Genomic DNA, 57,671 nt, shown 5'->3' with positions numbered 1-57,671 from the left:
GGTAGTCGTTAAACAAGGCCAGCTGATTGTTTTCTCCCTTAGCCTTTTTCTGGTCAGGTGTTTGAGAGAAGGTATCATGATCCAGCAATTCTTCCTTCCACAAACGATTCATGAATGTCAGATATCCCTTGTAGCCTTCTTCCTGGTAAGGATAATGCACTTTTCCTTCCTTGTCGGAGTAAATGCCCTCGTTGTACATGCCCCAGAAGCCGAAGAAGTACATACGCAGGTCATCCAGCTTGACCGAAGTCAATGGAATCTCGTCTTGTTTGCCGTTTCCGTTCGGATCTTCTTCCTTGACACGTTTCAAGAATGTATATAGTTCCTCAGTCGTTTTAGGTTCGGTTACGTTGAGCGCTTTCAAGAATTTGCCGTTGTACCACATTGGGCCTCTATACCATACGGCAGCCTTGTCGACGAAAGGAAGAGCATAGATATGTCCGTCCGGGGTCGTAAAGGATTTACGGATATCCGGATTCTCATCGAATAATTTCTTGATGTTTGGAGCGTAGCCTTCGTCAATGTACTTCTCTAGTGGAATGAGGATCCCTTGACTGCCATAAGTCACCTGCTCAGCCGACTTCAAATCAGCTGCGTAGAACATATCCGGCAAATCGCCGCTTGCGAACACCAGATTCTTCTTCGTTTCAAAGCTGTCGATCGGGGACAGCTGGTATTCCAGCTTGATGCCCGACAGTTTCTCCATTTCCTGCATGACCGGCATCGTGCTCCAGTCTGCTACGCCCGCATCCTGCGACATCACTTTTAACGTTAGCGGTTTGTCTACAATCGGGAAGCCTTCCTTTTTGACTCCCTCGGTGCTGGCCGTCCCGGTACCCGAGGCTCCCGCATTCTCTTTGGATGAACCACAAGCTGCAAGCATGGTTGCTGCTAAGGTGAGGCAGAGTAAAATCGATGAAGCCTTGCGAAGCTTTTTCATGATAACAACTCCCCTTTTCTGGTGTTTGAATTTATGGTCTAAGATCAGCCCTTAACAGAACCAATCATAACACCCTGAACAAAGTAACGCTGAAGAAATGGATATACAGCAATAACTGGAAGCGTAGCAACGATAATGACGGAATATTTGACCAGTGCAGCAATCTCCGCCTTGGAATTCATCGCCGCCGCTGAAGAGGCATCAATCGCTCCGCCGCCCTGTGCTGCCATCTCCTGAAGAACCAGGATTTGACGAAGGAAGAGCTGCAGCGGGTATTTCGAGGCATCATTCAAATAAATCATGGCACCGAAATAGCTGTTCCAGTGGCCGACACCGTAGAAGAGCGCCATGACGGCAATAATCGGCATCGAAAGCGGCAGCACAATTTTAATGAATAAGCGAAAGTTGGTACATCCGTCGATATGGGCCGCTTCCTGCAGCTCCTTCGGCATGGTGGATTGAAAGAACGTACGGGATACGATGATATTCCAGATGGATGCAGCGCCGGGAAGAATCAACGCCCACATGCTGTTAACCATGCCGAGTTCCTTCACCAGCAGGTAGCTCGGTACGAGTCCGCCGCCAAAGAACATGGTCACGATGAACATCGCCATGAAAAATCCACGGCCCACAAAATCTGAGCGGCTGAGCGCGTACGCTGCGGGCAGCGTGACAATCAGGTTCACGATCGTACCGATCACGGTATATATGATGGTGTTTCTGTAGCCAATCCAAATATTGGCATTCTCAAACACCCGGGCATACCCGTCAAAAGTGATCCCTTTCGGGAACAGCCACATTTCGCCTGAGCTTACAAACTTCGGGTCGCTGATGGAAGCGCTGACAATATACAGCAGCGGGTACAGCACGATGATCAGCGCAATCGTCAAATAGATATAGTTGCATAGTAAGAAAAACTTATCCCCTTTGCTTTCCTTCACTGCGGTTGACATATGTTATTCCCTCCTTCTTCTACCACAGACTGTTTTCACTGGTGCGGCGTGCAATTTGGTTGACAGCGATCAGCAGAATCGCATTAATGACTGAGTTGAACAACCCGACGGCCGTGGAGAAGCTGTACTGCGCATCAACCAGACCAGATCTGTAGACGAAGGTCGAGATAACATCGGAAGAGCTCATGTTCAGCGGGTTCTGCAGCAGCAGGATTTTTTCAAATCCAACTCCCAAAATACTGCCCATATTGAGTATCAACAGAATCGTGATCGTAGGAACGATCGCCGGAATGTTGATATGCAGAATACGCTTGAACCGGCTCGCACCGTCCACGACGGCTGCTTCATGCAGCTGCGGATCGACGCCCGACAAGGCCGCCAGGTAGATAATAGTGCCCCAGCCTGCGCTTTGCCACACGCCAGAGAGTACGTACACGGTCTTAAACCACGCGGGGTCCGTCAGAAATTGCGGTGCTTGGAACCCAAGCATCTCCACAAAATTCACGATCATGCCCGACGATGGCGATAAGAAGGTGATAATCATACCGGACATAACAACGACAGAAATAAAATGCGGCGCATAGGTAACGGTTTGCACGGTACGCTTAAAGAACGAGTCCTTCACTTCATTGAAGGCTAATGCCAGAATGATCGGCAGCGGAAACCCGATGGCCAGCTCATACAAGCTAATGCTGAGGGTGTTCCAGAGCAAATCCCAGAAATAATATGAGTTGAAGAAGCGAACGAAATGGTCAAATCCGACCCATGGGCTTCCCGTAATCCCGAGCGTCGGGATAAAGTTCTTAAAGGCGATTTGTATGCCGTACATCGGCCCATAATGGAAAATGAGAAAATACAGAAATGCAGGCGCGATAAACAGATACAATTCCCAGTTTCGTACCATCCTCCTCCATAATGTATTCTTTCTGCTTTTCAAGATCGTGTTTGCCGATACGTCTGGCGATAGGGCGGACTCAGCATTTTGCTGCATCGCTTTCTCCCTCCTTCTCTATTGAAAATCCGGCCATTTTGTTAGGTTAAGCACCCCTGCTTTATATAAAAGAAAGAGCCTTCCTGGCCACATATCTTCGGCGCCTAAATTGCCGCCTCAGAAATGTTAACGCTTACATCCCAAGTGTATGGATAGCTGCCACATTCGTAAATATGTCATTTTCAATGGACTATGCAAAAGGTGAAAACCCTTGATATAAGGGGCTTTTTAGGACATCGCCCTGCTTGCCATTGTCATTTCCAAACAGGAAAACATGTCAATTTTGACCCCCGCTATCCAACCGAAGATCGTCCCAAACCTCAGGGTAGTTCCTTGACAGATGTCAGTTATGATCTTAAGTTGGAAAAATAAACCGTCACGACAAATCTGACATATTCCAAAATGAAAAGAGGTATTCACTTATGCAGACATCATCATGGATTCTAGCCGGTTATGCGGGGCGTAAAGTTCTATCGGGCATCAGAGCCGAGGATGCCGCTCGACTGACTCATTTGAACGTTGCTTTCGCTCATATCCAGGAAGACAAGATTACGTACTCTGACAGGGATACCATTCATGGGATAAAACGCCTGAAATCCATCAATCCCAATTTACTCGTTCTGTTGTCGGTAGGCGGCTGGGGTTCAGACGGGTTCTCGAAGGCGGCAGCAACACCGGAAGGAAGATCAAGCGTGTGCGAATCGGCAACCAGGCTGCTCGAAGAGTTCCCTTTCGACGGGATTGATCTGGATTGGGAGTACCCCTGCTATTTAATTGCTGGAACTGCTGCATCGCCCAATGACAAGGCGAATTTCACACTGCTCCTGAAGGAGATGCGGGAAGCGCTGGATCAATATGGACAAGGTAAGAAACACTACATGCTTACCATTGCCGCCGGAGCCGATCAGTATTATATCGAGGGTGCCGAAATTGGAGAAATCCATCCCTATCTCGACTTCATTCAGCTAATGACATACGATATGCGCGGCAATTTTCAGACCCTCACGGGCCATCACACCAATCTGTACACCTCCTCGGGCGATCTGTTCCGGATCAGTGTGGATGCTTCCGTCCGCATGTTCACCCTTGCCGGCGTGCCGCGCGAGAAAATCGTAATCGGTGCAGCTTTCTACTCCAGAAGGTGGAAAGACGTACCCGATGTCAATAACGGCTATCTCCAGATTGCCCCTTCTTCGGGCGGCTATGGTCCGACTTACACGCAGCTTGCAGCCGAATATTTCAACAACCCGTCATATAAGCGGTATTGGGATGATGAAGCCAAAGCGCCTTATTTATTCGACGGCAGCAACTTCATCACGTACGATGATCCCGAATCGCTTACTCATAAGTGTAAATACATACAGGAGCAGGGGCTGGCCGGAATTATGTTCTGGGAATACAGCTGCGATGCCACGCACAGCCTGCTGGATGCCATGTTTCAAGCATTTCACTCTTGAACGAAAAGCTGGTGCAGCCCTCTGTCGCAACGAATCTATTGCGCTTGCTGGCTATAGACAAGCTATCAACTGCCAGAAGGCAGCCTCCTACATTTGCGCATGCAAACAGAAAAAAAGCCCCCCTTAACACGGAGCGGCTTTTTTGGCCTAGGTTATTGAATGTGGATATCCCGCGGTAGTTATGTCCTATTACACAGTATCTTGCAACCTACTTCGCTGTACTCCGGTCATCATTCGTAACATCACCGAAGAAGCGGATCGAGTACAGTGCACACAGACCGACGATCGTATAGATAATGCGGGAGCCTGCGGAGCTCTGTCCACCAAACAGCGCAGCCACCAAATCATATTGAAACAAGCCTACAAGCAGCCAGTTAATGCCTCCAATAATCAATAACAGCAATGCAATGGTATTAAATGTTCTCATCGTTTAACCCTCCTTACGTCCGATTTTCATAGCGTTCGTTATATCGCTTGAGGTTCATTTGGGAATTTTAGTATCTATTTTAACCATTACTTGTCTTCGTATTCATGTCCAAACAAAAAACATCCCCGGGGGATGTCCTCGCTTATGCTTATTCATCATATTCCTTCCTTAGACATATGTGGGAAATCCGCGTTGTTGATGCAAAAGCTCCAGGAATACCTCAACGACCTTGGTATGGTAGGGCGTCTTCTGGGTTATCCATGAGAACTGTCGGGCCACCGGCTTACCGTTCGGCACTAGCATGTGAAGGGTCCCCAACTGCATCTCCTTACGCACCGCCCATCGCGACAACAGCGTTACACCAAGTCCGGCTTCCACGGATTCCTTGATCAGCTGGGTGCTCCCGAACTCGACGAGATGTGCAGGATGCACCTGATATTGCGAAAACAACCGCTCCGTCGCGGCGCGAGTACCAGATCCAGCTTCCCTGACAATCCAGGTTTCATTCGCAAGTTCTTGGACGGATATCTCCTGCAGATGGTCATATCGCCCGTTGCGGGGAACCATGACTACCATTTCATCCTCCGCAAAGGCCTCGATATGCAGCATTTCATGCTGATAGTCTCCCTCCACGATGCCAACATCTGCTTCATGGCGCAAGATCATCTCCCCTACCTCCGTCGTATTCCCGATCGTGATTGATGGGCGGATCAGCGGATAATGCTCCCTCATATAAGCAATCACATGCGGCAGCATATACTCGCCAAACGTATAGCTGGAGCCAATCGATAAATGGCCGCCTGCCCGGTGCATCAAATCATCCACCAGCGTGTTCATGCGCGTATACAATCCCAAAATATCCTTCGCATGATGATATACGATCTCTCCAGCTTTATTCAGCCGGACATATTTATTGGTTCTCTCCAGCAGCCTGGTGCCGACAGACCTCTCCAGTGCCTGAATATACTGGCTTACAGCCGGCTGCGTCATTAACAATTCCTCGGCCGCACGGGTGAAATTGCCTTTCTCCACCACGGTTACAAAAACCTCCAGAGTTTGATCCATTCTTCACCCTCCTCTTCATCTGAAACTTCCAACAATCCTTATATGAAATCATAGTATCATAACTAAATACTTATGATGATGATCATAATGATTTATTTTCCTTATTCCATAGAATGAGCTACGATAGGTTCACACCAACCGAACAATCGGAGGTAACATCTATGACAGAGCCAGCTTACTCAAAAGCACATACACATACCAATCGTCTGGTTCAATGGACACAGCATACGCTGCCCGGCGCCGCCGGTGGCATTATCTTTACCTTTATCATTGCCCTTATGGGCTATGGATTAGCTAGTGTACCGGGCCTGAATTACCTTGGCCAGCTTGCCTGGGCGATTCTCATCGCCGCATTATACCGGCAGCTGTTCGGATACCCGGAGAAACTGCGAGTCGGCATCCAATTCACAGCCAAGAAGCTGCTGCGTCTAGCTATCATTCTATATGGGCTGAAGCTGAATATCGGCATCGTGTTCCAGCAAGGCTTGGGTTTAATGATGAAGGATGTCATCAGCGTCGTGGTTGCCATCGGGCTGACCCTTCTGATTGCCAAATGGCTGAAGGCCGACATGTCCCTCTCCCTCCTGCTGGGTATTGGGACAGGTGTATGCGGAGCGGCAGCTATTGCCGCCGTATCTCCAATACTTAAGGCGAAGGAGAAGGACACGGCACTTGGTGCAGGGCTTATTGCCTTTCTTGGTACAGTCGTTGCTATCGGCTATACCCTAGTGCAGCCGCTGCTTCCCTTAACAGACACGCAGTACGGCGCTTGGGCGGGTGTAAGTCTTCATGAAATCGCCCATGTTGCGCTCGCAGCCGCTCCAGCAGGAGAGGATGCACTGGCGATCAGCCTGCTTGCCAAGCTCGGACGTGTATTTCTGCTTGTACCGCTCAGTATCATACTCATGTTCTGGATGAAGCGTTCAGGACGCATGCAGGCACAAACCAAAATGGAGTTTCCCTGGTTTCTGCTCGGGTTTATTGCAACCAGTATACTGGGAAGCTGGGAATTTACCGGACAACCGATCATTCCCCTGCCGATCAAGGATATGATTTCCCAGGCTGCCTCCTTCATTCTTGCCATGGCAATGGTGGGACTGGGCCTGAATGTTCACCTGAAGGATATTCGCCGTGCCTGGCGGCCGCTGCTGGCCATGTCCATCACGACCGTGCTGTTGATCCTGCTTACCTATGTCATGGCATAAGCAGGCAGGAAATGCAGGGTAACCACTCTTGTGGCCCTGTATATAGCAAGAATATTTCTTCCCGATTAATAACCCCATCGCTCCAAGGCGATGGGGTTATTAGCTTTATTAGCCATGTTTCAACTTATCCCACATTCCGTTAGTTACCATAAACAAACACACAGCCCCTTCCCTGTCTTTTTCCTTCCAATTCAGGGTAAAACTAATGTATTGGATCCGCACATTCCATATTGAAGGTTTAGCGCCCCTGCATTCTTGGGTATTTGAGCTTAGTATGCAGCATGATGCAGAGCTATCATTATATGAGGAGATGGAAATATGCAACGAAATCATACGATTATGCAATTCTTCGAATGGCATGTTGCAGCCGATGGCTCGCACTGGAACCGACTCAAGCATGCAGCACCCGAGCTGAGCCAGGCAGGAATCGATGCGGTATGGATTCCTCCGGTGACAAAAGCCTTATCTGCTGAGGATAATGGATATGGCGTATACGACCTGTATGACTTGGGGGAATTTGAGCAGAAGGGCACGGTGCGTACCAAGTACGGAACCAAAAAGGAATTGATCGATGCCATTGCTGCCTGCCATAAGCATGGGGTTGCCGTCTATGTGGATCTGGTAATGAACCATAAGGCCGGCGCTGATGAAACCGAGCGTTTCCAAGTCGTACAGGTCGATGAGATGGATCGGACGAAGGACATATCCAAGCCATTCGAGATTGAGGGCTGGACCAAGTTCACCTTCCCCGGCCGAGGGGATCAATACTCCCCTTTCCATTGGAATTTCAATCATTTCAACGGAACCGATTATGATAATAAAAGCGAACAATCCGGCATATTCCGGATTGTCGGCGAGAACAAATCGTGGAGTGATAAGGTAGACAATGAGTTCGGGAATTACGATTACCTGATGTTTGCCAACATCGACTACAGTCATCCAGATGTGCGTAAGGAAATGATTAATTGGGGCAAATGGCTGGTAGATACGCTGCAGTGCAGCGGATACCGGCTCGATGCGATCAAGCATATCAATCATGATTTCATCAAGGAATTTGCCGCGGCGATGAAGAAAAAGCGCGGCGATGATTTTTACATCGTGGGTGAGTTCTGGAATCCCGATCTTCAGGAATGCCGGAATTTCCTCGACACGGTGGATTATAAAATCGACCTGTTTGACGTCTCTCTTCACTATAAGCTCCAAGCAGCATCAAAAGCCGGCCGTTCCTTCGATTTGCGGACGATTTTTGACGACACGCTCGTGCAGTCGCATCCGATGAATGCGGTCACCTTTGTCGATAATCACGATTCTCAGCCGCAGGAATCATTGGAATCGTGGGTGGAGGATTGGTTCAAGCAGAGTGCATATGCCTTGATACTGCTGCGCAAGGATGGTTATCCTTCGGTCTTCTATGGTGATTATTACGGGATCGGCGGCGAGAATCCAATCCCCGGCAAAAGGGAAGCGATTGATCCCTTGCTGTATGCCAGAGTAAATCGGGCGTATGGGAAGCAGGATGATTATTTTGATCATCCGAATACGATCGGCTGGGTCCGCCATGGAATCCCGGAAATTGAGCTTTCAGGATGTGCGGTGGTCATCGCCAACGGTGAAGCCGGAGATAAGCGGATGTTTGTCGGCGAGCATCGCGCCGGAGAAGTCTGGGTGGATCTAACCGGCACTCGCGAAGAGCGCATTACGATCGGCCAAGACGGTTTCGCGCTATTCCCCGTGAACGGCGGCAGCGTATCCGTTTGGGCTCACCCCGATATTTCCGCAGAGGCATAAGCACCAACCAGACATCTGGAAATAAAAAAACCGGAAGAATCGGTTTGCGCAGGCGTTCCCGGCAGGGGAAGCACTGTCAAACCTCATTCTTCCGGTTATTCGCGTTTACTAGTGAGTCCAAAGATCAGCCTTTGACCTGGAAACGACGGCGCAAGCCTTCACCCAACAGATTGAAGGTGATAATCAGCAGCATCATGGCAAAGGCCGGATAGATTACGAACTGGAACTTTCCTAACCATATGTCTGACCGATGCTTGGACAATATTGTCGCCCAATTATAACCCTTCTCCACGAATTCCATCACATAGTAGTTAACTTCCTTCCACTCATGCCCGAGAAAGATATTTACAATCGCAAGCTGTCCGAGCAGGAGCATGACCTTGCCCATATCCAAACAGAAGTTAACGATGACCTCCGGGAACAAAATCGGGATATAATAATTTTTCGTCAGTGTTCGGGTTCGCAGTCCTAACGCAGTTCCAGCCTCCATATAAGGCTCACTCGCCATCTTGTAGGTCTGCTGCTGAATGGTAATGGCGACCCGTCCTGCTTCCACGCTGGCCAGAATCAGGATCGCCCAGCCCATTCGCTGCTGGGAGAATAAGAAGAACGGAAGGGCCAGCAGCAGCGCCGATGCGAAGACCGGCGGCAAGTAAGAACACATCTGGTTCCAGAAGGTGATGAGTTGATGGATAAACCCTTTTTTCTTGCGGGCCAGCAGTCCAAGCGGAATGCCAATCGCATACCGAACCGCTGTAATTCCGAGTACAAGCAGTATCGTATCCTTGGCGGTTACGACCAGCTTACTCAGGTTATCAACTCCCTTCTTATCGGTTCCCAGCCAGTTCTGCGCAGAAGGCTTATAAGGCGGCAGGGTCAGCTTCTCCTTCCCGTCTTTCATCACCCACCTGGAAGGTTCCTTATTCAAATCTTTATCAATAAAGGGCATATAGGGGCCTGCCAGCATAACAAACACAAAGAATGCAAGCAGCGCTCCACCAATCCATAAGGGAAAATTCTTCAAGTTGATTCACCTCCATCCTTATCGCGGATCAAAATACTTGCGGGCCGCATGACTAATCCATTGGACAATCATGAACAGCACCATGAAAGAAAATGCGATGTATATAATGACTCCCGGTTCATAATAGCCGCCAGTGCCGCTAAACGTATTGAAATCGAGTGCCTGAAACAGCCTCCAAGCCGCTCCCGGATAATTACGGTAATATTCGACAACAAGCAGGTTGGACAAGATGAAAACCAACAGACCCGGGAGATGGGTCAAAATGGTGGCAATTCCGTTACGCAGCATATGTTTGTAGACGACCTTTCGGTCACTCAGCCCTTTGGCTTTAGCCAGCAGTATGTATAATTTTCCTTCTTGTGCAAGCAGAGATGCTGAAGTGATACGGGCAATGAAGAATACCGGGTAGATCGATACCAGCAGCGAAGGCAGCACAAAGGCTTCCCAGCCTTCAACCGCAAAATAACGAATAGCCGGGACATGCTTAATGAGCAGCCACTGGGCAATCAGCATCAGGAAAAAGTCGGGGATGGATTGGAACAGCCATGTGGTCCAGTGTCCCAGCACGTTCCATTTGGTCTTGGACAACTTGTAGTCCAGGATTCCCTTTAGAATGCCGAATACGAATCCAATGATTAAAGCGGATACAATAACGAGTAAGCTTTTACCTACAGCCCCGAAAGCCGCTGCTTCCGAAGACTGGCCTTCATACCGTGATTCTCCGAGCGTCCCGTTCTGAATCGCTTGGGCAAAATAATCATAAATACGATTAACATACTCACCCAGATCAAAGGAATAATTCGTCACCCACAAATTGCCGTCCAGCGACAGATCCAAATCCCTTGGAACCAGGACAATAAGGACGATAAAGATAAAGGCCAGCAGGCTGGTTACCGTCGTTTTGAGCATTTGCGATTGTAATCTCATATAGGCCTCCTACACATTGTTTCAGCAGCACCCCATGGTGCCATCTGCTTAATCGCTTATTCTACTACTATCATATCCGTCCAAATACGTCCAGATCGAAATACAAAATTTTACTATTGCTTTATCTCAGGCCCCAGTCTTGCACACGGCCATATCATGTACACGGCAGGTAACAACCTGCCCTACCGCTGCATCAAAATTGCAATCCTTGTAGAAAGGATATACTCTGGTTTTATATATATTCCTTGGGAGGAGGTTCTACGGCAATGTCCATATATGAATATGAAGTGAAAACGATACGCGGCGAATCTCAAACGCTCGAACCCTATAAGGGTGAGGTGATGCTTATCGTCAATACAGCGACCAAATGCGGCTTTGCGCCTCAATTTGACGGTCTGGAGAAGCTGCATCAGACCTATCATGATCAAGGATTGGCCGTTCTCGGGTTCCCCAGCAGTCAATTCATGAATCAGGAGCTGGAGGAAGATTCCGCGATTGAGGAGGCTTGCAAGCTGAATCATGGTGTCACCTTCCCGTTGTTCTCCAAGATCGATGTGAACGGCACACATGCTCATCCGCTCTACAAATATCTTACGAGCGAAGCACCCGGTGCTCTTGGCATCAAAGCGATCAAATGGAACTTCACCAAATTCCTGGTGGACCGTAGCGGTAAGGTGGTCAAGCGCTTTGCGCCGACCGATACCCCGGAGAAGATCGAAGAGGATATCAAAAAGCTGTTATAAAATGCAATATGAGTTAAAAAAGAGACAGGCCCTCTGTAGGCTTGTCTCTATATTCATTGGTTATTAACGTTACGCTTCGTTTGGCAGATCAAGCTGCCATGACACGCCGAACTTGTCCGCGATCCATCCGAATTTTCGGCTGAAGCCGTAGTTACCCAACGGCATCATAGCGCCCCCTCCCTCAACCAGCGCCGCATATAGCTTCTCGATCTCCCCTTCCGATTCGCAGGTCAGATAGATGGAAAACGAAGGCGTAAAGTTGAAATCATGCTTCACATTACTGTCAATGCACATAAACGTCTGTCCCTTTAAAGAAAATGTGGCATGCATGACGCTCCCCTCAGTTCCCGGCTGGTTGGGGCCATAACGTGTAATACTCGTGATTTCAGAATCCTCGATGACCGAAACGTAATAGTTCATAGCCTCTTCTGCATTGCCCTGAAACATAAGAAATGGGCTTACCTTCTTCATAATCGAAATACCTCTCCTTTCATCACCAAACCTGTTATCCGATAATCTTATCAAGCAGTCGCTCCAGCTCATCATAACTCGTGACAGTATACTGTGGTTGATGCTCCGATTCCGGCGTGACGCTCCTGTGATTGAACCAGATCATCTGCCAGTCCGCGGCCAGGGCGCCGACCACATCATTACGCCAGGAATCCCCAATATAATAGGAGCTTTCCGGCACCGTTCCGGTCAACTGATTCACATGATGGAATATCTGCGGATCGGGCTTATCCCAGCCCACGGCGCCGGAAACAAACAGGTGCTCCGCCGGAATCACTCCGCCTAGCTGCATAGCCGAGATTTTGTTCATCTGGTGTTCCGCAGGTCCGTTGGTAATCAGGCCTACGACATGTCCGGCATCGGCCAATTTCCTAAGCAGCTCCCGAGCACCATCAAACATCGTGATGTTATATTGTTTATCGAGGTAAGTCTGCTGTACAGCTTCGGCCTCCTTGGGTGTCAGCTGTATGCCAAATTCGGCTAACGCCAACTGGAAACGACGCCTTCGCATATCTCCAACTGCCTCTTCATAAGCAACCGTCCCGGCTCCCCCGAGATCTACGGACAGCTTGTCACTGTAATACCGCATTCGATGATAGGCGGCTTCATAAGGAAAAGTCTCGCCCGGTTCGGCCATCTCCTGTACGGCATCACGAAAAGGCGCCAAATGGTCATATAATGTATCATCCACATCGAAGAAGATCCCCTTCGGTGGCGTTGGTCTCATCATGTTCATCCCTCTCCCCCATGCTATCTCTCTATTGTATGCGTATCCGCACCATCCCGGTCAAGCCCGTCTAGGAAGCAAGTTCCTTCCTTTTCTATGATATGATGGCATTTAGCAGAGGAATTGAAGCCTTCACGCGCACAATTAGCAGCTAAAGGAGCACCTGCATCACAAAGTACAAGCTTGAATATATCCCGGAAAAAGGAGATGAGTATGCATGACCAACAATACGACTGGAGAGTGGAGTAAGGACTTCATTCCCGAAGGGAATCTTGCCAGCAACGTAAACCGTTTCACCGGCTTTGAGGATACTTACGACCAGCATCGTCCGGAAGCGCCGCAGGAGGTTATCACCCTGCTGACAGAATATTTGATGCGCAGACCTTCGCTCGTTGTCGACTTGGGCTGTGGTACGGGATTGTCCACATATGCATGGAAAGACGCAGCCGACCAAGTCATCGGGATTGAACCGAATGATGATATGCGGGGCAAGGCCATCGCCAAGTTGGCATCGCTGCAGACAGCAGCAGGCAACGGTAACGACGTACATTCTGCCGACATTCAGTTCGTCTCCGGTTATTCCAACCAGTTGGCGCTTCCCGATGGATCAGCAGACATCATTACCTGTTCCCAATCCTTCCATTGGATGGACCCGTCCAGTACACTCAAAGAGGCTGCACGTGTTCTGCGTGATGAAGGCATTTTTGCTGCATATGACTGCGATTGGCCCCCGAGCCTAACCTGGAAGGTAGAGCAGGCCTACCATGAGCTGATTGAACAGACCGAAGCCACTATTAGCCAAAATGTAGCGGCTCAAGAACAAGCCTATAAAGGAAACAAGAACGAACATCTGAAGCATATCCGCGATAGTGGATTGTTCCGGTTCTCCAAAGAGATCGTATTCCATCATATAGAGCCATTCACCGCAGAACGATATACCGGACTTGCCGTTAGCCAAGGCGGCATCCAAACTGTATTCAAGCTGGGCTCATCCGAATTGGATGACAGAATCGCGCATTTCCATGCGCTGGTCGAGGAACAATTCCAGGGGCGGACACTCCCCTTGATGCTCAGTTATCGCATGCGGCTTGGCATTAAATAGAGCGCAGCGAACCCGGCAGGAGACCACCATTATTCGAGGTGAGAAGCAGCTCATTATTACAGGAGTGTATGATTACTTGTTCAAATCAGCAGGCATGAATGCCTGCTGATTTTTATTATGAAAAGAACGCGCGAATGTTAACTAAAGATAGATTCGCGCGAAAATAGATTTTATTAAAATGGAAGGGGCAGTATAACGAATGGTTAAAGAAAGGTGAAATGATGTCCAATACATATACCAACCACCGAATCCCTGAGGCGAGTTTACAATTCACAGGCGTTAACGGTACCTATTTTAACGAGAGTGCATTCTTTTTTTACCACAAACGTTCCACGAGCAATAACCATGATCAAATCCTCTATACCCGAGTTCGGCTGAAGCATCAGAACGATAAGGAAGTGCTGGAATGTCTGAATTCAAATGGGATAGCTTATAACAAGATAGGCTATAACGTCAACGGACACCATGAGATTTCGAATCTTGCGAGTGTCGTGCATCAGGGCATCTTGTATGTTTTTTGGACAGAGGACGGACGTATTCATTACGTTACGACAACAGACGGCAAGACTTGGTCGGGATCGATCCAGCTTCCTTATTCCTTTATCCGGCGCACCCAGTTCGCAGCTCTTTCTGTTCAGGGCCGATTGGTTCTACTCGGCGCCCACCAAGCCGACTCGCAGAATCGTATCGGTATCGTTTATCAGGACAGTAATGGAGTGTGGCGGATCGACGCAAACACCAATTGGAAGAATGTGAAAGAGGTATGTGCATGCGCATACGCACATCCCAACGGTTACTTTGATATCATGGTTGGCGTGGTCACGACTCATTCGAATCTCTGGACAGCCATTTTTCGATCCGACATCGGTGTGGATCATGGTACAAGCTGCGGATTAAGGCAAATCGCGAGCAAACATCATGAAGAGTATGACGGACGTGTTGACTTTCTCGGTATAGAGGCGGGAACGATAGAGGGTGGATTACAGGACCCTTCCGTGCAGCTATTCATCAATGGTTGGCATCGTCCGCACAGCTGGAGCGGGTACAAAAATAACCAGATGAAAACGTATAATATCCTCACAGGCGAATGGAGCAAAGCCTTTACCCGAACGCATGGACACACTAAATATCCCACATGGGTATATATGGGGGCATTTCAGTATTTTGTTCCCATCGGAACGAACGGGGAAATGCGGCAAGAGATCTGGCTCTACATGAATTATAATGACGAAAACGTTGTGAAGCGCGGAGGCAGCAATCTTGTTCTGTGCCGATATAAGTCTGATGTCATGAAATTAGTGAAGAAAGAGGAAGAGAAGGTAAAGGATGAGTTCCGTGCACTCATCGGAGTTATTGAAGGGGCACCTCCATACGTTACGAACGGAAGCACAAGGAGTGAATACGGTTCTACCTTCTATTACGGCCGCTCATCAACACAGCAAATAACCATCTCCACCCGCTTTCAAATGGGCTCGTATATGCAAGCAGGAGCCAGTCTCCCCATCGGTGCGGAGGTCTCCGTGAAGTTTTCTGCCCAGCACGCTGACCACAGCTCCGAGATTTCTGAAATCACGCGGCACATTGACAAGACCATTGTTCCCATCCCGGGAGAGAATTCGGTCACCTACGTGTACCTAACGCCGCATGTTGTGTGCACGACTTACGAGTTGTTTGATTGGAAGATGCAAAAGCCATTCGGCATTCGAAGCTATGTTTTTCATACATCCAAAGCGGATATCGATTTTGATGTGCTTCCAATACTCCACACCTACACAAACCACCCGAATACGCATGACTACACAACATTCGAACATCGCTTCCCGGCTATACCTCATTATGCGGATTATGAGCGGAGTCTTGTTTTGGATGTCAGCTGGGTACCCGGCGAAACATCTGCATTCTTCGAGAAGAAAACATCAACAGTAAACATAACAAGCAGTACGGTGTCCGGAGAAATTACAGCCGGATATTCAGGCATATTCAATATGGGGGGAAACACCAGCTTTGAGTACGAGTTATCCCATAGCTCTGAAGTAGCAGAGAAAATTGGAGTGAAGCTGGATTACCCTTATCCTCGTGCAGGCCACCCCGAGGATATTCGAAAATTGATTCTTCGTATGTTGATGCTTGTGCCGGATCCGGATCAGATCGATGCCTGCTTTTGGATTCCGAAGGATAAGCAGAATCAGCGTCCATGGTGCGTGGCTTGGTCCATTCTAGGGGTGAAATTCCAGGATTCTTGAGATAAAGTCCAAGACTTTCTGTGAACAGGCCACCTTATTGAACTTACCTTGTCTGTAGACGGCCTTAAAAAGATTACTCTTGTGCAACCTTAGTCTGGTACTCAATCGGACTAAGGTTGTTTAAGTTTTTGGCACAGGGGTGCATGACTACTTATTCAAGGAAGTCATGAGACGGACGATATTCTCCGATGTTCTCTCTATGTTCTGCTGCCCGTTCGCCAGCGCTTCCGTTAGGGAGACAGCGCCTGGCATAATCCCGAAAACAGCATCAATTCCTTGGTCATACAGCACCTCGATTCTATCACCGATCCGTCCGGCCAAGGCAACGACAGGCTTGCCATGCTTCTTCGCCACCATAGCGACACCCAGCGGGGTCTTGCCGTACTGCGTCTGAAAGTCCATCCCGCCTTCACCGGTCCACACCATATCCGCCTGGCGCACTTTCTCTTCGAGCCCGGTATAATCAATGACCATTTCGATCCCTTTCTTCAGCGTACCGTTCAGGAACACCAGGAGTCCTCCACCTAGTCCGCCTGCAGCGCCAGCACCTGGATAAAGGGCGATATCTTTGCCCAGCTGCTGCTTGATAATCTCGGCATAATGACGGAGATTGCTGTCCAGCTGCTCAATGATAGCTGGAGTAGCACCCTTCTGCGGTCCAAATACTTGCGAGGCTCCCGTTTCACCGCAGAGCGGGTTATTTACATCGCAGGCCACCTCGACCTTAACATGCTGCAATCGCGGGTCAAATCCGCCTAAGTCTACGCTTGCAAGACGACCCAGCTCCCCGCCGCCAAAAGCCAGCTCCTTCCCTTCCGCATCCAACAGCTTGCCGCCAAGTGCCTGAACCACCCCGGCTCCGCCGTCATTCGTCGCGCTTCCGCCTATGCCAATCAGCAGCTGGTTTATGCCATGATCCAGACATGCCTTAATCAACTCACCTGTCCCATAGGTGGTAGCCGTCAGCGGATTCCGCTGGGCTGGCGGCACCAAGTGAATCCCACTGGCGCTGGCCATTTCCAGCACCCCGGTACAGCCATCACCCGAAATGCCGTAGGATGCCTCCACCTCATCGCCCAATGGACCCGTTACCATGACGGTATGCACCGTACCACCTGTAGCGTCAACAAGGGACTGCATCGTGCCTTCGCCGCCGTCTGCCATAGGTACGTGAATACAGGTCACGTTGGGATTTCCTTTCTGAATTCCTCGCTCCATTGCAGCGCAGACTTCTTTGGCGGTCATACTCTCTTTGAATGAATCGGGCGCAAGCACAATGACATAACCGAGCTTCTTCATATCAACACCTACCTGTCTTTATATATGGCGTTACGCCATTCCAACTCACTCCTGCTCTATCGAATCATTCTAAAAAAACCGTATCCCCGCTTATGACGCGTCCGATACGGCCGTTTAACCGTTATATTTTTGTATCCTGCTGTGGGGGACTGCCCCTTGATCGCAAAGGGTTTGCCGTTCTAACCAAGACGGCGTGTCCCTATGTCCCCTATCTGCGAATGATCGACCATTTCCGAATCACCTGATTAGTCACCTCGGCCAGCAGTAATCCCAGCGCAATAGCACCTGAGAACACGAACGCCCGCGCCCCCAGCTGAACTGCCTGATCGAATTGATTCTCCACCACATGACGCAGAGCATTATAGGCAACACCGCCCGGCACCAGCGGAATGATCCCCGATACGCTGAACACGATAATGGGCGTCTTGTATTTTTTCGCGAAAAAGTGGCTGATCATCGTCACGCAAAAGGCTGCCACCACAATGGCCGTCACCGGCTGCACACTCATATCCTGCAGCAGGATATAGAGCAGCCATCCTACCATGCCGGCAAATCCGCACTGCGGCAGTGCTTTTCTAGGTGCATTAAATATGACGCCGAAGGCCACCGAAGCAATAAAGCTTGTCATGAGCTGCTGTATATAAAAGATTGCCATGAGCTCCACCCTCAACTCCACTTCCTAGAATGACAAAACAAACGCGATGCCCGCGCCGATAGCGAAGGACGTTACAAAGGCCTCCGCCCCTTTGGACAAGCCGGATATCAAATGTCCCGCCATGAGGTCACGGATGGCATTCGTGATCAAAAGGCCTGGTACGAGCGGCATCACGGAGCTGATGATAATGGTGTCCAGTTGCTGGCCCCATCCAAGCCTGACCATCCACACAGAGGTTATGCCAATCACCAGCGCGCCCGAGAATTCAGCGAAGAACTTGACCGGAATAACCCGATGCATGAACACGGAGCAGGAGAATCCGAGGCCCCCCGCAATAACTGCTGGCACAAAATCGGGCCAGATGCCGCGAAACATAATAAGAAAGCAGCCGCTGGAGATCGCTGCCAGGAGGATCGACAGCCATATCGGATAGGTCGCCTGTTGTTGTTCGATATTCTCCAGCGCTCGGCGGGCCTCTTCAATCGTCAGCTCGCCGAGACACGCCCTCCGCGAAACACTGTTGACCTGATCGATCTTACCCAGATTGGTTGTTCGATCCGAAATACGAATGAGCCGCGTGATGTGCTGAGGCTCCTCTACCGAGAAGATAATCCCCGTCGGCGTCATATAGCTCTGACTATTCTCGACGCCATAAGCTGCAGCAATCCTCATCATCGTATCCTCGACCCGATAGGTCTCCGCGCCGCTCTGCAGCATGATTTTCCCTGCTAGCAAGCAGACCTTGATGATGTCATGTTCCCGTTTCAACAAGTCATTCAACTCCACTATCCTCCTGCTGGAACACTTTCCGATTCAGAATCTTCGCCTATATTATAGTATTATTAGGTTGAAAATGCCTAGGATGCGCTTTAAAGCAGCGCCGTAGCAGTAGTTGTTTCGTCTATTCCAGCATGATTCACCCGATACAAGCAGCCCCTCGGATACCCGAGGGGCTGCTCTATTATTTATCTATACTGAGGTTGCCCTAATAGGCACCGCGGATATGCATGGCAACCTGCTCCTGATAGAATTGGGACAGACGCTCCTTCTCCTCCGGTGTAAACGAAGGGACTTCCAGCGTTCCCAGATTGTCTTCGACTTGGCGGATATTGCGGAAGCCGGGAATGACAGCGCTCACTTCAGCGCAGTCCAGAATCCAGCGCATGGAAGCGCGAGCCATGTCTTCTCTGCCCTCGGCAATCCAAGCGAGCTTTCTGGCGAGCTCAACTCCTTTTTCGAACTGCAGACCGGCAAAAGTTTCGCCCACGTTAAACTGCTCTCCGTTGGCGTTGAAATTACGATGATCGTTTTCGCTGAATGTAGTGGTCTCCGAGAACTTCCCAGTTAGCAGGCCGCTCGCAAGCGGCAGACGTACCAAGATGCCTACACCCGACGCTTTAGCCTCGGGAAGCAGCTGAGCCAGAGGCTTTTGGCGGAACAGATTAAAAATAACCTGCAGCGACTTCACCCCTGGTACCCCAAGGCAGAACATCCCCTCTTCTACCGTTTCCACGCTAACACCGTAATGCCGAATCTTGCCTTCGGCCTGCAGCTTGTCCAGCACTTCAAACACCCGCCCATCCTTCAACACCTCGAAGGGAGGACAGTGCACTTGATAGAGATCAATCCGCTCTCGCTGTAATCGCTTCAGGCTGTTCTCGCAGTATTGGCGGATCGATTGCTCCGAATAAGTGTTAAGATCGTGAATATCTCCGGCACGGCAAAACTTGGTGGCAATATGTACCGTGTCCTCCTTGCCTTTGGTGGCCCGGGCAAGCAGATCCTCTGCATGTCCATCGCCATAAACGTCTGCTGTATCAAAAAAGTTCACACCTTCGCCGATGGCACGATCCAGTCCTTTGAGGGCTTCCTCATCATGGGTCTCACCCCACGAACCTCCAATCGCCCATGTACCAAAACTGACCTCGCTAATATGAAGTTCCGTATTTCCCAATGGCCTGTAATTCATTGCAATTCTGCCTCCTCTTCCATCTGCCATACTAGTTCTATCCATTACTAGACTATACGTTAAACCGTTTTCATTCAATGCCTCGATGATACTTGTTCGACTTCAAAAGCTTTATCGAAAGACATTTCTCACTCTATCTCTAATCAATGATGCAGCATCCTCCTGGGCCAAAATGATCGTGCGCGTATTTTTTCTGCAGCTCATTGACAATTCATTCCATCCCCCATATAATGAAAAAAACTACATATCCAACATTGGATATTCATACTGAAGTATCTTCATCTCTACACCCATCCTAAGGAAGTGACTCTCCATGACCAATCTCATCCTGCTCTCATTCCTGCGTGAACGTCCCATGCATGGGTATGAAATTCAACAGCTCATTCAAGCAAGCCGAATGGACTTATGGACGAATGTTCTGTCCGGTTCCATCTATTATGCACTTAACAAAATGGAGCATGATGGTCTGATTGCCGCGGCCGCCGAAGAGCGTACCGGTGCGAGGCTTCGTAAAATCTACAGTATTACCGACGCAGGCGAGCAATTATTCCAGAAAATGATCCGTGATACATTAACGCTTCCTCCCCATACCGTTAAGTCCGACTTTTCCCTCGGTTTAGTCTGGATCGAGAGCATCCCGAAGCAGGAAGCGGTGGAATTGCTGCAGCAAAACCTTAAGCAAGTGGAGGAGTCTTTGGCCCAGTGGCATGCTGGCAAGGAAATCAAGGGGCAGTACGGCTTATCGAAAATAGCCATGGCTACCTTTGACAATGCGATTTCGATTCTGGAACAGGACATCATCTTTCTCAATAAAATCATAGCACTCGTACAAGAATAAGCCACAGTACCCACTGCGGCTTTCATTTCCGGCATATATCCAACATTGGATATATAATATTGGTTAATAAGGAGCGTGCATTAAGGATGATTTCACCTACTCTCATTCAAGCAAAAGGATTGCGCAAGGGCTATGGTCAGCGGACCGTGGTAGATGGGCTGAATCTGGACATACGGGAAGGCGAGGTGCTTGCGATCATCGGACCGAACGGCGCCGGTAAATCGACGACACTGGATTTACTTCTGGGCCTGCGTCGGCCCGATGCTGGCACGATCACCTACTGGACAACCGATCCTTCACCGCATGTGGGGCTTCAGCTGCAGTCTACGCCCTTCTTCGCGGGATTCACCGCTATCGAGAATCTGCGCATGTTCGCTGCCTTCTATGGCAAGCGGCTCAAGGACGCCCAGCTGATGGAACATCTTCACAGGTGCGGGCTTGAAGAATTCGCCAAGACGGATGCGCTCCGCCTATCGGGAGGTCAACAAAAACGCCTCGCTATTGCGATGACGCTGGTCCACAGTCCCAAGCTGCTGTTCCTTGATGAGCCTACCGCAGCGCTGGATCCACGAGCCCGCCGGGATATTCGAGAGCTGATCCGCTCTCTGGCAGACAAGGGCACCTCGATCGTATTCACCTCACACGATATGGAGGAAGTGCATAAACTTGCTTCCAGGCTGGTTCTCATCCGTGATGGGCGAATCATAGCCTCCGGCTCACCGGAGGAGCTGCTCAGCCAATATGGAACCGCCAGTCTCGAACAGCTGTATATCCAATTGACGGATGAGCCTGCATAGAAGGTGTTTTGCACAAAAGTTTATTATTCAAAAAGATTCTGGGGAGGAATTTTCATGTGGATTGTTATGACCACGATGCTTCGGAGTATGCTTCGCGATATCCATACGCTCGTCTGGAACATCCTGTTTCCTATGGCCATGTTGATCGGTTTGGGGCTGTACTTCAACGATGCAGCTTATTCTTACCGGCTCCTCGGTGGTGTGCTGACCACGAATATTCTGTTTGGAGCCACCATGGTCACTGCATTCAACGTTATGGCCCATCGAAACCGGGGCATCTATAAGCTGCTGCGTGCAACCCCTTTTCGAACGGTCTCCTTCATTGCCGCGATGACGGGAGCCCGAACCGTGCTGGCCCTGCTCGTTAGTGCTTGCGTGATTCTGATGAGTCTGTTTTTGCTTGGAGTGAAGCTGAGCCTAACGGGACTGGGGCTAATGATGCTGGTGCTGCTGATCGGCACCGTTTGTTTCACAGCACTCGGTTTCCTGGCAGCTAATCTGTCAAGGGATGAGAACAACGTCAATATGATTTCAAACCTGATGAGTTTTCCCTTGCTGCTGACCAGTGAAGCTTTCTATTCCTTGGAACATGCACCAAACTGGATCGTCACCCTGGGACATCTGCAGCCGTTTCATTATCTGGTCGATGCCATGGCGATTGCCATGCATCCGCAAAGTAATGTCTCCAGCATCTGGATGCCGCTGCTCATCCTTGCGGGCTTTACAATCCTGATCCTCGGTGCTGCTGCATGGACCTTCCGCTGGGATGCCGAGCAGCCTGTCAGATGGAAACAAGGAGCCGCAAGGAAAGCCGCTACGATGTAACGGCAAATAAAATACCATTGCCCTCTTGTATAAAAGACATCCCCTGCGGTATACTGAACCAACAATATCAACATCAGGCCGATGAAGAGCTTCCAACTCCGAGGCGTTCTCGTCAAGGGGATATGATCCGATACCCGGATCTATAATCTCCCTAAGTTAACCGGATCCGTCCGTTATCGCGGAATCAAAGTGGATTGAATGCAGACCGACTTGCTTCGTTAGTGGGGCTCTGGTTCAATCAATTTGGGTGGCACCGCGAGCGCATAAGCGTCCCTCGTCCCATATGGACTAGGACGCTTTTTTATTTTTTTCAGACAAAGGAGCGCGGTGATCATGCTAGATATGAAATGGATTCGAGAAAGTACAAGTCATCAAGAGGAGCTGCAGCGGGTAGCAGACCAGAAAGGCATCACCTTATCGGTTGCGGAGCTTGTCCAGCTGGATGAACAGCGGAGGACATTGCTGCTGGCTGTGGAGGAATTGCGACAGCAGCGAAATACTCTCTCGCAAGAGATCAGCGTCCTCATAAGACAGGGCAAACAGGAAGAAGCCGAGCTGCATAAACAGCAGGTCAAAACCATCAATAAGGAACTGGATGAGCGGGAAGCGCTGTACCGAAAAGTAGATGAAGCTCGCAGCCAGCTCCTCATCCTGGTACCAAATATCGTTTCGCCCGACACTCCAATCGGTGCCTCGGATGAAGATAATATAGAAATCAGAAGGGTCGGCGAGCTTCCTGTCTTTGATTATGAATTCAGGGACCATGTCACACTTGGCGAGCAACACCGGATGCTGGACATCCCCCGCGGGGTTAAAACTGCCGGCACTCGCAGCTATTACCTGACCGGCATCGGAGCGATACTGCACCGGGCTGTTCAGCAGCTAGCGGTGGATATGCTGGTTGCCAAAGGATTCACCCTCATGGATGTACCGCTGACCGTACGGACAGAAGCCATGCAGAATACAGCCTTCTTCCCGCTGGGTCAGGATCAGGCTTTTCAGATTACGGAGCAGGATAAGTGGCTCGTTGGCACATCGGAAGTGCCACTTGTCTCGTTCTACAGCGGTGAGACCGTCGATGTGACACAGCCGATTCGCTTGGCTGCTGCTTCGCTATGCTTCCGCAGCGAGGTCGGCTCGGGCGGCCGGGACGTCCACGGCCTGTACCGGGTGCACCAGTTCGCGAAGGTGGAGCAGGTCGTTCTCTGTGAAGCCGACGCGGAGGTATCGGAGCGGCTTCTGCAAGAGATCACAGCCAATGCCGAGGAGCTGCTTCAGCAGCTCGAGTTGCCTTACCGGGTCGTTGCTGTCTGCACAGGAGATATGTCGCAGAAGACATACAAGCAGTACGATATCGAGACATGGATGCCCAGCCGCGGAGCTTACGGGGAAACTCATTCGTCGTCGAATCTGCTCGACTTTCAGGCGCGCCGCTCGAACATCCGCTACCTTGATGCGGAAGGCAAGCTGCGCTACTGCCACACGCTGAACAATACGGCTGTCGCTTCGCCGCGGATTCTTATCCCGCTGCTAGAGAACCACCAGCAAGCCGACGGTTCGATCCTCATTCCGAAGGCGCTCAGACCGTACATGAACGGTATGGAACGGATCGAGCTGCCTGTCGATTTAGATACGAAGTAAGGAAAGCAGCCGCACGAATAGGGGGCGTAATTGGCCTTCTGATCCAAGTTTATTCATAGTCACAGCACAGCATAAAGGCAGCCGTTATTAGCGGCTGCCTTTACGCTTGTTATATTCTATTCCGCTGCGCCGCCCAGGGTTGTCCTGTTGCATCTGTAAGCTCCAATAGTTCCATTCTCTCGTCCAGTTCATAGAGCCGATGGAGATTGAAGCTGCACCGCTTATTCGTATCACTACCCTAAGCGATCTCGAAAATATAACGCTGTATCGCCTTGGCCACGCCATCCTTCGTATTTGTGTCCGTCTGCACATCGGCGACTGTCTTCAGCTCTTCATCCGCATTTCCCATAGCTACCCCAAGCCTGGCGGCCCGCAGGAGACGGTAATCGTTCATATTGTCCCCGATGGCCATCACCTCGCTCATGTCATAGCCGAGCAGGCTGCATATTTTGCGGACACCCGATTCCTTGGATATCCCGAGTGGAGAAATCTCCATATTAAGGGCCGCCGAACGGGAAATCTCAATCGTATCCAGCTGTGCCGCCAGCTGTCGCAGCTCGGCTATAACCGAAGGATCCGCATGACGCATGCCAAACTTCATCCATTTCCGGGCAAACATCTCGTCCGTCCAGCTTTTGCGGCTAGTCAAGCTCTCCACGCTGTATCCCCAAAAATGGGCGTCCGCCTCTTGAGCGAGCTTGTGCAGCTTTCGTATCTCCTCTTCCTTCAGGAAATGCCGCTCGCACAGCTGCTCCCTTCCAGTCCACAGCTCGGCCCCGTTAAGAAGCACCATCGGTCCGGTCATTTCAAGACCGCTCCATAAATCAGACACTGTCTGCATCCCGCGCCCCGTCGAGAAAATGACCGTGACACCCGAATCGACGGCTTTACGGATCCAATATCGGGTCGTATCCGTAACGATGCCCTCCTCATTCAGGGTAGTGCCATCCAGATCCAGCGCAAGCATTTTGTAGTTTCCCATATGTCTGTTCTCCTTTGGTTACAATGTAATGAAGGTATCGCATGTCAATAAGACGTACGATAAGGTTAAGGTGATCAGATTGCTCCCTAGTGCAAACAAGCAGGGATCAATATCAACAATATATAAAGTTCTATTTTCTCAAATAATTGGATTAATTGTATGTCCCTCTATTCAAATCTTAAGGGCCAATGATACACTATGCGTATCGTGGAGCAGCGGCTGTCTTAGATCCCCCTGCCCTAGTCTATATTAAAACGAGGTTGATGGTCCGATGTCGCCAGGAAAAACGGCAAGTCATGCAATCATGAAATCACAAAACCAACAAAAAGTGCTTCATCTTATTTATACGGAAGGGCCCATCTCCCGTGTTGAGCTTGCCCAAAAATCCGGATTAACCCAGCAGACCGTCACCAATATCGTAAACCGGCTCCTTCAGGAGGATATCGTGAAGCAGGGAGAGCCTGTAGAAAGCTTGGTGGGACGAAAACGCGTTCCATTAATGGTAAACAGTGCCGAGATGTATACTATCGGGATTGAGATCAGCGGCAAGCTCATTCGCGGGGCTCTGTACAATTTCCAATACCACCGTCTTGTTCGCCTAGAACGTCGTGTTAATAAATTCGAGCACAGAGAGCATGTGCTAGAAACCGTCTGCTCCATAATTGACGAAATTATCGGACAGACCCCTGACACTAGCCGGCTGAAAGGGATTGGCATCTGCGTACACGGCCTGGTGGATTCCCATCACGGCGTCATCCTGCGCCCACCCGGTCTAGGCTGGACGCCTCTTACCATCCGTGAACCTCTTGAAAGCAAATACGGTTTTCCCGTCTATGTAGAAAATGATGTGAATCTGCTTGCTCTTAATGAGAGCATGAATGGCTGCTTAGCCAATTCTGATCATAACATCACGCTGATGATCGATTGGGGCATTGGCGGTGCCATCATGGTGGACAAGCAGCTTGTTACGGGAACTAACTTTGTAGCCGGTGAGTTCGGGCACTACAAGTCCTTTAGCGGCGAGGACGCCCTACTCTGCCACTGCGGCTCCATGGGATGTCTAACCACCATAGCATCAGAAAGTGGACTCATGCGAAACTTCGGAATAGGGCTAGACCTATTCGAAGCCAAGGTGCGTAATCAGGAGCCTGCGAGCCTTGAGCTGTATAGCAAAATCGCAGAGGCACTCAAAATGGCCATTGGCAATGTCATCACGTTCCTCAATCCTGACCATGTCATGCTGACTGGCAAAGTGATGGAAGCCTTTGCGGATACCCTCGTTCCGGAGCTGCAATCCAGCATACCCGGCATGATTCCGGAAACCTGCCGTAAAGTGAACATCATCCATCAACGTGAGATGCCGGAGGAAACCGAGCTCGCCGCTTCGCTGGTGCTCAGGCATGTTTTCGCTGCGCCTTCCATTCCCGGCTCATTATAAGCTGCTTGCTGGCTGCTGCTCCCCTTGTGGTTATAGAGTGGATTCAGCATGGTCCAGCATGCGGCGAAGTCGTCCAGGATAATCGGTGATCATGCCGGCTACGCCGGCAGACAGCATCTCACGGAGCTGGTCCTCTTCGTTCACTGTCCAAGGGTACAGAATCCATCCCTGCTCCAGTGCTTCAGCCACATATTCAGGCGTTATCCATTCACGATGAGGATGCAGGGAAAAGATCTCAGCAAGTGCTTCACGCTTCACATCTGCTGGAGACAACCGTTCCTTCATGTACAGCAATCCAATACGCAAACTTGGCTCCAGCTCCTTCAATTTATACAGGGCAGCATGATCAAAGGATGAGACCACCACGCTGTCTATTCGCTGCTTCTCCCGAAGAAGGTCCACTAATACTTGAACTAATCCGGTTTCCCCGGGAGTTCCCTTCATCTCGATATTAATCATGATCTTGGGCGGCACAAGTTCCAATACCTCCGCGAGCGTAGGGATTTCCTCACCTGCAAACGCTTCCGAAAACCAGATCCCTGTATCCAGCTTTTTCAATTCAGCCAGCGTCATCGCTTGCACTTCACCGCTCCCTGTCGAGGTTCGATCTACGGTTGCATCATGGATGACAACGATATGGCGGTCCGAGGTCAGATGGATGTCCAGCTCAATGGCATCGCACCCCTGGTCCATCCCCAGCTTAAATGCTGCCAGCGTATTCTCTGGCGCTTCTCCTTTTGCACCCCGATGAGCGATGATTAACGGCTGCTGTTTTAACATTCTTCACTTCGCCCCTTTATGGTTTGAGAGTACCTTCTAATGGTATCCAATATGATAATCAAATAAATTGATTAATTGCTATTATATGAATATCCACGTGGCAATGGCAATCTTTTTTTCTGGGACATGCAGGAAAAGCATATATTATAGACAGCCAGGCTTCTCTTTAAATCCCATTAATGATGTGTATTTTTCTTATAGATTAAGTAGGTATATAATAATGGTTATATAGGATATCTATAATAAACGGATATTCATAGTTGGCATCCACTCAGCTGGATGGCTTCTCCTATATAAATACTGCTGCCGTACTGCACAAGAATAAGGAGGTCATTCTCTATGACAGAATCCAATCTTCATCATACAGCGCCCAAAACGCTTCAAGATATCCCGATTTCCATCCTGGATCTAGCGCCGATTACCGCAGGCAGCACTGCTGCGCAGTCCCTGAAGAATACGCTCGATCTGGCTCAGCATGCCGAGAAGTGGGGCTATAACCGTTACTGGCTTGCCGAGCATCACAATATGCCGGGGATTGCCAGCTCCGCTACGTCGGTCGTTATTGGCCATGTGGCCGGAGGCACGAGCAAGATCCGTGTTGGCTCTGGCGGAATTATGCTGCCAAACCATGCTCCGCTTGTCATCGCCGAGCAGTTCGGCACGCTCGAATCGTTGTATCCGGGTCGAATCGACCTGGGTCTTGGACGTGCGCCTGGATCGGATCAGCTCACATCCCGGGCGCTTCGCCGGGGTCCCGGCAGTGACGGCCAGGATTTCCCGGATCGTCTCGGCGAGCTGCGAAATTACTTTCAGCCTACCTCCGGCTCGTCCATGCGCATCCGGGCGATTCCTGGTGAAGGCCTGCATATTCCGATTTGGCTGCTCGGCTCCAGCGGCTTCAGCGCACAGCTGGCAGGACAGCTGGGGCTTCCATTCTCTTTTGCAAGCCACTTTGCTCCCGATTACCTGATGCCTGCGCTTGATCTGTATCGCACCAGCTTCCACCCTTCTGCCGAGCTAAGCAAGCCTTATGCCATGATCGGCGTGAACGTTATCTGTGCCGATACGGATGAAGAAGCCCAGCGGCTTGCCACCTCGGCGTATCAGCAATTCCTGAATATCATCCGGGGACGCACCGGCCAGCTCAGCCCGCCGGTGGACAGCATGGATGAGCTGTGGAACCTGCAAGAACAGGCAATCGTGAAGCGCCAGCTCAGTTTCTCCGCGATCGGCAGTCCGGCTACAGTCCGGGCGCAGCTGGAACAATTCCAGCAATCCACGGACGCCGACGAGATCATTGTCGCCGCCGCGATCTATGATCATCAGGCGCGCCTGCGCTCTTATGAGCTGCTGGCGGATGCCGTCGGCATCCAGTAAGAGAAGCTCCTCATTTGGTAAAACTAAGACCTATCCGTCCATGTGATGAGCGGATAGGTCTTTTTCATATCTACAATTGCCCTATTCCAAAATTATCCTTATGATGAGGCTATACTATTAATTATGCGGGGGGATGAGGATTTGACGAACGTACAGGAACAGATAGATGCCTATCTGAGTTCGCTTGCCCAGGACCATAAATTCAGCGGTTCTGTCTTGGCTGCAAGACAAGGCTCTTTATTATTCAAAGGCGGCTACGGCAAAGCTAATATAGAGCTTCATGTTGATAATACATCGGATACCGCCTTTCGTATCGGATCTGTGACCAAGACCATAACTGCAGTAGGTGTAATACAGCTTATTGCGGAGGGGAAGCTGGCTTTTAATGATACAATAGGCCCTTATTTTCCCCATCAAAAAGACGGAGACCGTATTACAGTCCATCATCTGCTGACGCATACATCCGGAATTGCCAACTATACGGATGATGAGAATTTACTGGATTGGGCCTCATTGCCATCAACTACCGAGGAATTATTGAATCGTTTCTCCAACATGGATCTAGAATACGAACCCGGCGAAAATTATCAATATTCCAATTCCGGATACGTTCTTCTCGGAGCTTTGATTGAACAAGTGTCAAACCAAAGTTATGGCGATTACATCGCGGATCATATATTTAACCCTCTGGGCATGGTGAATACCAGGCTGGATGATCCCAAGCCAATTATCCCGCTGCGAGCATCCGGCTACGAGATGGATTCTAGTGGATTATTAATAAATAGCTATAACCTTCACCCTTCCAATGCCTATGCGGCCGGAGGGCTCATTTCCACCGCCGAGGATATATATTTGTGGGACCAAGCCTTGTATACGGACAAGCTGCTCCCTCAGCCTCTCTTGGACGATATGATGACACCTCATAAAGGCGATGAAGGTAGTTCATATGGCTGCGGCTGGATCATTCAGGATACGCCATATGGCAAGATGACGGGCCATACCGGCGGCATTCCCGGATTCACTTCCATTTTGATGAGGTTCCCGGAAACCAAGGCTACCGTCATCGTGCTCAGCAATATATTGCAGGACGTGACTCATGTCGGGCAACATATTGCGGGGATCTTGCATTCGGAAGGTGCCATCTAGTAAGCGATTAGATGGCAGAATGCCGCTTCCATCCCCAACAGAAAAGACCAGTCAAGCGCGGAATTCCGTGCTGGACTGGTCTTTTAGTTACACTCCCTTGATGAAATATAATGCAGGTCTGACGAAACTTGTACCGCTATAATCTTCAGGCTGTCCATGGACTATAGATAGACATCGGCCTATCGCTTGCAGGTAATATCAATCCTTATTTCGCGTAATAGCCGCCATCAATCGGAAGCTCCACACCGGTAATGTATGAGGATTCGTCAGAAGCCAGGAAGAGGACCCCATTGGCGATATCTTCGGCTTTACCCAGGCGTGGAAGTGGAGTCATGGATTGGAACCACTGCGCCATTTTTTCATCCTTAAACATATCGACGGTCATTGGCGTTTCAATAAAGCCCGGGTGAACGGAGTTGCAACGAATATTGTGTTTCGCAAAGTCAACGGCTGTTGCTTTGGTGAGCATGCGCACAGCACCTTTACTTGCCGTGTAAGGACCTGCGCCGCTGCCGCCTGTCAGGCCAGCGATGGACGAGATGTTGATAATGGAGCCGCCTCCCGCTTCGATCATATGCGGAATGACATATTTTTGACCAAGGAAAATGCTCGTAACGTTAATCGTCATCGTCTTCTCCCAGCCTTCTACCGTCATATCCATGAATGGCGTAGCGTTGGAGATACCGGCATTGTTCACCAGAATATCAATCTTACCGAATTTCTTGACGGTTTCGTCTACGACACGAACCCAGTCTTCTTCAGAAGCAACGTTATGCTTGATTCCGATGGCTTCGCCGCCCAGCGCTTCAATCTCAGCTACGACGTCTTTCAGTTTATCTTCCTGAAGGTCCGTAATCGCAACCTTAGCCCCTTCTTTCACAAACAAAAGAGCGTCAGCTTTACCCATACCGCCTGCTGCACCCGTAATCACCGCTACCTTATTAGCTAATCTCCCCATGGGAATACCTCCTGAAATGTTAGTCATTGTTCGTCATTGGTTGTGCCCTCATTCTTGGATTGCCTGTTCCTGAGCTGCAAATGCTCAATCATCTTCTCATAGGAAGCGATTAACACATCCATCTCCTGATCCGAGAAATCCGACCATAAACCTTCATTCAATTCACGATATTTCGCGATCATTCGAGCTTCCACATCACGTCCCAGCTCTGTAATTCTAAGATAAACCTGACGCCGATCCTCACTTGACGTAATGCGTTCAATATAACCCTTTTTGACCAGCTTGTTACTGAGGTTAGTCACGGCAGAGAGCGTAACATTCAAGATGTTGGAAAAATACGAACTGGTCTGCTGTCCCTCATAGGCCAAGGTATGAAGCACAACGTACTGAGGACCTGACAGATCGCTGTCCAGGATCTTGGCGTAGTTCGCCACGAGTGTCATCATCTGACGTGCCGCCATATGAGATAATTGTTCTCTTTTATCCAGTGCTCATCACCTCGATGTATGAAGTCCATCATCCAATATATCATGATATTAAATAGTTAAAAGCTTTTAACGATTAGATTGTATACCTTCTCTCATACGCTCGTCAACTCCAAGAAAATGCCGTATCGGGTTTCCTTTGCCATTCGCCTTCTACCTTGAAGTTCCAGCTGGTCTGTTCCTACGAAAAAAGACACCACCCGCAGGTGATGCCTTATGTCCCGGTTACCCGGTATGAGCCGACTGCTCGTATCGCGTTAACTCCCGCAGTTTCTCAAGTGTTATGCGATCTACGAATCGCGAGAACTTTTCTTTTTTCTTACCCGTCTCCTGATATATGGTGATCAGCTTCAGAATTGTCGGGGCTAGCATTTCTGGCGACAACCCCGTGTGCAGCGGCTTTGCCAGCGCTGCCTTTAACCCTCTTGGCTCTCCGCCCACATAGATATCATAGAAGTCCTTCATCTTAATCACCGCAATATCTTTAAGCAGCGGTTCACTCGTACCGAGCGCGCAGCCAGCATACCCGATCTTGAGCGGATTAGGTACAGGATGATCAGCGATGACTTCATCCAGCATCGCTGCAACATCCAAGCCCGAATCCTCTGCCCCGCGGCAAAAATTACAGGTAATCAGGCTCTTGGAAACAAATCCCGAGGGGTGAACTTGAAGCCCTACCGTTTCCAGCTTGACCTTGGCTTCCTCCACCCGGTCTTCATCCATCTCCACATATAGCTGCTTGAAGGTGGTCATCTCCACGCGGGCATCCTCTCCAATGATCGTACCCAGCATGGCCAGCTGCTCGGGACGAAACAGCGTCCCGCCCACCTCAAAACCGGGTGTCACCGCAAATTTCTGTCTTGCCATGATCTATACACTCCCATCCGATCGCTTTATACTTTCATTCGCTGCAGACGAAGAGCATTCAACACGACTGACACGGAGCTAAGTGCCATGGCAGCCCCTGCCACCCAAGGTGCCAGAAGCCCGATCGCAGCGATCGGAATACCGAGCGAGTTATAGCCAAGTGCCCAGAACAGATTCTGACGAATATTGCTCATCGTTTTGCGGCTCATATAGATCGCATCCGGAATGCTGTTCAGATCACCCTTCATCAAGGTAACATCTGCAGCTTCCATCGCAACATCGGTACCTGTGCCAATGGCCATGCCGATATCAGCCATCGCAAGAGCCGGTGCATCGTTGATGCCGTCGCCGACCATTGCGACCTTCTTGCCCTGCTGCTGGAGCTTCTTCACTTCATCCGCTTTGCCTTCCGGCAGTACCTCTGCACGGACATGGTCAATACCGACCTGCTTCGCGATAGCCTGGGCCGTGCGTTCATTATCCCCGGTAATCATGATGACATCTATACCCATTTCCTTCAGTCTGGCTACGGCAGACCGGGAAGTCTCTTTAATTGTATCCGCTACGGCCACGAGGCCTGCATATTGGCCATCCACCGCCGCAAGCATCGCTGTCTTGCCTTCGGTCTCCAGCTCCGACATTCTGGCAAGGACCGAATCTACCGGCACATGATGCTGCGCCATCAGCTTGCGTGTACCGACCAGCACTTCCCGTCCCTCAACATGGGCACGGATGCCGTAGCCCGGAATGGCTTCAAAATGCTCGGTAGCCGGAAGCCGTATTCCTCTTGCTTCAATTCCGGTAACGATGGCTTCGGCAAGCGGATGCTCGGAGCTCTTCTCCGCTGATCCGACCAGCTGCAAGAATAGTTCTTCATCCAATTGATTTACTTCCACATCAGTTAGTTCAGGTTTACCCTTCGTAACTGTTCCGGTTTTATCCAGAATAATGGTATCGATTTTGTGGGTCGACTCCAGATGCTCTCCGCCCTTGAACAAAACGCCCAGCTCTGCAGCGCGGCCTGAACCAGCCATAATGGAGGTTGGTGTAGCCAGACCCAGTGCACATGGACAAGCGATAACCAATATCGCAATGGCGATCTCTAATGAATGGGCAAAGTTGCCCGGAGTTACCCAGAAATACCATACAAGGAAGGCAACAATGGCAATGCCGACCACGATCGGAACAAAGATGCCTGAAATGACATCCGCCACCCGCTGAATGGGAGCCTTGGAGCCCTGTGCTTCCTCGACTACCTTGATGATTTGGGCCAAGGCTGTCTCCTTGCCCACCTTCGTTGCCTCAAGCATCAGGCGTCCGTTCTTGTTAATCGTTGCGCCAATAACCGCATCGCCTGCTTTTTTCTCTACCGGAATGCTTTCACCCGTCAGCATCGACTCATCCACCGCGGATGTGCCCTCCACCACTTTACCATCCACCGGAATTTTCTCACCCGGCTTCACTAATACGTGATCGCCCACCATGACCTGCTCAACCGGAATGGTCATCTCCTGACCGTCCCGAATGACGAGCGCCGTTTTGGCTTGAAGGCCCATCAGCGTTTTGATCGCTTCCGAGGTGCGGCCTTTGGCCAAAGATTCGAACAGTTTACCCATAATAACCAGCGTAATCAGAACCGCGCTTGTTTCGTAATACATTTCGGGTCCATGATGCAGGTTGGCTCCAGCCACAGCCCAATCAATCGTTAGATATAGACTGTAGAAGTATGCCGCCGAGGTGCCAAGTGAGACAAGTACGTCCATATTGGCACTTTTGTTGCGGAGCGCTTTATAGGCCCCTACATAGAACTGTTTCCCGATAAAAAACTGCACAGGCGTTGCCAAGATCAGCTGGAACCAAGGGTTCATGAACAGATCCGGCATCCAGATCCACGAAGTGAAGGAGAAATGGCTCACCATGGCCCAGAGCAGCGGCAGCGACAGAATGGCCGATATAAGTAGCTTGCGCTTTTGCTTCGTGATCGCCTCTTTACGATGTCCTTCCTGGTCGAGCGTCTCCTGTTTGGGAACGGCCTGATACCCGAGCTTCTCAACACGCTGCTGAATATCGCCAAGGCTGACCTCAGCGGGATTGAACTCTACTCGAGCCGTCTCCAGCGCAAAGTTGACATTGGCCTGGCTTACGCCCGGCATCTTGCTAACTACCTTCTCGATTTTCGTAGCACAGGCAGCACAGTACATGCCAATCAACTGCAGGTCTACCGTTTCCTTCGCTGTTCCGTAGCCCAGCTTTTCGATTTTCTCTTCCATCTGCTGGACCGTGACCACACTCGGGTCAAACGTAACCGCTGCTTTCTCCAACGCAAAGTTCACGTTCGCCTCCTGCACGCCCTCCATCTTGCTAAGGCCCTTCTCAATTCGATTCGCACAGGCGGCACATGTCATCCCCGTTAACTGCAGCGACGCTTTCTTCTGCTCTGCTGTTGCTCCTGCTTCCATCTTCTCCTCACCCCTCTTCATCCTCGTGCTGTTTGGTTAAATTACGTGATATCCTTGTTCTTCGATGATTTCTTTGATTTGGTCCAAGTTGAATTTGCTTGCATCATAATTTACAGAAACGGTGCCTGCTTTCAGATCTACACGTCCCTCGATGTTCTGCTCCTTCAGTGCTCCTTCTATTGAATTTACGCAATGCATGCAGGATATGCCTTCTACTTTTATTGTTACCTGTTCCATATAAAATCTCTCCTTTAGGGAATTTGATATTGAATGAAGCTGTTGTTTGCTTTGCTTGATGTTAGTATACCCCCCTACCCTATAATTAGTCAATGGGTTTTCTCCATTTTTCTGAAAAAAGAACTCCTGCGATGATGTAAAGCGCATCCTGCCTGATATTTATCCCCTTAATAAACACAAACTGCCACCTTCAAGCAGGTGGCAGTTTCATGGATTCTATTCCTAACCGGAAGATCGATCGCATAGAGATGCAATTCGGTTACTTCATTAACTTGTTCATCGTGGTTAACAGCTCGGTAATGACATCATCGTCACCTTCCTGCAGGCGCTCAACCACACAGCTCTTCATATGATGCTCAAGCAGCAATCTGCTGACGCCGTTCAGTGCCGACTGGATCGAGGAGATCTGGTTTAATACATCGTCACAGTACGTATCCTTCTCAATTAAGCCTTTGACGCCGCGAATCTGGCCTTCGATCCGGTTTAACCGGCTAACCAGATTGCTTTTCGTTTTGTCTGAATGATGGCTCTTCCGCTCACCCGTCACTGCACATGCATCATGTTGATGATTTTCAGTTGTCACACCCATTCCCCCCTTGATCACGGTACTCCCTCTTATTCTAACCCTATTCTTATTATAACATATAGCCCCCCTCCCTATAAAGTATCCATGCCCGAATCAGGTCTACAGCCTCGCTTATCTTATATTTGATAGTTTGTGGCGATGAAGATCTACTGGCAGTGTCTTCAAGAATTCCTCAACCATCCGGTCCGTAATGGAAATAAAGGTCCATTCATAGACGTTCAAGTGTATGGACCTCGAGGAGCTCTGATCAGTTACGAATCCGGTGTTATACTTTAAAATCATAACAAATTCGTATTTCCTTACGTTAGTTCAGGAAAAAAGCACCTGTATCAAATTCAACATATGTATCTTGCTGCATTTTGACAGGCAAGTCCTGAATATCTTTGTAGAACTGAGAACGTGTTCTTTGGTTTTCATTAATGAATCTTATTTATTGTTTTTCTTGTTTTTCTCTATGCTTTGCTCCCCAATTCCCCATACTTGTGAGTATTGGGAGGAAATCTTGTCCTTCTTTTGTTAAAGAGTATTCAACTTTCGGTGGGACTTCTTTATAGACTTCTCTATGAACTAATCCATCTTCCTCCATTTCCCTTAGTTGTCTAGTTAGGATCCCTTTTGAAACACCAGGTAAAAGCTTTTGGAGTTGGTTGAAACGTCTGGTTTCTTTGCTTAAATGCCACATAATAACTAATTTCCATCTTCCTGCAATTAATCGCTGTGTATACGAGACAGAGCAATTATTTTCAGGTAAGTTTGGCGTTGTCTTTTTATTTAAACTCATGAGAAGCACCTCCATTACACAATAGTTCTTTTTTTGTGACTATGTCATAAAAATAATACTACTTTTATAAATGGTCCCACTAATATAATATTTGATTAGGCCTTAAAAAACCAGCTGGTAAAATGAAATAGGAGTTGAACTGTATGTCTTCATCAGTAATGAGTGCTATTAGAGTACATCATTATGGAAACACTGATGTTCTGAAACGCGAAAGTATCGAGCGTCCAGAACCAAAAGACAATGAGGTTCTAATAAACGTCCGATATGCAACTGTAACTCCGTTTGATTGGAAAATGCGTAAAGGGTTATTGCATAGTGTGTTTCCTAAAACTTTCCCTTATATCCCTGGAGGTTCAATTTCAGGTGTAGTTGAAAAAGTTGGAGGCGGCGTAAAAAAATTTAAAGTAGGTCAAGCTGTATTCGGTACTACTTCGAATGGTGGTTACACTGAATATACGCTTTCCACTGAGAAAAATATAATACCTATGCCTAACGGATTAACTTTTGAAAGTGCTGCTACTATTGCTGCAGGTGCTGCTCCTGCATGGAAAGCATTATTTAGTGAAGGAAAATTACAACCTAATCAAAAAGTTTTGATTCACGCTGCTGCTGGAGGGGTAGGACAATTTGCTGTGCAACTCGCTAAATTGCACGGAGCGAAGGTTGTTGGCACAACTTCAACCAATAACATTGAATTTGTAAAATCTTTAGGTGCAGATGAAGTGATTGATTATACTAAGACAGCATTTGAAGATGTTGTTGAAGAATTCGACTTAGTTATTGACGCTGTTGGTGGAAAAACGTTGGCGCAATCTTGGGAGGTCGTGAAAATAGGTGGAACATTAGTTAGCCTTACACAACCTCTTTCCTCAGAAAAAGCAGAAGAAATGGGCATTGAAGTACACTTTAATACAGGCCAAGCAACAACGGACGATTTAAAAACCATTGCTCAATTACTTGCTGACGGTAAAATTTCATCGGAAATTGAAAAAGTTTATCCATTATGTGAAGTGAAAGATGCACATGAAAAAAGTGAAACAGGACATGCTAGAGGAAGAATACTATTGGAAGTTAGTTCTATTTAATAAATATAAATAGCAAGGAGAAGATTAATATGAATTCAAAAGAATTAAGAAATGTAATTGCTGATACTTGTGAAAAATATGATAGTCAATATGCTAAACTTGTAAAGCCAATTAACCAATTATTAATTAATGTAGACGCCTCAATTAGTGAAGAAACAGCAAATAAAATCATCGGGAATTTAAAGTTATATCACAGTGGAGATAAATATATTACGGATTGTCACCTTGAAGAAAGTGAAAACTTCTTAAAAGACGGAATTGAACTTATTCAAAAAGGTGATCTAGCAAATGGAGCATTACAAATTTATGGTGCCGGTCTGAACTTTGCGAGCTATGCTACGAAGGTTTATGGTCATAAAAATGTGAATCCGTACAAAAATTTCGAAGAAAATTTTGGTTTAATCATGAACTCATTAAAAAAGTGAATTTTTTTAGATTATATGGAAAGCCGCCCTTCTATGGGCGGCTTTTAGTGTTAAAACAATCCATTTTTCAAGATTTCAAACTTCTCAAGCACTCGTTAGTACGGAGGAACAAAACTTGGATATGCAAATTGATGCACTTACACAATTTAGAGTAGGAAAGATTTATAATGAAAAATGGCCGGATCTAGAAAGGATCGCCCACAGAACGCACCCGTTAGTTCTATAACGCTCAGTTCCCGATTCCTTGCATAAAACATTCTACAGAACGGCCTCCGGCTTAAAGAAAGCCGGCAAATATTTTTTATTCGCCTCTAACATTTCGTCGAGTAGCTCTTTGGCCACACTTACGGACGGCACCAGCGGATGATGCACCAACGCTTGCAGTGCAATTCCGCGATCACCGGTTAGGGCCGCTTCAATCGTCAATTGTTCATACACTTTCACCGCGTGCATCAGGCCTTTCACATGCGAAGGCACATGCTGTGGCGCAAGCGGGATTGGACCCTGGCCTGTTACGACACAATTGATCTCAATGCTGGCATCCGCAGGCAAGAAGTCATAGATCGTGCCATTGGAAACATTCAGCGTCTGGATGTCATGGCGGTCATTGTAGATCGACGTCATCAGATTAACAGCCGCTTCCGAATAATAGGCGCCGCCTCGCTGCTCCAGCTGCTTCGGCTTTACAGCTAAATTCTCATCCTTGTAGAGCTCAAACAGCTCCTCCTCAACCCGGCTCACCACGTCCGCTCTGGTTCCGTCCTTCTCCAGCGATGCCTTCATATCCTCGAACATCGTATCCGTCATATAGAAATATTTAAGATAATACGTCGGAATAGCTCCAAGTGAACGGATAAAGTCTGCATCCCAACCGAAGGTTGGCACGTTCTTCGCCGTATACGACTTGCCGCCGTCCAGCAGTTCCGGCATCTTCTCTTCCCCGTTAACAATTGCCGATGTTACCCAGTGAAGATGGTTGATCCCGACAAACTCAGCCAGAACATCCTTCTCCGACACGCCATACTCGGCTGCCAGGAATTTCTGGAAGTTAATCGGCGAGTTGCACAGACCGACGGATTTTACCTTACTGTGCTTCGCAACCGCCTCGGTAACAATGCCTGCCGGATTTGTGAAGTTCAGCATCCACGCATTTGGGGCCAGCTCCTCGATATCCCGGCAAATGTCCAGGATGACCGGAACCGTGCGCAGCGCTTTTAGCATACCGCCGGGACCTGTCGTTTCTTGGCCAATAACACCGTGCATGATCGGAATATGCTCATCCTGCTTCCGTGCTGCCAGCAAACCAACACGCATCTGGGTCGTCACAAAATCAGCACCCGCAATCGCCTCTCTGCGATCCAGCGTCAGGTGAACATCAATCGGCAGACCCGACTCCTTAACCATACGTTTGGCCAGATTGCCCACAATCTCCAGCTTATGCTTGCCCTCTTCAATATCAACGAACCATAGTTCGCGAATCGGCATCTGCTCATAATTGCGAATGAAACCCTCAACAATTTCCGGGGTATAGGAGGATCCTCCCCCAATGACCGCTATCTTCAATCCTGCTGCCATGTTAATCGCCTCCAAGGTATGATATCAATTAATTACTATCAAGATGTATCACGCTCTATTACAACGCTATGCTGATCAGGCTGTCGTTACCTGCTCAAACGTAAATGCCTTCAGTTTGGCCTCCGTCGCCGCATCTATGATATGACCGTCTGCATCCATTGCGCACAGAAGCGCGCCGGAAACCGGATCGGATGTAAGCCTTACGCAAGATGCATGAGGTGCCCGGATCGCTACGATCCGTTCGATCGCATCCGTCAGGATCGAGCTGTTCGGCCTGTTCAGCACGCTGCCGATATAGACAATGTCGAAGGCGTCATCTTTCATGTCCAACCTCCGAATCAGCGTACATACTGCATTGGCCAGCTCTTCACCTTCAGTCTCAAGAATTCGGATCGCTACCCCGTCGCCCGCTTCGGCTGCCTGAAACAACGTCTTCACCAGACTTGGCGGAACCTTCGTATTACCGTAAAGGACATCCTCATACATGGGTTCAACGGACGTATATCCCATCTGTTCCAGGACAAGAGGTGTTAATAAGGTTGCTGGTCCCCGTTCATCCCACTCCCGGATGACCGCTCGAAAAGCCAGCTTTGCAAACCCGGATCCCCCCGCGTGTCCATCACCATACATGAAACCGAAGCCGCCATATTGCAGCTCCTCCCCCCTACGGTTGCGGGCCGCGCTGTTAAAGCCCGTACCGCAGATCAACGCAGCGCCATACGGTCGGCTTGTGCCAGCTCTCATCCCTATAATGGTATCGCAGGCGATAGCATGTTTAGGAAAACCGAGAGCCGCGATCATCGGCCTCAGGATCTCATAATCAGCTTCCCGATCCGCTCCAGCCAAGCCAAAATAGGCAAAATTGATATCTTCCTTAGCAGTTCCAGCCTCTTGGAGAGCCGTTTTACAGGCTTCCTCAATGTTACGGGCTGCATGTTCACGGTCAATCTGGTGGTTTCCGTTACCGGATTCACCCTTGCCGAGAATATTCCCTTGTTTATCACAGATTACAGCGTGTGTCTTGCTGCCGCCGGCATCTACACCCAGATATAAACTCATGGATTTTCACTCCTACCCGCCTTACAGCGCATCATGTGGTGGTATATATTCAAGATACCGTTTCCATGATGAGCCATCTACTGGTATAGCATTAAGGAGTGATACTATCTTACTGTTTCCTTAGATTCGCTGGGAAAGGGAGCACGGGATTGCCCGCAAACGCACGCTCCCGAATCTCACTTGGCGACGCGCCAACATGCTGCTTGAACAGGCGATTAAAATTGGACAGATTCCGAAATCCACACGTTTCCGCAATCTCGATAATCTTCTGATCCGTCGTCTCGAGCAGGTGCACAGCATGCGTTAAGCGCAGCTGAATCAGATAATAATGCGGTGAGGTCCCGACCGCCTGCTGGAACAGGGCGCTGAATCGGGAAGGACTCAGATGCGTTAGATCCGACAGCTCCTGCAGCGTCCAGCTGTAGTCCAGATGAAGCTCCATCGTGCGGAGAACCTCTTTTAGCACATGCATCCCTCTCCCCTTGATCGGCCTGTCCTCCTGAATCGGAGGCGACAGATGGCGGTTTGCCAGACTTAAGAAGCGGATAAGATCCGAACGGATGAGACTCCTGTAGGCGGTACCCCGCGCTTCATTTTCCTCCATCATACGCTGAAGCAGCCGGGCCAATTCACCATGTACCGGAGAGTGCCTGTCTACGCTCCCGAGCGAACGAAAGGGAGTCATCAGATCCGGATCAAACTTGAGATCAATGGACAGCAGGGATGGCTCGAACATAATTACACCCATCACCAGATTCTCCGTCTCATACGCCCGGTGCAGATCATTACTGTTGATAAAAATAATATCTCCCTGCTGAAAAGGCAGCTTCACTCCGTTTATCAGAATAAATCCGGTGCCGCTCTGTATATAATTCAGCTCCAGCGCATGATGCCAATGCAGGCGCTGGGCCCCGGCAAATATGCCGCGCGTGGTCGACGCGGTAAAAGGAAATGCAGCATTCAAAAAATCGATCGCGTCAGGAACGACGCTCTGCGGACGATCCATTAAAAAAGCACCTCCATGCCTTCATACATCATCGTGTCAAGATTTTACCCACATCGTAACATGGCCTGCATGAAGAAAAAAAGGACCCGCCCCATCCATGCAGGGGCGAGTCCTATAAGTTATTTAAGATAAGGGTAGCTCCACGGCCCAACCGAATGGATCTTCTACCGTTCCGAGCTGGATGCCTGTGATGGCATCATAAACGCGTTTGGACAGCTCCCCGGTCGTTCCTTCGCCAATCACCAATTGCTCATCCTGCCACTCCAGTGAACCGATCGGTGAAATGACTGCTGCCGTACCAGTACCGAAAGCCTCGGTCAATAAGCCACTGCGGTGAGCCTCCACGATTTCATCGATGGACAAGGCCCGTTCTTCTACGGGGATGTTCCAATGCTGAAGCAGCTGGATGACTGAATTTCGGGTAACCCCGTCCAGGATGCTTCCGTTTAATGCCGGAGTTACTACCTTATCGCCAAGCTTGAAGAACACGTTCATGCTTCCAACTTCCTCAATATACTTGCGATGTACACCATCGAGCCACAGCACCTGGGAATATCCCTTCAGGGTGGCTTCATCCTGCGCCTTCAATCCTGCTGCATAGTTGCCGGCTGTCTTGGCATTGCCCACACCCCCGGCTACGGCGCGCACATATTTCGGCTCGACGTATATGCTGACCGGGTTAATGCCTTCCGCATAATATGAACCGACCACCGACAGGATAATCATGAATTTGTATTGCAGGGATGGGGCTACGCCCAGCACCGGCTCGGTTGCGATGACAAATGGACGAATATAGAGTGACGTGCCCGGCTCGGAAGGAATCCATTCGCGGTCTACGAGTACGAGCTGCTTAAGTGCTTCCATAACAAGCTCCTCATCCAACGTTGGAATGCTCAGGCGTTGGTTGGACAGGTTCAGCCGCTGAATATTCTTGTTCGGACGGAACATAAGAATTCGCTGATCTTCCGTCAGGTACGCTTTCAAGCCCTCAAATACAGTCTGCCCGTAGTGAAATACCTTGGCAGCAGGGTCCAGCTCGATCGGCTGATATGGAACGATGCGTGGATCATGCCAGCCTTGACCGGCGTCATAGTCGAGCATAAACATATGGTCCGTAAATACCGTGCCAAAAGCCTGTTTATGATGGCTTGGCTTCTCCTTCGGGTTGGTCGTTAATTCCACGGATATCGGGTAAGTCATGTGCACACATCTCCTTATTTTCGCAAACGTTATTAGTTGAATCATATCAATCGATACTCTATATTAAAAATATCTGATTTATAGGTATACCATACCTTTAAGGTATGGAAATAGGGGGTAAATATCCATGGATATCCGGCAGCTGCGATATTTCCTAACCATAGCGCAGGAAGGGCAGATCACACGTGCAGCGAAACAGCTCAATATGGAGCAGCCTCCATTAAGCCGCCAGCTGAAACAGATGGAGGAAGAGCTTGGCGTGCTGCTGTTTGAGCGCAGTGGCAAGCAGCTTCAGCTTACCCATGCAGGCGAGCTGCTGCAAAATAGAGCTGCGTCCCTGCTAAACCAATTCAATGAAACACTCACCGAGGTGAAAGAAATTCATGCTGGAATTCGCGGTATGCTCTCCATCGGCGCGGTGGTCTCCTGTATTTCGCTCCTGCCCCAGCGCATCCATATCTTTCGGCAGCAATATCCCGAGGTCACCTTCAAAATCCGGGAAGGCGATCATTCCCTGCTGGCCGATCAACTCGACAAACGCAATATCGAGCTCGCGGTGACCAGGCTTCCCTTCGAATCCAGCTTCGGACCAGAACGTTATGCCGTTCAGCCTCTGCCCTCCGACCCATTCGTCGCGGTTATTCCAAGCAGCTGGGAAAGCGCGTCCTCCCAGTGCGAAATCTCGATGCGCGAGCTGGCGGATTACCCCTTCTTGTCCTTAAAAACCGATCAGACGATCGGCATGCATGAGCGGGTCATTCAAGAGTTCAAGCGCAGCGAGCTTGAGCCACGCGTCCTATGTGAATGTTCCAGCGTCGCCATCATCGTTGCGCTGGTAGCAGAAGGCATTGGTGCCACGATTCTGCCCGAATCGGTCATGTCTTCCTTCTCGATCCCCAACATTCGGACTCTGCCGATCACGAGCGCGGATTTCCAATCCGATGTAGGCATTGTCTGGCTCAGAGATCATGTCCTATCCAATCGCGCCCGGCATTTTATAGCTACCTTTATAGAATAACATTTGTTGATGCCTTCGTCTTCCCCGGCTTTTTGCCAAGCTTTGGGGCTTGCTGCAATTATGTTTCCCTGGAAGCGAATTTAAAGTCTGCGATCTCCCCGCACCTGCTAAAGCCTATATTTTGATACAATCGATTGGAATGCGGATTGGCCTGATCAGCATACAGCATCGGCACTAATCCCTCCTGCAGCAGGGATAGACCAAGTTCCGCAACCAATGCACTGGCATATCCCTTTTTTCGTTCACCCCTCGGCGTATACACTGCGTTTATGCGACCATGCCTTGGCGACCGGTGGGCGATATTGGCCATGGATACGACTTTGCCGCCGACCATCCATAAATACAATCCGCCTTCCCGGATGAGTCGTCCGGCGGTTTCAAGCTGAGTAGCTGCACTAACACGGACGCCGTAAGCATCCTCCGAGAATCCCACCAGAAACTTCGCCACTTGCTGGGTATCCTCCACGCCGGCCCGCCGGATCATCCCCTCGACAAAAGGTGGACGCCTTACGTTAGGAGCATGGTATGACTCCATTGTCATATGACGGCGATAAGCTCCGCGATGATATTCTGCATAACAGCTTGCAAACTGTTCCGCTACCACCAGTTCCCCGGTTACTCCTGGCAGAATCATCTCCCCCAGCTCGCTCAGCAGTTCTTGAAGTAAATGCTGGCGCATATCGCCGGAAACTCCTGGGGATATCCATAACCAGGCATTTGCACGGGGAGATCCGGCATAAATCATGCGTCCGTCGATCGATTTGAGGCATACACTTTCCGGTAATCCAGTTATGAGATGAATCAGATTGTACGGCACTTCATTCTGAATAAACTCTTCTCGGCAAAGCGCCTCATCCTGTGGCAGCAATCGCTCCAGCATATTCGCACTCCCTCTCTTTTCCTAGTTCAGACCCATGCCGCCTGCAATCCATCATCCGGGCGTCTTGTCCTGACCACAGAGAATACAAAAAAGCCCCGCCCCTTGTAGGGACGGAGACCTTGTCTTCCGCGTTACCACCCTGATTCGCCCCGGAACAATCCGGCACGCACTCTAGTCATCATCCATCAATGATGCCCCATGATAACGGCAGGGTAACCCGAATACGCCTCAAGACATAAACGATCGGCCGATCTGCTCCGAGGTGATGGCCATGTATCGCTTGCTGACTGCTTCTCACCACCCAGCAGTTCTCTGATCCAGCTGAGGTTGCGAATTTCGGCTTCCTCATCCTAGCATTTTGAAAAATTTAATTCAGTGTAATCCCGGTATCCCCGAGCTGTCAAGCCCTGTTCTTTCTAGGGATGGTTTGCTCCAAAATTCCATTCTTATTTGTTGTTAAAGCGAAGGACCAGCACATCCCCTTTTTCCGGGTGAACGCCATCATGCTCTGTATACCTCCCACCCGTATATGTATTCAAGGTTTTGCGCCAAAAGATTTGGGTGCTCATATTGCGCTCAGTTGGATTGGTCTGCAGCTCCCATGTACCTTGGAACTGATCGAACACAAGTTCAGCCGCTCGTTGGGCTACACCCTGTCTTCGAAAAGTCCGAAGCACAAAAAAGTCGCTTAAGTAATACTGGATATTCCGTGATGGAACCTGCGGCCCGGTCGACACCAGAGCTAATCCGGCTGCAATGTTATCCACGGTAATCAAATAAGGAAAAAGAACGGACGGCTGTTCCCACCAAACATCGAGCTGTTTGCTCTGTTCGGTCAGAGTCGGTATATCCTCTTTTTCGAATATACCGAACCGGTTAGGGCGGATCCCCCATATCTCAGCAATGTCATGCAAGTACAGTGGATAGATGTTATGCAGAATATAAGACTGTTCCTTCGGGCATAAACGTACCTCAATATTCACGGTCAATCCCTCCCTAATGAATGATGTTTGTACCGTTAGTATGTCTAGGATAACATAATTATTCTTCCAAGAGGTTTACAGGTATGTAAATCTCATCATGATTTTATTATATGTCCTACGGCTCATCCAAAATTATGTTGAATTCTGTTCATTTATATCATGAAAGAGCCAACCGAATGTTTGCATCGGTCGGCCCTTTTCAATTTTGCGGAATCAAGCTGTATCGGGTATCTCGTCTATAACAGTCCTTTTAATTCGAAGAAGCTTGCTCATTCAAGCCCAGCGCATTCCGCGCCATCGCCATATATTCTTCCTGGCCCGTGAGAAGTGCGAACTGGGCGATCAGCACGGGATACGCGGCATGCTGTTCGACGATATGGTCGAACATGCGCGGCCATACCTTTCCTCCCGCTTGTTCATACCGTTCCAATAGGGCACGGAGATTATGCTCACCGTATATGGCGTAGTACAGCACGAAATCTTTGGCGGAACTGGCTACTTCCGACTCTGTCCAATCCAGAAGTCCCGTAACCTGCACGCGCTCATCAAGAAGGATATGCGGTGGATGAAGATCCCCATGGATCAGTGCGGAATGCGTTGGCCAGTAGGAGTCTTCTCCCAGCCACTTCTGCCACCTCTCCCATAACGCATCGGAGACGCCCAAGCGGCTTTTGATGTCCTCCATGTTTCGGGCTGTTTCCTCGCGAACCTCTCGGGGAGTCTTTACCCGCAGGCCTGCAGCTCGGGCTGCTTCGTGGTCGATTCCATGCAGGGCGACCAGCGCCTCAGCCAAGGAGTGAACGAATGGCTCACCCGGATTCTCGGAATCCATATTCCATGCATACCCTTCCATGCTGACAGAAGCGGCAGGCTGCCCGTCAAGCAGCGGGTAGGCGATGAGTTCCGGCGTATATATGCGCCAATCCGGCACGTCGACCGGCAGATGAGGCTTGATCAGCTTCAGCACCCGCGCCTCATTATCCGCCCTTTCCAGCACATCCATTCTTCTCGGCTTACGCAGAATCCACCTGGCCCCGGTCTTGGCCTCCTCCGCAAATCCAACAAGAAAGTCCATCCCGGATTCATTCATCTCAATCCCTATGGGATTCAAATTCACCCCGTGCTCCCCGGCTATCTCCAGCATCTCTTGAATCACTTGCGTATAATCGTCATTGGGCTTTGCTATTGTCATAAGGAATCCATCCCTTTCATATTTCATCGAATCGTAATAGGCAGTTATAACAACAAAAAAAGCACAGACATCGAGCTGCCTGTGCTGGGTAACCGGAACGGATCTTTACTGTCCGCCGTTCCCGGAAATGCCTACATCGAATACATGTTCAAATACAGGGATGGTGAAGACACCTCTATCCCGCATATGACAAAACATGCATTGCTATAGACATACCATAAAAATGGGCTACGTAAAAAAGACGGACCCATCCCGATTACCCTGCAGCTGTGCAGGTCTCTTTAGCGCTATTTCATTAGCCGCGAAAAGATCTCAATCGGGAATAATCCAACATACGTAACCCTCCGTTCATCATAAGTTGTGTATAACTTTACCAAAACCATGAAATCTTCGCAAGACCTTCTGAGCAATTTGACGCTTTTCTTTGTGACACATAACACGCCAGATCCGACAAGAACATCATGAAGCCCGCATTGGCCTATTTTACCGCATCGTCTTGCCTAAAAGCTTAAGCCTCTTCCTGAGCATGCTCTCTGCAAAAAGTCAGCAGCTCTTCCTCTTCCTCGGGCTCCATATCGAAATCCAGATACTGATCCGTTGTCCGCTCATAGAAGTCGTATTTCACAATTCGCGAACGCTCTTCATCATCCAGATAGATCACCCGCAAATAAACGCCATGCTCCGAGTAAAGCTCATCATCTTCCGGAACGTCCAAATCACATACAAACTCAAAGCGTTTGCCCGCCAAGATGCCAAAGGGATCCTTCACCAATTCTACGCTATATTCCTGAATTGTTAACATATTCCCATCCTTTCTATAACTCTACCTATTATACACAATAGAACAACCTTTCTTACACTCTTCTATCACTGCTTCTGCTGCTAGAAATAACCCAGGCTCTTTCCCCATCTTCTTCCCGATCAGCGTATACCTCTTATAAACTGCAGGCAAATCAATTACGATGATGAAGATGCCACCTGAGAAGAAGGAGATGAATCGCGTGTCGAAGCAGAAACATCTGACCATCACGGTAGAGAAGGGCAAACAACGATTCACCGTAAAATCGCCCCTTGGCGGGATAGGAAGGTTCGTTATTGTCGTAAATGATCAATTCACCAATGCGCCCAATACCACTCAAATTGCCAGTGGGGCCGGCAAAAACAGTGCAGCCGGAAACAACGCAGCAATCCACTCCCCCAACACATACCAGCAGCAAAGCGTCGGTGCTGGTGGAATCGCCAAAAATTTGGGGCTGAAGGATGGCAAGGGCCACTTCTCTAAGGATCGCTCAGTGAAGCATCATTCAAAGCACGCCGGCAAGCATATAAAACACCAAAAAGAAGTGGTACTCGTCATTAACAAGCAAGTTGTAAAGCTTCCGAAAGGAAGCAAAAATGCCTCGGCCACACAAATCGCCAGTGGCGCCGGCAAATCCAGCACAGGCGGCACCAATTCCGCGATTGAAAGCCGCAGCACCAGACAACAGCACGCCGTCGGCGGAGGCAGCGGCAGCAAGGCGATCAACACAGACATAAAGCATCGCAGCCGCAAGTTTAAGGGCCACGAGTGGAAATTCAGGCATGACCATCGCAAGAAGAGAAGAACATATTAATAAGACAAAATGACCCTCGAGGGTCATTTTTTTATATTTTGACTGTCACTTCACTCAAGTATCGGTCTGACGTAAGCCTGTGGATGCTTAACATCATTTATCATTTTCCAGTCCAGTCCGTTCCTTCCCCTCTACGGTAACGGCAAACGATCGGGACATCTTCTTAATCAACTCCACCTTGCGGAATCGCAGGGCGGACCAATCCTCATCTATGGCAATTTGGCGGACAGGCTCATAGCCCTGATCAGCAAGAATGCCCGCTATGCTCTCCCGGCTGCAGTCGGAATTCTTGTAGGTTTTGGACGACTTCTTGGGGTAGCACAACCAGAGCAGGCCGTCGTCAGCCACACTTCCGGCAGCTCCTTTGGCCAGCTCCCGTAACTCTTCATTGCTTGTCCCGAAAACTTGTACGAAATCATAAGGTGCCTGCTCAGGCTCTGTATGAACCTCTCCCTGCAGGGAATCAATGACCTCTTGATAGGCCTGCGGTGCGTTTAGCATCAGAACCGGCTGGCCGAGGTCTTTGAATTGCAGTTTTTTGACGATGGGATGGATCTCCGGCATGTTAAGATTCGTCCTCTCCATTGATATTTTATAGCCATCAGGTGCTTCTAATCAGAAAGAGCCTACCCAAGGGATGGATACGCTCTTTCATCTTTATAATCCACGGAGCGTATACACTCTCCAAGAATTGTAGTTTATGCAGATCTTACTGGGCTTTCTTAATCTGCTTGCTGCGCAGCTGTCCGCAGGCCGCGTCGATATCGGTGCCATGCTCAAGCCGGACACTGCAGCTGATGCCCTGTTTCTTCAACGTATCGTAAAAGGCAGTTATCGATTCCTTGGTGCTACGTTGGTACTGGCTGTGCTCATCGACCGGGTTGTATGGAATGAGGTTTACATTAGCCAGATTACGGCGCTCGCCTACAAGCTCTGCCAGTTCAAGCGCGTGTTCCCGCTGATCGTTCACATCCTTCAGCAGGATGTACTCCAGCGTGATCCGGCGATTCGTTTTCTCCAGATAATAATCAATCGCTACCATCAGCTTCTCGATCGGGATCGCTTTGTTGATCTTCATGATGCGGGTCCGAATCTCGTCATTCGGCGCATGCAGGGAGATGGCAAGGTTTACTCCCAGATCGCTGTCTGCAAACTCGACGATTTTGTTAGCCAGTCCGCTGGTCGATACCGTAATATGACGCGGACCGATCGCGAGGCCCTTGTGATCCTTGATCACGCGGATGAAATTGGACATGTTCTCATAATTATCGAACGGCTCTCCGATTCCCATCACCACAAGATGGCTGACCCGCTCGTCTTTGCCTCTCTGATCCAAGTGAAGCTGAACCTGCATGACCTGCTCCACAATCTCCGCTGCGGTCAGATCTCTGCTCTTCTTCAAGAGGCCGCTCGCACAGAAGCTGCAGCCGATATTACAGCCCACCTGGGTCGTCACGCAGACCGACAAGCCGAATTTATGCCGCATTAATACTGTCTCGATCAGGTTTCCGTCTACCAGCCTAAACAGGAACTTCACAGTCCCGTCCTGCGATTCCTGCTTGGTATGCTCTGCCAAGGTCAGAATCGTATAATGATCCGAGAGCAGCTGCAAGCATTCCGGATTCACATCCGTCATATCGGAAAAAGCCGTGACCCGCTTCCGGTAAAGCCATTCCCACACTTGTGTTGCCCGAAACTTCTTATGTCCACGCTCGCCAAGCCAAGCTGTCAACTGATCTAAAGTTAATCCATAAATGGATGGTTTGTTCATAGATAGGTCCTCTTTCTATTCATAGTCCGCTCTTTATTGTCCCAAAATTCCGCAGCGAACACAAGGGGAGTTATAGGCAATTCACGCTTTTGACGATCAGCGTTTTTCGAATTCGGCCTCAACAGGACATATCCTATAAAATACACCTCCCATGAAATCGCCTGGATTCATTCCCGGCCATCTCTGAAGAGGTGTATCTCTACTGTATATTGCTATGAAGGATCAAGCACGCATCTGCGGCTCATGCTTCTCCTGCTCCCGGATCTGCGAACCGTCGCTCAGCCTCAGCCAGGTGTCGAACTGCCGCTGTCCTTCCGACAAGCGGATGACCCTTGCGCCCCGAAGCATGCCCTCGCGCCCGTATGTACCATAGCCGGTAGCTCGGCCATAACAGAGCTGGATGCCGTGCAATTCTCCCCGGTAATCATTGATATGATCGTGTCCGGCGAATGTCCCCATCACATCGCCCCGCTCCAGCATCGCAGCGAACAGGCCCGTATTCACTTCCGCACAGCAGACTCTCTCATGCTTGCTGCCATAACACGTCTTGCGCTCCCAAACCTCATTATATTCGGGCAACGGAATATGGAAAAAGGCAAGCGACGGCAGCGGGCTTCCCTGATGCTTGACACTGTAAGCCATAGACGCCATCTCGTACCAACGGATCTGATCGCGCCGAATCCAATCGTAGCCCGGAACAGCAGGATGCTCGGACTCCCTCCCTGAATCGAAGAAGTACAACACGGCGACTGTCTCATCTCCATTATGGCTGAATAAAGGGATCGTATAATTTCCAACGCCATGTATATCAGACGGCCCATGTTCCGCACAGTTGTAGGTATGCTGCATGGCAACATCCATCAGCTCTTCACGTGTGATATCCCCTTCCGTATCATGATTTCCGAATACGAAAGCCCAGCGAATGCCGCGGGACTCTGCCACGGAAACTACATCCTTGAAAGCCTGCACAGGGTCCTGACATTTCTTGAAGCCAGTATCGGCTTCTCCGGAGTATATGAGATCCCCGGTAAATACAACCAAATCGGGCTGCTCCAGATCGAGCACGGTTTCCATGCATTGCCGGCTTAACAGATCCTCCGGCTCTCCATTTTTCCAATGGATATCGGTGAACTGCACGATAGTGAAATTGTGATCGTCTCTGAATCGTAGAATCGGCTTCATCGTATATGCCTCCTTTTACTTGGGAACACGGTTTTCGTGTTGATTGTTGTGGTTTTATGTGTATATTAGAAGAAATCATAAGCCAAAGTCAATAATTTTTGTTGACATCATGGATATTCAGTCCTAATATAGGTTCAAATCCACATATTTAGTCAACATCAGTCACATATAGTTAGAGGTGAATATGTTATGTCCTTAACCTACGAAGATCGCAGGGGAAAGATCCTCAATCAATTGGAACTGGAAGGCAAGGTCAAAGTCCATGTCCTCGCGGAGCAGCTGGAGGTATCTGCGGAAACGATCCGGCGCGATTTGGACCGGTTAGAGAAGGAAGGCATGCTGCGCAAGGTTTACGGCGGTGCTGTCAAATCCCGTTCCGGGCATATTGAGCCTTCCTTTACAAGCCGCTCGGAGACTTGCGCGGCAGAGAAATCCGCAATTGGCAAACTTGCCGCCTCCCTTGTTAAGGATGGAGAAACCATACTGCTTGATAACGGAACAACCACGATTGAAGTCATGCGTTATCTTCAGGATCGACCGCATGTAACGGTTATCACCCATTCACTGCCCGTATTGAATCTGGCGATGGAGGGGTTTCAGGGGAAAATTATTTTTATCGGCGGAAATATGGACCGGACCAAACAAGCGGCCACAGGCCCGCTCACTGAAATGCTGCTGGAACAATTCAAAGTGAATAAAGCATTTATCTCAGTCGGCGGTATCTCCTTAACGGATGGGATTACCGATTATGATCTGGATGAAGCCTACATATCGCGAAAAATGCTGGAGCGTGCGGAGGAAGGCATCGTTCTCGCTGATCATTCCAAGCTGGGCGTCACGACCTTCTCGAAGCTCGCCAAACTGGAGGATATCTCCATGGTCATCACGGATGAGGCCTGCTCGCAGGAATGGGTGGATAATTTGTCAGCTCGCGGCATTGAAGTGCTTATCGGATATCGCTGATGGAGCTGCTCTCACTTCTGCTGGTGCTGTCATCCGGGCTGACCCATGCCCTATGGAATCTGTTTACGAAGCGAAGCATTCAGAAGTCCGTGTTTCTGTGGTGCATCCATTCAGTCACTCTCATATTCCTGATGCCCTCTTTTCTCATGGAGATGTCTAAGCTTACGCTCAGCCTGAACGTGTATGGACTCATGCTTCTATCCATGACCATCCAAGGCTGCTATATCACCCTGTTATCAAAAGCCTACACCCACGGCGATATGTCCCAGGTATACCCGTTCATGCGGGGGCTTGGCGCCATGCTGACTTCGCTGTGCAGCCTAGTGTTATTTCATGAGCAGTTAAGCGCAGCAGGATACATGGGGCTTAGCATCATTATTTTTTCGTTATTTGCTCTATCAGGCATAAAGTTCAAAGGTCCCTCCAGTTTGAATCGCAAGGCTTTAACCTACGCCTGCCTGGTCGGGCTGTGCATTTCCGGGTATACCCTCACCGACAAGGCCGTTCTGGATGCGGGTGTCTCCCCCATTGCACTGATTCAGCTTTCCAATATCAGTTACTTTGTTGCCCTGATCATTCCCGTAATGCTGTCCAGACAGCTGAAACAGGAATGGTCGGTGAACTGGCGCACGATTCTGCTCGGCTCAATCCTGGCACCCGGATCCTATTTATTATTCCTGTTCGCCATGCGGCTCACACCGCTTGCACAAATTGCGCCGATCCGTGAAATCAGTACGGTATTCGGCACCGTGCTTGGCATTATCGTGCTGCGGGAGCAGCAAGGCTGGCGACGGATTGCTATGTCCTTGCTCATCACCTGCGGAATCATCACGATTGCCCTATGGGGTTAGCATTCGAAAGCATCATGTATAAATCAGTGCACTGCCTATTGTTGCGTAAACCGTCCTATCAAGCTTTTGAAACTTACAGATCAACATGTTCATACCGAGGAGGAACTATCAATGGCTAACCGTGTCGTTATTCTTGGAATTGATGGAGCAGGCGGGTTCATTCAGAAAGCGGATGCCCCGAATATTCACGCCCTACTGCAAGCAGGAGCGTATTCCTACGACGCTCAAACCGTATATCCCAGCATCAGTGCGGAATGCTGGGGCTCGCTGTTATATGGTGTTGCCCCGGACCAACACGGTCTTGATAATGACCGGGCGATTCACCAGCAGATTCCGGAGGACTTTCCCTATGCGTCGTTATTCAAGCTGGCACGCCGGCAATGGCCGGATGCCCCCCTGTCCGCGTTCAGCTGCTGGGAACCAATCAACACAGGAATCATTGAGAATTCCATCCATGTTCACATGGAATCCAAACCCGACCCCGAGCTGGCTGAGACCATCGTCGAATATATTTATAAACAGCCAGATTTTAAGCTAATGTTCATCCAGCTGGATCATCCCGACGCAGCGGGCCACCAGTATGGTTTTGATACGGATAAGCAGCTGGAACAGATTGCTGTTACAGATCAATACGTAGGCAAGATTGTCAAAGCATTGGAGGATCAGCAGCTGCTGGAAGACACCTGGATCATCACGGTCACCGATCATGGCGGCGGAGGTGCTCATCCTAACGATCATGGCAGTGATCACCCGATGGATATGACCATCACCTGGGGAATTACGGGCCCGGGCGTACAGCCAGGACTTCTCGATTTACCAATCAGCATCATGGATACGGCTGCCGTCATCGGTCATGTGCTCGGACTGCCTGCACCAGCTTGCTGGGAAGGAAAAGTGCCTGAAGGGATATTCTAATCTCTGGGATCAGAAACCGTGATTCAGATCACCCCTTAAGTAAGCATCGCCTCTTGTTCATATCCGATTGGAAGGGCCGAAGTTGGAATTATCCCTTCAATGAGGGACAAACAATCCAACAATATACGGAAGAATTTATGGAAATGGCCGTTAAATCGTATATAAAGAGTACTTAAATCAGCGCGTGTCGATTGAATATCGGCACGCGCTGGTTGCCAAGCTTTTTTTCATTTGTCTACTTGACAGGGATATGATCACGTTAAACACCGGCTTCTTCCGTAAAGAGGACTTCTTCTGTTGTCTTGATGGCCGCAAACCATCTTAGTGTTGCATTCACGTGATCTATGATCTGCTGCGCCGTTAACACCGAATTGCTCCAAGTGCTGTGGGCATCCGATACCAGCGTGATGTCATAACCAAGACTGGATGCTCTCCTGCATGTGGTATCTACGCATATCTCGCTCTGTATACCTGCCAGAATCACATGTTCGATGTCTTGCCGCTTCAATTCCTCTGCAAGCGTAGTGTTATAGAAGGAATCGGGTCTGGTCTTCTGAATGATGGTATCCGACATCGCAGGGGCGATCTCAGAGTTAATCTTCCACCCTTCTGTCCCCTCCTTCAAGCCCTCGTCATTATGCTGTATGTAAAAAACAGGAATTCGACCGTTTCTGGCTTTTGCGATCAGTTGCTTGAGATTGTAGAGCAATCGTTCACCCTCATAGACCGGGTTCTCTTCATCAAACATATCGTTCTGCACATCAATGACCAATAAAGCACTTTTTCCCATCACAATCATCCTCCCATAAAAAACAGAATCATTCCCTTCTCATTATAGAACTTATGTTCCTGTAGTAAAAGAATCAAATGAATTTCAAATCAAGTATAGGGACCCTCGAAGTAGGAAATGATAAACTTGAATTTTTTACCTTATCATTCACTTTTGAAGGGAACCTCAAACATGGACAGCCAGAACCTAGATCATTCGAAATCCACCCGTTCAGCATGGGTCTCAACGATAAAACAGGCTTTTGCACTGAACAAGCGTCCACTCCCATGGAAAAGGGCGCTATACTCAGGTCTCTGCGCGGGATTTCCTGTGCTCATCGGCATACTCGCGGAGAACCTCCAATATGGATTGCTTGCCAGCCTTGGCAGCTTCACGTACTTATACGTGTTCAATATTCCTTATGCCCAGAGAGCAAAGAAAATCGGCTTCGTCCTGCTCGGGATCGTTCTATCCGCAGCGCTCGGTACGCTCCTTGCCCCTTCACCGATAACCTCTGTGATGGTTGTTGGCTTGATTGGGGCTGTGGCAACGTTCCTCTTCGGCGCATTACGGATTACAGGTCCAGCGGCGATCTTCTTCGTCATGGTGTTTGCGCTCTCAACCGGCATGCCCATTGATCCATCTCTGGCCCCTCTGCGGGCAGGGATCGTCGGTCTAGGAGGTTCATTCGCCTGGCTCGTCGGCATGATCGGCTGGATCACTAAACCCCACGGTCCAGAGGCACAAGCTGTGCAGAAGGTGTATCAAGAGCTGGGCCGATTCATGGATACGCTGGGTACCGATGAATCACATGATAGAAGGCAGCGTCTAGTCCAGGCGCTGAATGCTGCCGGGAACACCTTAGCAGCAGGGCGAACGCCATGGAAGATTTCGGGTCACTATGAACAACTGCTGATCCTGAATGAACGTGCCAACACTATCTTTCTATATATTTTGGAGCATATGGAGGAACGCAAGGAGAATCAGCTTCCGCCGCAGTTTGGCGAGGCATGTCAACGCATCGCATCCTTTATATCAAGCGCCATGGATTCTTCTTGCACCACCCTCAACTTGTCCTACGATCATGAAGACGCATTCTCAGCGGGTCTGCAATCCTTGCTAGTGGAAATCAGCCATATCATGAGCGATTCAGCACTGAAACCTCAGCCTGCTATACTTAACAGACCATCGCTACGTACCATCCTCGGAGGTGCCTTTGATAAAAATTCCATCGTCTTTCTTACCGCGGTCCGCTACGGAATCGTTCTATCGGCAGCTGCATTCGTCGCATACTCCCTCGACTTTAACCGTTCCTATTGGATTACGCTGTCATGCGCGGCTGTGCTGTCAGGCTCGACCATTATCGCCACCTTCCACCGTGCGATTCAACGTACAATCGGCACGATCCTAGGTGTGCTTGGTGCTGCCTTGATACTGTCTGCAAATCCGGAAGGTTACGTCATCGTGCTCTTGATTGCCATGTTAACGGCATTTACAGAGCTGGCCATCGTGCTGAATTACGGCTTGGCCGCTTTATTCATTACACCCAATGCACTGTTAATTGCCGAAAGCTCATCCCAGATTCACGCTGTGGGATATTTTGCAACTGCCAGGGTGATCGATGTTGTTATAGGCTGCTCTATCGGGCTGATCGGCGTTCTGTTCATCGGAAGAAGCCATGCCTCCGCCCTGCTTCCCCACTTCATCTCCAAGACACTCCGCAGCCAACAGCAGTTCCTGTTCAACCTGTTTTCCCAACCGCAGCAAACCTCGGGTTCGGCCCATGACATCGAACGGCGCAAAATGAAGACAAATCTGGTCAATTTAAACCTGGTCTACACAACGGCTATCGGAGAAGTCCCCAGCAGCAAGGTGTCATTAGAAAAGCTCTGGCCGGCGATGTTTTCCATTGAACAATTGGGTTATTTACTGGAAGCTGCCGCAGCAAGACCGGTGAATCAACCACTTCTTACGGACGCCGCTCTATCCGAACTGCTGCTTGCTTTCGAGACGATGGCTTCAGCTATCGAGCATGAACGTCCGTTTACCAAGAAACCCATCCCAAGACTTGACGGGTTCCCCCAAATCCATAAAGAAATAGTCCATTTGCAGAATGCCTTAACCATCCTCAGCCACAAAGCTGAATAAAGAGCACAGATCTCAAGATATAAAAAAAGAAATCTCCTCAACGAGAGATTTCTTAGAAGATTCTTATATAATTGATGAAATTAGCACCAGCCTCTGTAACAGGCAATGGAACTTAGCCTTTAATCGCACCAATCATGATGCCTTTTTCAAAATACTTGGACACAATCGGATAGAAGATCAACACCGGGATACTTGAAACGACAACCACCGCATATTTTATGGATTGCTTGATCATGTTAACTTCACTTTGGTTGCTGTTCATCATCGCTTGATTGGCCGCGTCTCCCATCTGGTTCTGTACAAGGATTTCTCTCAGAATCAGCTGCAGCGGAAACAATTCACGGTCAGACAAGTAAATCATCGCATCGAAATAGCCATTCCATCGGCCTACACCGTAGAACATCATCATCACGGCAATAATTGGCGTTGAGAGCGGAAGAACCACCTTCAGGAGCAGCTGCATGTCAGTGGCTCCGTCAATAAACGCACTTTCTTCCAGTTCAAGCGGAATGTTCTGCTGGAAGTACGTACGCATAATGATCATATTGTATACGCTAACCGCTCCCGGCAGGATCATGACCCACATCGTATTGATGATTCCCAAGTGCTGGTTCACCAGATAAGTTGGAATCAAACCACCCGAGAAGAACATCGTGAATGTGAACAGGATCGTAATGACGTTTCGACCCCGGAAATCTCTCCGGGATAACGGATATGCCGCCAGCGTGGTCATGATCACGTTCACCGCCGTTCCAAGCACGGTGTAAATGACCGCATTTTTAAAACCCATCCATATATCAGGATTATCGAACAC

General features: G+C 49.4%; 57 protein-coding genes and 1 pseudogene (2 of these 58 only partly in view). 23 read left to right on the top strand and 35 right to left on the bottom strand.

Going from position 1 to position 57,671, the window contains the following annotated elements; translation table 11 throughout:
• The 3 genes in view from AM231_RS26265 to AM231_RS26255 are tightly spaced (at most 44 nt apart) and all read right to left on the bottom strand, a layout consistent with a single transcriptional unit that may run on beyond the window.
• A protein-coding gene (locus tag AM231_RS26265; protein ID WP_054405296.1) for an extracellular solute-binding protein crosses the window boundary here: on the bottom strand, positions 1-940 show its 5' portion. It extends 668 nt beyond the left edge of the window; 940 of the gene's 1,608 nt are visible here — the first part of the coding sequence; it begins with the start codon at positions 938-940; its stop codon lies off the left edge, out of view.
• A gap of 44 nt (positions 941-984) precedes the next feature.
• Positions 985-1,893 carry a carbohydrate ABC transporter permease gene (locus tag AM231_RS26260; RefSeq protein ID WP_053491022.1) on the bottom strand — a complete coding sequence of 303 codons (909 nt, stop codon included), beginning with the start codon at positions 1,891-1,893 and terminating at the stop codon, positions 985-987.
• Positions 1,894-1,912: 19 nt separating this feature from the next.
• The gene (locus AM231_RS26255) at positions 1,913-2,884 is read right to left on the bottom strand and encodes an ABC transporter permease (RefSeq protein ID WP_054405295.1); all 972 of its coding nucleotides are present in this window, start codon (positions 2,882-2,884) and stop codon (positions 1,913-1,915) included.
• Positions 2,885-3,306: 422 nt separating this feature from the next.
• Between AM231_RS26255 and AM231_RS26250 the strand changes: the two genes are divergently transcribed.
• Positions 3,307-4,341: a glycoside hydrolase family 18 protein gene (locus AM231_RS26250; RefSeq protein WP_054405294.1), complete on the top strand. Its 1,035-nt coding sequence runs from the start codon at positions 3,307-3,309 to the stop codon at positions 4,339-4,341.
• A 208-nt stretch (positions 4,342-4,549) separates the two neighbouring features.
• Here AM231_RS26250 and AM231_RS26245 read toward each other — a convergent pair whose 3' ends face one another.
• Complete coding sequence (locus tag AM231_RS26245) at positions 4,550-4,768, bottom strand: DUF378 domain-containing protein (RefSeq protein WP_053491019.1); 219 nt, start codon at positions 4,766-4,768, stop codon at positions 4,550-4,552.
• 168 nt (positions 4,769-4,936) lie between these two features.
• Positions 4,937-5,833, bottom strand: a complete 897-nt coding sequence (locus AM231_RS26240; RefSeq protein WP_054405293.1) for a LysR family transcriptional regulator — start codon at positions 5,831-5,833, stop codon at positions 4,937-4,939.
• A 161-nt stretch (positions 5,834-5,994) separates the two neighbouring features.
• Here AM231_RS26240 and AM231_RS26235 point away from each other — a divergent pair, with 161 nt between their 5' ends.
• Positions 5,995-7,038 carry a YeiH family protein gene (locus AM231_RS26235; protein WP_053491017.1) on the top strand — a complete coding sequence of 348 codons (1,044 nt, stop codon included), beginning with the start codon at positions 5,995-5,997 and terminating at the stop codon, positions 7,036-7,038.
• Positions 7,039-7,356: 318 nt separating this feature from the next.
• Entirely contained in the window at positions 7,357-8,826 is a 1,470-nt protein-coding gene (locus AM231_RS26230) for an alpha-amylase (protein WP_054405292.1), read from the top strand.
• A gap of 124 nt (positions 8,827-8,950) precedes the next feature.
• Here AM231_RS26230 and AM231_RS26225 read toward each other — a convergent pair whose 3' ends face one another.
• Together AM231_RS26225 and AM231_RS26220 are read right to left on the bottom strand one after the other, a co-directional pair.
• On the bottom strand, positions 8,951-9,850 hold the full coding sequence (locus AM231_RS26225; protein WP_054405291.1) for an ABC transporter permease subunit: 900 nt from the start codon (positions 9,848-9,850) through the stop codon (positions 8,951-8,953).
• 18 nt (positions 9,851-9,868) lie between these two features.
• Complete coding sequence (locus tag AM231_RS26220) at positions 9,869-10,777, bottom strand: ABC transporter permease subunit (protein WP_053491014.1); 909 nt, start codon at positions 10,775-10,777, stop codon at positions 9,869-9,871.
• 266 nt (positions 10,778-11,043) lie between these two features.
• On the opposite strand from AM231_RS26220, the gene AM231_RS26215 reads away from it, so the two are divergent.
• Positions 11,044-11,520, top strand: coding sequence for a glutathione peroxidase (locus AM231_RS26215; RefSeq protein ID WP_054405290.1), 477 nt, complete (start codon positions 11,044-11,046; stop codon positions 11,518-11,520).
• A 69-nt stretch (positions 11,521-11,589) separates the two neighbouring features.
• Here AM231_RS26215 and AM231_RS26210 read toward each other — a convergent pair whose 3' ends face one another.
• Entirely contained in the window at positions 11,590-11,991 is a 402-nt protein-coding gene (locus AM231_RS26210; RefSeq protein ID WP_054405289.1) for a VOC family protein, read from the bottom strand.
• Between the two features lie 34 nt (positions 11,992-12,025).
• Positions 12,026-12,766 carry an HAD family hydrolase gene (locus AM231_RS26205; RefSeq protein ID WP_054405288.1) on the bottom strand — a complete coding sequence of 247 codons (741 nt, stop codon included), beginning with the start codon at positions 12,764-12,766 and terminating at the stop codon, positions 12,026-12,028.
• A 208-nt stretch (positions 12,767-12,974) separates the two neighbouring features.
• Here AM231_RS26205 and AM231_RS26200 point away from each other — a divergent pair, with 208 nt between their 5' ends.
• From AM231_RS26200 to AM231_RS26195, 3 genes are all read left to right on the top strand, one after another.
• The gene (locus AM231_RS26200) at positions 12,975-13,859 is read left to right on the top strand and encodes a class I SAM-dependent methyltransferase (protein WP_054405287.1); all 885 of its coding nucleotides are present in this window, start codon (positions 12,975-12,977) and stop codon (positions 13,857-13,859) included.
• Complete coding sequence (locus AM231_RS30300) at positions 13,846-13,968, top strand: hypothetical protein (RefSeq protein WP_278044650.1); 123 nt, start codon at positions 13,846-13,848, stop codon at positions 13,966-13,968. The genes AM231_RS26200 and AM231_RS30300 overlap by 14 nt, the downstream gene beginning before the upstream one ends.
• A gap of 109 nt (positions 13,969-14,077) precedes the next feature.
• Positions 14,078-16,102 (top strand): hypothetical protein, encoded by a 2,025-nt coding sequence (locus AM231_RS26195; protein WP_131724807.1) that lies wholly within the window; start codon positions 14,078-14,080, stop codon positions 16,100-16,102.
• Between the two features lie 147 nt (positions 16,103-16,249).
• Here the strand turns inward: AM231_RS26195 and AM231_RS26190 are convergent, their stop codons facing one another.
• From AM231_RS26190 to AM231_RS26175, 4 genes are all read right to left on the bottom strand, one after another.
• Positions 16,250-17,401, bottom strand: coding sequence for a glycerate kinase family protein (locus AM231_RS26190; RefSeq protein ID WP_054405285.1), 1,152 nt, complete (start codon positions 17,399-17,401; stop codon positions 16,250-16,252).
• 208 nt (positions 17,402-17,609) lie between these two features.
• Positions 17,610-18,056 (bottom strand): threonine/serine exporter family protein, encoded by a 447-nt coding sequence (locus AM231_RS26185; protein ID WP_082341828.1) that lies wholly within the window; start codon positions 18,054-18,056, stop codon positions 17,610-17,612.
• Between the two features lie 24 nt (positions 18,057-18,080).
• A complete protein-coding gene (locus tag AM231_RS26180; protein ID WP_053491007.1) occupies positions 18,081-18,836 on the bottom strand; it encodes a threonine/serine exporter family protein in 756 nt (251 codons plus the stop codon).
• A 205-nt stretch (positions 18,837-19,041) separates the two neighbouring features.
• Positions 19,042-20,025, bottom strand: coding sequence for an aldo/keto reductase (locus AM231_RS26175; protein ID WP_054405284.1), 984 nt, complete (start codon positions 20,023-20,025; stop codon positions 19,042-19,044).
• 313 nt (positions 20,026-20,338) lie between these two features.
• Between AM231_RS26175 and AM231_RS26170 the strand changes: the two genes are divergently transcribed.
• The 4 genes from AM231_RS26170 to serS all read left to right on the top strand — a co-directional run bounded on the left by AM231_RS26170 (position 20,339) and on the right by serS (position 24,126).
• A complete protein-coding gene (locus AM231_RS26170; RefSeq protein ID WP_054405283.1) occupies positions 20,339-20,863 on the top strand; it encodes a PadR family transcriptional regulator in 525 nt (174 codons plus the stop codon).
• Between the two features lie 86 nt (positions 20,864-20,949).
• A complete protein-coding gene (locus AM231_RS26165; protein ID WP_054405282.1) occupies positions 20,950-21,660 on the top strand; it encodes an ABC transporter ATP-binding protein in 711 nt (236 codons plus the stop codon).
• Positions 21,661-21,714: 54 nt separating this feature from the next.
• Complete coding sequence (locus AM231_RS26160; RefSeq protein ID WP_054405281.1) at positions 21,715-22,485, top strand: ABC transporter permease; 771 nt, start codon at positions 21,715-21,717, stop codon at positions 22,483-22,485.
• A gap of 333 nt (positions 22,486-22,818) precedes the next feature.
• Positions 22,819-24,126 (top strand): serine--tRNA ligase, encoded by a 1,308-nt coding sequence (gene serS, locus AM231_RS26155; protein ID WP_053491002.1) that lies wholly within the window; start codon positions 22,819-22,821, stop codon positions 24,124-24,126.
• Between the two features lie 238 nt (positions 24,127-24,364).
• Here the strand turns inward: serS and AM231_RS26150 are convergent, their stop codons facing one another.
• Positions 24,365-25,108: an HAD family hydrolase gene (locus tag AM231_RS26150; protein WP_053491001.1), complete on the bottom strand. Its 744-nt coding sequence runs from the start codon at positions 25,106-25,108 to the stop codon at positions 24,365-24,367.
• Between the two features lie 304 nt (positions 25,109-25,412).
• Here AM231_RS26150 and AM231_RS26145 point away from each other — a divergent pair, with 304 nt between their 5' ends.
• Positions 25,413-26,546: an ROK family transcriptional regulator gene (locus AM231_RS26145; protein ID WP_242615313.1), complete on the top strand. Its 1,134-nt coding sequence runs from the start codon at positions 25,413-25,415 to the stop codon at positions 26,544-26,546.
• Positions 26,547-26,576: 30 nt separating this feature from the next.
• On the opposite strand, the gene AM231_RS26140 is transcribed toward AM231_RS26145, so the two are convergent.
• Positions 26,577-27,326: a glycerophosphodiester phosphodiesterase gene (locus AM231_RS26140; protein WP_054405279.1), complete on the bottom strand. Its 750-nt coding sequence runs from the start codon at positions 27,324-27,326 to the stop codon at positions 26,577-26,579.
• 339 nt (positions 27,327-27,665) lie between these two features.
• Here AM231_RS26140 and AM231_RS26135 point away from each other — a divergent pair, with 339 nt between their 5' ends.
• Together AM231_RS26135 and AM231_RS26130 are read left to right on the top strand one after the other, a co-directional pair.
• Entirely contained in the window at positions 27,666-28,703 is a 1,038-nt protein-coding gene (locus tag AM231_RS26135) for an LLM class flavin-dependent oxidoreductase (protein ID WP_054405278.1), read from the top strand.
• Positions 28,704-28,844: 141 nt separating this feature from the next.
• On the top strand, positions 28,845-29,849 hold the full coding sequence (locus tag AM231_RS26130) for a serine hydrolase domain-containing protein (RefSeq protein ID WP_165593474.1): 1,005 nt from the start codon (positions 28,845-28,847) through the stop codon (positions 29,847-29,849).
• Between the two features lie 205 nt (positions 29,850-30,054).
• On the opposite strand, the gene AM231_RS26125 is transcribed toward AM231_RS26130, so the two are convergent.
• The 7 genes from AM231_RS26125 to AM231_RS26095 all read right to left on the bottom strand — a co-directional run bounded on the left by AM231_RS26125 (position 30,055) and on the right by AM231_RS26095 (position 36,222).
• Positions 30,055-30,807 carry an SDR family NAD(P)-dependent oxidoreductase gene (locus AM231_RS26125; protein ID WP_053490996.1) on the bottom strand — a complete coding sequence of 251 codons (753 nt, stop codon included), beginning with the start codon at positions 30,805-30,807 and terminating at the stop codon, positions 30,055-30,057.
• 23 nt (positions 30,808-30,830) lie between these two features.
• Entirely contained in the window at positions 30,831-31,268 is a 438-nt protein-coding gene (locus AM231_RS26120; RefSeq protein WP_054405276.1) for a MarR family winged helix-turn-helix transcriptional regulator, read from the bottom strand.
• 249 nt (positions 31,269-31,517) lie between these two features.
• Positions 31,518-32,159: an NAD(P)/FAD-dependent oxidoreductase gene (locus AM231_RS26115; protein WP_054405275.1), complete on the bottom strand. Its 642-nt coding sequence runs from the start codon at positions 32,157-32,159 to the stop codon at positions 31,518-31,520.
• Between the two features lie 26 nt (positions 32,160-32,185).
• Entirely contained in the window at positions 32,186-34,618 is a 2,433-nt protein-coding gene (locus AM231_RS26110; RefSeq protein ID WP_054405274.1) for a heavy metal translocating P-type ATPase, read from the bottom strand.
• 36 nt (positions 34,619-34,654) lie between these two features.
• Entirely contained in the window at positions 34,655-34,855 is a 201-nt protein-coding gene (locus AM231_RS26105) for a cation transporter (protein WP_054405273.1), read from the bottom strand.
• A gap of 259 nt (positions 34,856-35,114) precedes the next feature.
• Positions 35,115-35,438, bottom strand: coding sequence for a metal-sensitive transcriptional regulator (locus tag AM231_RS26100; protein WP_053490991.1), 324 nt, complete (start codon positions 35,436-35,438; stop codon positions 35,115-35,117).
• Positions 35,439-35,871: 433 nt separating this feature from the next.
• Positions 35,872-36,222, bottom strand: coding sequence for a winged helix-turn-helix transcriptional regulator (locus tag AM231_RS26095; RefSeq protein ID WP_054405272.1), 351 nt, complete (start codon positions 36,220-36,222; stop codon positions 35,872-35,874).
• 143 nt (positions 36,223-36,365) lie between these two features.
• On the opposite strand from AM231_RS26095, the gene AM231_RS26090 reads away from it, so the two are divergent.
• The 3 genes and pseudogenes from AM231_RS26090 to AM231_RS30590 form a co-directional block, all read left to right on the top strand.
• Positions 36,366-37,307: an NADP-dependent oxidoreductase gene (locus AM231_RS26090; RefSeq protein WP_054405271.1), complete on the top strand. Its 942-nt coding sequence runs from the start codon at positions 36,366-36,368 to the stop codon at positions 37,305-37,307.
• Between the two features lie 29 nt (positions 37,308-37,336).
• Positions 37,337-37,732, top strand: a complete 396-nt coding sequence (locus AM231_RS26085; protein ID WP_053490989.1) for a hypothetical protein — start codon at positions 37,337-37,339, stop codon at positions 37,730-37,732.
• Between the two features lie 121 nt (positions 37,733-37,853).
• Positions 37,854-37,936: pseudogene (locus AM231_RS30590) on the top strand (recombinase family protein); the annotation flags it as partial.
• A gap of 54 nt (positions 37,937-37,990) precedes the next feature.
• On the opposite strand, the gene AM231_RS26080 reads toward AM231_RS30590, so the two are convergent.
• The 4 genes from AM231_RS26080 to AM231_RS26065 form a co-directional block, all read right to left on the bottom strand.
• Positions 37,991-39,307 (bottom strand): 6-phospho-beta-glucosidase, encoded by a 1,317-nt coding sequence (locus tag AM231_RS26080; RefSeq protein WP_053490988.1) that lies wholly within the window; start codon positions 39,305-39,307, stop codon positions 37,991-37,993.
• A 75-nt stretch (positions 39,308-39,382) separates the two neighbouring features.
• A complete protein-coding gene (locus AM231_RS26075) occupies positions 39,383-40,366 on the bottom strand; it encodes an N-acetylglucosamine kinase (RefSeq protein WP_054405270.1) in 984 nt (327 codons plus the stop codon).
• A gap of 109 nt (positions 40,367-40,475) precedes the next feature.
• Positions 40,476-41,372 (bottom strand): AraC family transcriptional regulator, encoded by an 897-nt coding sequence (locus AM231_RS26070; protein ID WP_054405269.1) that lies wholly within the window; start codon positions 41,370-41,372, stop codon positions 40,476-40,478.
• A 123-nt stretch (positions 41,373-41,495) separates the two neighbouring features.
• Positions 41,496-42,572: a branched-chain amino acid aminotransferase gene (locus tag AM231_RS26065; protein ID WP_053490985.1), complete on the bottom strand. Its 1,077-nt coding sequence runs from the start codon at positions 42,570-42,572 to the stop codon at positions 41,496-41,498.
• Between the two features lie 127 nt (positions 42,573-42,699).
• On the opposite strand from AM231_RS26065, the gene AM231_RS26060 reads away from it, so the two are divergent.
• A complete protein-coding gene (locus AM231_RS26060) occupies positions 42,700-43,590 on the top strand; it encodes a LysR family transcriptional regulator (RefSeq protein WP_054405268.1) in 891 nt (296 codons plus the stop codon).
• 58 nt (positions 43,591-43,648) lie between these two features.
• Here AM231_RS26060 and AM231_RS26055 read toward each other — a convergent pair whose 3' ends face one another.
• The 4 genes from AM231_RS26055 to AM231_RS26040 all read right to left on the bottom strand — a co-directional run bounded on the left by AM231_RS26055 (position 43,649) and on the right by AM231_RS26040 (position 47,447).
• Positions 43,649-44,470, bottom strand: a complete 822-nt coding sequence (locus AM231_RS26055; protein WP_054405267.1) for a GNAT family N-acetyltransferase — start codon at positions 44,468-44,470, stop codon at positions 43,649-43,651.
• 446 nt (positions 44,471-44,916) lie between these two features.
• Positions 44,917-45,453 carry a GNAT family N-acetyltransferase gene (locus tag AM231_RS26050; RefSeq protein WP_053490982.1) on the bottom strand — a complete coding sequence of 179 codons (537 nt, stop codon included), beginning with the start codon at positions 45,451-45,453 and terminating at the stop codon, positions 44,917-44,919.
• Between the two features lie 250 nt (positions 45,454-45,703).
• Positions 45,704-46,645 (bottom strand): macrolide 2'-phosphotransferase MphI, encoded by a 942-nt coding sequence (mphI, locus tag AM231_RS26045; protein ID WP_054405266.1) that lies wholly within the window; start codon positions 46,643-46,645, stop codon positions 45,704-45,706.
• Positions 46,646-47,153: 508 nt separating this feature from the next.
• Positions 47,154-47,447, bottom strand: a complete 294-nt coding sequence (locus AM231_RS26040) for a DUF6509 family protein (protein ID WP_054405265.1) — start codon at positions 47,445-47,447, stop codon at positions 47,154-47,156.
• Positions 47,448-47,670: 223 nt separating this feature from the next.
• Here AM231_RS26040 and AM231_RS26035 point away from each other — a divergent pair, with 223 nt between their 5' ends.
• A complete protein-coding gene (locus AM231_RS26035) occupies positions 47,671-48,258 on the top strand; it encodes a hypothetical protein (RefSeq protein WP_423212952.1) in 588 nt (195 codons plus the stop codon).
• Positions 48,259-48,351: 93 nt separating this feature from the next.
• On the opposite strand, the gene AM231_RS26030 is transcribed toward AM231_RS26035, so the two are convergent.
• From AM231_RS26030 to AM231_RS26020, 3 genes are all read right to left on the bottom strand, one after another.
• Positions 48,352-48,822 (bottom strand): hypothetical protein, encoded by a 471-nt coding sequence (locus AM231_RS26030; RefSeq protein WP_054405264.1) that lies wholly within the window; start codon positions 48,820-48,822, stop codon positions 48,352-48,354.
• Positions 48,823-48,967: 145 nt separating this feature from the next.
• Positions 48,968-50,029, bottom strand: coding sequence for a dual-specificity RNA methyltransferase RlmN (gene rlmN / locus AM231_RS26025; protein ID WP_054405263.1), 1,062 nt, complete (start codon positions 50,027-50,029; stop codon positions 48,968-48,970).
• Positions 50,030-50,251: 222 nt separating this feature from the next.
• The gene (locus AM231_RS26020) at positions 50,252-51,211 is read right to left on the bottom strand and encodes a metallophosphoesterase family protein (RefSeq protein WP_054405262.1); all 960 of its coding nucleotides are present in this window, start codon (positions 51,209-51,211) and stop codon (positions 50,252-50,254) included.
• A 189-nt stretch (positions 51,212-51,400) separates the two neighbouring features.
• Here AM231_RS26020 and AM231_RS26015 point away from each other — a divergent pair, with 189 nt between their 5' ends.
• The 3 genes from AM231_RS26015 (at position 51,401) to AM231_RS26005 (ending at position 53,940) form a co-directional block, all read left to right on the top strand.
• Positions 51,401-52,174, top strand: coding sequence for a DeoR/GlpR family DNA-binding transcription regulator (locus AM231_RS26015; RefSeq protein ID WP_054405261.1), 774 nt, complete (start codon positions 51,401-51,403; stop codon positions 52,172-52,174).
• Positions 52,174-53,025 (top strand): DMT family transporter, encoded by an 852-nt coding sequence (locus AM231_RS26010; protein ID WP_054405260.1) that lies wholly within the window; start codon positions 52,174-52,176, stop codon positions 53,023-53,025. Before AM231_RS26015 ends, AM231_RS26010 begins: the two co-directional genes overlap by 1 nt.
• Positions 53,026-53,136: 111 nt before the next feature.
• A complete protein-coding gene (locus AM231_RS26005; RefSeq protein ID WP_054405259.1) occupies positions 53,137-53,940 on the top strand; it encodes an alkaline phosphatase family protein in 804 nt (267 codons plus the stop codon).
• Positions 53,941-54,199: 259 nt separating this feature from the next.
• On the opposite strand, the gene AM231_RS26000 is transcribed toward AM231_RS26005, so the two are convergent.
• Positions 54,200-54,730 carry a cysteine hydrolase family protein gene (locus AM231_RS26000; RefSeq protein ID WP_054405258.1) on the bottom strand — a complete coding sequence of 177 codons (531 nt, stop codon included), beginning with the start codon at positions 54,728-54,730 and terminating at the stop codon, positions 54,200-54,202.
• 171 nt (positions 54,731-54,901) lie between these two features.
• Between AM231_RS26000 and AM231_RS25995 the strand changes: the two genes are divergently transcribed.
• Positions 54,902-56,857 (top strand): FUSC family protein, encoded by a 1,956-nt coding sequence (locus AM231_RS25995; RefSeq protein WP_054405257.1) that lies wholly within the window; start codon positions 54,902-54,904, stop codon positions 56,855-56,857.
• A 112-nt stretch (positions 56,858-56,969) separates the two neighbouring features.
• On the opposite strand, the gene AM231_RS25990 is transcribed toward AM231_RS25995, so the two are convergent.
• Positions 56,970-57,671 carry the 3' portion of a carbohydrate ABC transporter permease gene (locus tag AM231_RS25990; protein WP_054405256.1) on the bottom strand. It continues 192 nt past the right edge of the window, so only the last 702 of its 894 coding nucleotides appear in the window; its start codon lies beyond the right edge, outside the window — the gene reads right to left on this strand; it ends in the stop codon at positions 56,970-56,972.

Source organism: Paenibacillus solani, from assembly GCF_001277345.1.
In the GTDB taxonomy this organism is placed as follows: Bacteria; Bacillota; Bacilli; order Paenibacillales; family Paenibacillaceae; genus Paenibacillus_AQ; species Paenibacillus_AQ solani.
This window is presented reverse-complemented; position numbering and strand designations above follow the sequence as displayed.

Bases quoted from the DNA above. Each gene is read 5' to 3' on its own strand.
- AM231_RS26160 (WP_054405281.1), top strand. From the start codon at position 21,715: ATGTGGATTGTTATGACCACGATGCTTCGGAGTATGCTTCGCGATATC.
- AM231_RS26030 (WP_054405264.1), bottom strand. From the start codon at position 48,822: ATGCCGGAGATCCATCCCATCGTCAAAAAACTGCAATTCAAAGACCTC.
- AM231_RS26230 (WP_054405292.1), top strand. From the start codon at position 7,357: ATGCAACGAAATCATACGATTATGCAATTCTTCGAATGGCATGTTGCA.
- AM231_RS26150 (WP_053491001.1), bottom strand. From the start codon at position 25,108: ATGGGAAACTACAAAATGCTTGCGCTGGATCTGGATGGCACTACCCTG.
- AM231_RS25995 (WP_054405257.1), top strand. From the start codon at position 54,902: ATGGACAGCCAGAACCTAGATCATTCGAAATCCACCCGTTCAGCATGG.
- AM231_RS26125 (WP_053490996.1), bottom strand. From the start codon at position 30,807: ATGGGGAGATTAGCTAATAAGGTAGCGGTGATTACGGGTGCAGCAGGC.
- AM231_RS26205 (WP_054405288.1), bottom strand. From the start codon at position 12,766: ATGAACATGATGAGACCAACGCCACCGAAGGGGATCTTCTTCGATGTG.
- AM231_RS26115 (WP_054405275.1), bottom strand. From the start codon at position 32,159: ATGGCAAGACAGAAATTTGCGGTGACACCCGGTTTTGAGGTGGGCGGG.
- AM231_RS26075 (WP_054405270.1), bottom strand. From the start codon at position 40,366: ATGAGTTTATATCTGGGTGTAGATGCCGGCGGCAGCAAGACACACGCT.
- AM231_RS26195 (WP_131724807.1), top strand. From the start codon at position 14,078: ATGATGTCCAATACATATACCAACCACCGAATCCCTGAGGCGAGTTTA.
- AM231_RS26095 (WP_054405272.1), bottom strand. From the start codon at position 36,222: ATGAGTTTAAATAAAAAGACAACGCCAAACTTACCTGAAAATAATTGC.
- AM231_RS26240 (WP_054405293.1), bottom strand. From the start codon at position 5,833: ATGGATCAAACTCTGGAGGTTTTTGTAACCGTGGTGGAGAAAGGCAAT.
- AM231_RS26200 (WP_054405287.1), top strand. From the start codon at position 12,975: ATGACCAACAATACGACTGGAGAGTGGAGTAAGGACTTCATTCCCGAA.
- rlmN (WP_054405263.1), bottom strand. From the start codon at position 50,029: ATGAACAAACCATCCATTTATGGATTAACTTTAGATCAGTTGACAGCT.
- AM231_RS26135 (WP_054405278.1), top strand. From the start codon at position 27,666: ATGACAGAATCCAATCTTCATCATACAGCGCCCAAAACGCTTCAAGAT.
- AM231_RS26080 (WP_053490988.1), bottom strand. From the start codon at position 39,307: ATGGCAGCAGGATTGAAGATAGCGGTCATTGGGGGAGGATCCTCCTAT.
- AM231_RS26105 (WP_054405273.1), bottom strand. From the start codon at position 34,855: ATGGAACAGGTAACAATAAAAGTAGAAGGCATATCCTGCATGCATTGC.
- AM231_RS26210 (WP_054405289.1), bottom strand. From the start codon at position 11,991: ATGAAGAAGGTAAGCCCATTTCTTATGTTTCAGGGCAATGCAGAAGAG.
- AM231_RS26190 (WP_054405285.1), bottom strand. From the start codon at position 17,401: ATGAAGAAGCTCGGTTATGTCATTGTGCTTGCGCCCGATTCATTCAAA.
- AM231_RS26170 (WP_054405283.1), top strand. From the start codon at position 20,339: ATGACCAATCTCATCCTGCTCTCATTCCTGCGTGAACGTCCCATGCAT.
- AM231_RS26015 (WP_054405261.1), top strand. From the start codon at position 51,401: ATGTCCTTAACCTACGAAGATCGCAGGGGAAAGATCCTCAATCAATTG.
- mphI (WP_054405266.1), bottom strand. From the start codon at position 46,645: ATGACAATAGCAAAGCCCAATGACGATTATACGCAAGTGATTCAAGAG.
- AM231_RS26005 (WP_054405259.1), top strand. From the start codon at position 53,137: ATGGCTAACCGTGTCGTTATTCTTGGAATTGATGGAGCAGGCGGGTTC.
- AM231_RS26000 (WP_054405258.1), bottom strand. From the start codon at position 54,730: ATGGGAAAAAGTGCTTTATTGGTCATTGATGTGCAGAACGATATGTTT.
- AM231_RS26010 (WP_054405260.1), top strand. From the start codon at position 52,174: ATGGAGCTGCTCTCACTTCTGCTGGTGCTGTCATCCGGGCTGACCCAT.
- AM231_RS26070 (WP_054405269.1), bottom strand. From the start codon at position 41,372: ATGGATCGTCCGCAGAGCGTCGTTCCTGACGCGATCGATTTTTTGAAT.
- AM231_RS26055 (WP_054405267.1), bottom strand. From the start codon at position 44,470: ATGCTGGAGCGATTGCTGCCACAGGATGAGGCGCTTTGCCGAGAAGAG.
- AM231_RS26060 (WP_054405268.1), top strand. From the start codon at position 42,700: ATGGATATCCGGCAGCTGCGATATTTCCTAACCATAGCGCAGGAAGGG.
- AM231_RS26040 (WP_054405265.1), bottom strand. From the start codon at position 47,447: ATGTTAACAATTCAGGAATATAGCGTAGAATTGGTGAAGGATCCCTTT.
- AM231_RS26065 (WP_053490985.1), bottom strand. From the start codon at position 42,572: ATGACTTACCCGATATCCGTGGAATTAACGACCAACCCGAAGGAGAAG.
- AM231_RS26235 (WP_053491017.1), top strand. From the start codon at position 5,995: ATGACAGAGCCAGCTTACTCAAAAGCACATACACATACCAATCGTCTG.
- AM231_RS26085 (WP_053490989.1), top strand. From the start codon at position 37,337: ATGAATTCAAAAGAATTAAGAAATGTAATTGCTGATACTTGTGAAAAA.
- serS (WP_053491002.1), top strand. From the start codon at position 22,819: ATGCTAGATATGAAATGGATTCGAGAAAGTACAAGTCATCAAGAGGAG.
- AM231_RS26020 (WP_054405262.1), bottom strand. From the start codon at position 51,211: ATGAAGCCGATTCTACGATTCAGAGACGATCACAATTTCACTATCGTG.
- AM231_RS26110 (WP_054405274.1), bottom strand. From the start codon at position 34,618: ATGGAAGCAGGAGCAACAGCAGAGCAGAAGAAAGCGTCGCTGCAGTTA.
- AM231_RS26145 (WP_242615313.1), top strand. From the start codon at position 25,413: ATGAAATCACAAAACCAACAAAAAGTGCTTCATCTTATTTATACGGAA.
- AM231_RS26260 (WP_053491022.1), bottom strand. From the start codon at position 1,893: ATGTCAACCGCAGTGAAGGAAAGCAAAGGGGATAAGTTTTTCTTACTA.
- AM231_RS26250 (WP_054405294.1), top strand. From the start codon at position 3,307: ATGCAGACATCATCATGGATTCTAGCCGGTTATGCGGGGCGTAAAGTT.
- AM231_RS26090 (WP_054405271.1), top strand. From the start codon at position 36,366: ATGTCTTCATCAGTAATGAGTGCTATTAGAGTACATCATTATGGAAAC.
- AM231_RS26165 (WP_054405282.1), top strand. From the start codon at position 20,950: ATGATTTCACCTACTCTCATTCAAGCAAAAGGATTGCGCAAGGGCTAT.
- AM231_RS26120 (WP_054405276.1), bottom strand. From the start codon at position 31,268: ATGGCGGCACGTCAGATGATGACACTCGTGGCGAACTACGCCAAGATC.
- AM231_RS26215 (WP_054405290.1), top strand. From the start codon at position 11,044: ATGTCCATATATGAATATGAAGTGAAAACGATACGCGGCGAATCTCAA.
- AM231_RS26255 (WP_054405295.1), bottom strand. From the start codon at position 2,884: ATGCAGCAAAATGCTGAGTCCGCCCTATCGCCAGACGTATCGGCAAAC.
- AM231_RS26220 (WP_053491014.1), bottom strand. From the start codon at position 10,777: ATGAGATTACAATCGCAAATGCTCAAAACGACGGTAACCAGCCTGCTG.
- AM231_RS26245 (WP_053491019.1), bottom strand. From the start codon at position 4,768: ATGAGAACATTTAATACCATTGCATTGCTGTTATTGATTATTGGAGGC.
- AM231_RS26185 (WP_082341828.1), bottom strand. From the start codon at position 18,056: ATGGCAATCTTTTATATACAGCAGCTCATGACAAGCTTTATTGCTTCG.
- AM231_RS26140 (WP_054405279.1), bottom strand. From the start codon at position 27,326: ATGTTAAAACAGCAGCCGTTAATCATCGCTCATCGGGGTGCAAAAGGA.
- AM231_RS26175 (WP_054405284.1), bottom strand. From the start codon at position 20,025: ATGAATTACAGGCCATTGGGAAATACGGAACTTCATATTAGCGAGGTC.